The organism is Shinella sp. M27 (assembly GCF_049199905.1).
Lineage (GTDB): Bacteria > Pseudomonadota > Alphaproteobacteria > Rhizobiales > Rhizobiaceae > Shinella.
The window spans coordinates 6,032-50,989 of record NZ_JBLZPK010000070.1; the positions used below are offsets into that span (position 1 = coordinate 6,032).

Genomic DNA, 44,958 nt, shown 5'->3' on the forward strand with positions numbered 1-44,958 from the left:
CCACTGCCGGACCTTCCCTGTCCTCAGGGCAGGAGGTCCGGTCCTTGTCTCCTGCACACAAGGTCGTCCCATGGCTTCCGGCAAAACAGGCGGATTGAAGCGCTATCACGATCTGAACGGCTGGCTGTTCATCGCCCCGTCCGTCCTGTTGATCGGCGTCTTCCTCGTCTATCCGATCTTCCGCTCACTCTATCTGTCCTTCTTCTCCGGCAAGGGCATGATGATGAAGTTCGCGGGCTTCGGAAACGTCGTCCGTCTGTGGAACGACCCGGTCTTCATCCAGGCACTGACCAACACCGTCACCTTCTTCGTGGTGCAGGTGCCGATCATGATCCTGCTGGCCTTGATGCTGGCGGCCGTACTCAACAACGATAGGCTGAAGTTCATCGGCTTCTTCCGGACCGCGATCTTCCTGCCCTGCGTCGCCTCGCTCGTCGCCTATTCCGTGCTGTTCAAGAGCATGTTCTCCGTCGACGGCGTGGTGAACCAGGCGCTGATGGCGATCGGCCTGATCGGCTCGCCGATCGGCTGGCTGACGGAGCCCTTTTGGGCCAAGGTTCTGGTCATCCTCGCCATCACCTGGCGCTGGACCGGCTATAACATGATCTTCTATCTCGCGGCCCTCCAGAATATCGACAAGTCGATCTATGAGGCGGCGCGGATCGACGGCGTGCCGGCCTGGGCGCGGTTCTTCTACATCACCGTTCCCATGCTCAAACCCGTGATCCTGTTCACGACGATCATCTCGACCATCGGCACGATCCAGCTGTTCGACGAGGTCTACAACCTGACCGAAGGCAAGGGCGGCCCGGCCAATTCGACCATCACGCTCTCGCTCTACATCTACAACCTGACCTTCCGCTTCATGCCGAGCTTCGGCTATGCGGCGACGATCTCCTATGTGATCGTCATCATGGTGGCGCTGTTCTCCTTCCTCCAGTTCTATGCCGCGAGGGACCGGTCATGAATACCTCGCGTATCCTGGGCACGGCGCTGCAATATGCCTTTCTCGGGCTTGCCGCCTTCCTCTCGATCTTCCCGTTCTTCTGGATGCTGATCAGCGCCTCGAATAAATCGATCGACATCATCGGCGGCAAGACCAGCTTCGGTGATGCGTTTACCACCAACGTGGCGAACTTCTTCACGCAGGTCGATGTGCCACTGGTGTTCTGGAACTCGACCAAGGTCGCGGTGCTCGCCACCGTTCTCACCATTGTCGTCTCCTCGCTTGCCGGCTACGGCTTCGAGATGTTCAAGTCGAAGGCGCGCGAGCGCGTTTACTCGCTGGTGCTCTTGACGCTGATGATCCCCTTCGGCGCGCTGATGATCCCGCTGTTCATGATGATGGCGAAGACCGGGCTCATCAACACGCATATCGCGATCATGCTGCCCACCATCGCGTCGGCCTTCATCATCTTCTACTTCCGCCAGTCGACCAAAGCCTTCCCGACGGAGCTGCGCGACGCCGCCAAGGTGGACGGGCTGAAGGAATGGCAGATCTTCTTCTACATCTACATGCCGGTGATGCGGTCCACCTATGCGGCCGCCTTCGTCATCGTCTTCATGACGAACTGGAACAACTATCTCTGGCCGCTCATCGTACTCCAGTCGAACGAGACCAAGACGATCACGCTTGTCGTCTCATCGCTCGCCTCCGCCTACTATCCCGATTACGGCGTGGTCATGATCGGCACGATCCTCGCCACCCTCCCCACCCTCTTCGTCTTCTTCGTCATGCAGCGCCAGTTCGTGCAGGGCATGCTCGGCTCGGTCAAATAGGAATACCCCCATGCGCATTACCGAAAACTTCAATGGCAACTGGCTCTTCCGCCACGGTTTCGACGCCGCCCGCGTGGGCGTGGTGCAGGAGGGCGAGACCGTGCGCCTGCCGCACAGCGCCGTCGAGCTGCCCTATAACTATTTCGACGAGACGGAATACCAGAAGCCCTTCACCTACCAGAAGGTGCTGGACTGGCGCCCGGATTTCGAGGGCCGGGAAGTCTCGCTGGTCTTCGACGCCGCCATGGCCGACAGCGTGGTCTATCTGAACGGCCGCGAAATCATCGCTCACAAGGACGGATACACGCCCTTCACGGCACGGCTGACGCCGCATCTGAAGCAGGGTGAAAACCTCATCACCGTGAAGATCGATGGGTCCGAAAACCCGGAGATCCCACCCTTCGGCGGCCAGATCGACTATCTCTGCTATGCCGGCATCTATCGCGACGTGTGGCTCAAGGTGGCAAGCCCCGTCTCCATCGCCAATGTGAAGATCGAGACGCCGGATGCGCTGGCGGACGCCAAGACCGTCACCGCCCGCGTCTTCCTCGCCAATCCGCAGGGCCTTGCCATTTCCGGCACGCTGGACGCCAAAATCCGCCGCAAGGGCGGTGGCGATGTCGCCGCCACCTCGGTTGCCATCGACGGCAACGAGGCCACGCTGACCTTCTCGGGCCTCACCGGCATCGAGCTCTGGGATATCGACAACCCGGCCCTCTACGCCTTGTCACTAAAGCTCACCACCGCCCACGGCGAGGATGTGCTGACGCAGCGCTTCGGTTTCCGCACCGCACAGTTCACGCCGGACGGGTTCCTGCTCAACGGCCGGCGGCTGAAGCTGCGCGGCCTCAACCGACATCAGGCCTGGCCGCATACCGGCTATGCCATGGGCCGGCGCGCGCAGGAGAAGGATGCCGACATCCTGAAACACGACCTCGCCTGCAACATCGTGCGCACCTCGCACTATCCGCAGTCGAAATGGTTCATCGAGCGCTGCGACGAGATCGGCCTGCTCTGCTTCGAGGAAATCCCCGGCTGGCAGCATATCGGCGGCGAGGCTTGGCAGCAGGAATCCATTGCCAATGTCCGCCGCATGATCGAGCGCGATTGGAACCATCCCTCGATCATCATCTGGGGCGTGCGCATCAACGAAAGCCAGGACAACCACGCCTTCTACGCAGAGACGAACCGCCTCGCCCGCGAACTCGACCCGACGCGCCAGACCGGCGGCGTGCGCTTCATCACCAATTCCGAGATGCTAGAAGACGTCTATACGATGAACGACTTCATCCTGGGCCAGGAAGAAATGCCCGGCAACAACCGCGGCCGCGTCGTGCTGCGCGACCGGGTGGAGACGACTGGAATCACCAAGCCGATCCCCTATATGATCACCGAATATAACGGCCACATGTACCCGACCAAGCGCTTCGATCAGGAGCAGCGCCAGGCCGAGCACGTCACCCGCCATCTCCTGATCCTCAACGCTGTCGCCGGCGACAGCGACATTTCCGGCTCCACCGGCTGGTGCATGTTCGACTACAACACGCACAAGGATTTCGGCTCCGGCGACCGCGTCTGCTATCACGGCGTTCTCGACATGTACCGCATCCCGAAATTCGCCGCTTATGCCTATGCCTCGCAAGGCGATCCCAAGGACAAGGTCGTGATGCAGCCCGTGACCTTCTGGGCGCGTGGTGAACGTAATATCGGCGGCGTGTTGCCGCTGATCATTCTCACCAACTGCGACTATGTCGAGGTGAAGTTCGGCGAATGGCCGGCCAAGCGCGTCTATCCGGACAAGGAGAACTATCCGCATCTGGCACATCCGCCCGTCGTGCTCGATTTGCGCTCCGTCACGCCGGAGGAATTCGGCACCTGGGGCCGCGTCTGGCGCGAAGGCACCTTCACCGGCTATATCGACGGCAAGGCGGTGACCACCATGACGCTGCCGGCCGATCCGGTGCCGACAACGCTCGAAGTCGTGGCCGACGATACGGCGCTGCGCGCCGGTGAGAAGGATGCGGTGCGCGTCGTCGTGCGCGTGCTCGACCAGTGCGGCAATCTGCTGCCCTATTTCGAGGAACCAGTATCGCTCGTGCTCTCCGGCCCCGGCCGTATCATCGGCCCGAGCGAGCACACACTGAAGGGCGGCGCGACCGGCTTCTGGGTGGAGGCAGGCGACGAGAAGGCCAAGCTCTACCTGACCGTCTCGACACGCCGCCTGCTGCCCCAGTCCATCACCTTCACCGTCAGCTGAGGTTTAGCCCATGGCCGATGTTCGCCTTACCGACATTCGCAAGCGTTTCGGCTCCCTTGAGATCATCAAGGGCGTCGACCTCTCGATCGAAACAGGCGAGTTCGTCGTCTTCGTCGGTCCCTCGGGCTGCGGAAAATCGACGCTGCTGCGCATGATCGCCGGCCTGGAGGATATTTCGTCCGGGGAACTGACGATCGGCGGCACGGTCATGAATGATGTCGATCCGTCGAAGCGCGGCATCGCCATGGTCTTCCAGTCCTATGCGCTCTATCCGCATATGACGGTGCGCGAGAACATGGGCTTCGCGCTGAAATTCGCAGGCATGGCGAAAGAGGAGATCGAGCGGCGCGTCAACGACGCCGCCCGCATCCTCGAACTTGGGCCGCTGATGGAGCGCAAGCCCAAGGCGCTTTCCGGCGGCCAGCGCCAGCGCGTCGCCATCGGCCGCGCCATCGTGCGCAATCCCGATGTCTTCCTCTTCGACGAGCCGTTGTCGAACCTCGACGCGGAGCTGCGCGTCCACATGCGCGTCGAGATCGCCAAGCTGCACAAGACGCTGAAATCGACCATCATCTACGTGACCCACGACCAGGTCGAGGCGATGACGCTCGCCGACAAGATCGTCGTGCTGCGCGCCGGCATCGTCGAGCAGGTGGGTGCGCCGCTCGATCTCTACGACGATCCCGACAACACGTTCGTCGCCGGCTTCATCGGCTCGCCGCGCATGAACTTTTTGAAGGCCCGCGTGGTCGCGGCCGACGCCGGATATGTCACGGTATCTCTGGTAAACCAGCCCGAGGTCAAACTCAGCCTTCCCATCCAATCGGCCACCGCAAAACCCGGTGACGCGGTCAGCCTCGGCGTGCGGCCTGAGCATTTCCTGCCGGCCGGAAACGGCGATGCGGATCTGGTGCTCGATGTCGACGTGGCCGAGCATCTCGGCAATACCAGCTATGTCTATGCCAATGTCTCGCCGGAGGAGCGCATCATCGTCGAGCATGAAGGGTCCCGTGGGGCCGATAGCCGCGACCGGCTGACCGTCGGCCTCTCCGCTGCGAAGTCGTTCCTCTTCGACAGCACAGGCGCCCGCATCCGCTGACGCGTGCGACAGCTCGCCACGCCGCATCGCCGGCTTGTTTGACCAAAGTCAAAGAAGGCGGCCCCTCGCGGGCCTATCTCTTGCGCATGAACGATTGACGTTCGTCAGCAGGGAGAATTCCAGTGCGTATCATGGTAAAGAGCATCGTCGGCGCAGCAGCAGTCCTTTTCGCGCTCGCCCTTCCCGCCGGTGCGGCAGATTTTGAAGTGCACATGCTCAACAAGGGTGCCGAGGGCGCCATGGTGTTCGAACCCGCCTTCGTGAAGGTCGCCCCCGGCGATACCGTCACCTTCATCCCCACCGACAAGGGCCACAATGTCGAGACGATCAAGGACTTCATTCCGGAGGGCGCGGAAGCCTTCAAGAGCAAGATGAACGAGACCTATAAGGTCACCTTCGACAAGCCCGGTGCCTATGGCGTGAAGTGCACGCCGCATGTCGGCATGGGTATGGTCGGCGTGGTGATCGTCGGCGATGCGCCGGCCAACCTCGACGCGGTCAAGACCGGCAAGCTGCCGAAGAAGGCCCGCGAACGCCTCGACGCCGCCATCGCGGCCGCCGGCCTCTAGGAAGGCTCGACGAGATTGCCGGCTGCAGCGACGATTGCGGCCGGCAAAGGTAGGGACTGCCGCGCGGCAAGATCGAAATAGACCGAGACGGCGAGGAGTTCCGCGCAGAGCGCCCCATCCGCCTTGTTCGTCAGCGTGTGCCTTGTGGTGAGCGATGTGCGCCCCACCTTGACCACAGAAGACTGGATTTCGAACAGGCTGCCGACCGGCAACTCCTGCCGGAAATCGATCTCGTAGCGGCGATCCGCCCAGCCTTCCCTGCGATCCTTGATCCAATCCGCGGAATAGCCGACCGCCGCCATCAGGTGCCAGAGCGACTGATCGAAGGCGGCGATGTAGTATTGCACGTTCATATGCCCCATCGCGTCGCATTGCGCGGGATAGACCACACCCTGATAGGTCAGAAGCGGCACGGCAAACCTCCTTTGTCCGTCACGGGACTTTGATGCCGGATCGCACCATGCAATAGCTTTTCCCGAGAGCATAGTTTTGGGGAATGATACGCATGGCACGGCAAAGACGGCGTTTCGTCTGGGAAATCGACTGGAACCTGCTGCGGACCTTCATGGTGATCGTGCAGGAGCGCGGGCTGACGGCGGCGGGCGAAAAGCTTTCGTTGAAGCAGCCGACGGTCAGCAATGCGCTGAAGCGGCTCGAAACCCACATGGACAGCCGGCTGATCGAGCGCAACGCCTCGCATTTCGCCGTAACGCCGGCCGGCCAGCGGCTCTACAGCGAATGCGTCGCGCTGTTCGACATCGTCTCCGGCCTGCCGCAGCAAATGGAAGAACAACCCGGCGACCTGACGGGGCATATCGAGATCGCGCTTGCGAGCCATGTCGTCTGCCCGATCCTCGACGAGGCGCTGGCCGCCTACCACCGCGCCTTTCCGCAGGTCACGCTGTCGCTTTCCGTCGCCTCCAGCAATGATGTGGTGGCAGCGGTGCTGAACCGCGACGTCTGCTTCGGCATCTGCCTGATGCAGGAGCGCCATCCGCGGCTGGAATACGACGTGCTGTTCCGCGAAACCTTCGGCTACTTCTGCGGCAGACGGCATGCGCTGTTCGGCGTGAAGGACCTGCCGATCTCGGCCCTGCGGCAGGAGCCCTATGTCTCCTTCAAGACGGACCAGATGTCCGGCGCGCTCTGGCCGGTGGCGCTGCTGCGCCAGCAGGAGGGTTTCGAGGGCCAGACCGTCGGCACCTCCTCGAACCTCGAGGAGGTCAAGCGGCTGATCATCGCCGGTTTCGGCTTCGGGCCGCTGCCGATCCATGTCGTGGAAGAGGACGTGCGCGCCGGCCGCCTCTGGCGCCTGCCGCCCTATGAGAACACACCCGTCATCGACGTGCATGTCGTCTATGACGGCGCGGCCCGCCGCAGCCGGGCGGAAAACCTGCTTTTGGCGGAACTGCGCCAGGCGATTGCGACCATTCCCTTCGAGCAACGGACCTACCTTTAAGCCGTCGCACCGAAACCGGTGAGGAAGGCCGTCAGGTTGTCGCCGAGTTCGTCGCAGAGATAACCGCCCTCCTGCACGATGACAGCAGGAAGGCGGAGCTTGGCGATCGCCTCGGCGATACGGGCAAAACCGGACGTCGAAACAGCGAGACCGCCGAACGGATCCTTCTCGAAGGCATCGAGGCCGAGCGCCACGACGAGCGCATCCGGCGAAAACGCCTCCACGCGGCGGATGGCGGCGGCGAGCGCTTCGAGATAGACGGCGTCGCCGGATTTGCGGGCGAGCGGCAGGTTGAGATTGTAGCCGAGGCCAAGTCCCTCGCCGCGCTCATCCGCATGGCCCCAGAAGAACGGATAGAAGCGCACCGGGTCGGCATGGATCGACACGGTCAGCACGTCGGCGCGCTCGTAAAACATGCCCTGTGTGCCATTGCCGTGATGAAGGTCCACATCGAGGATCGCGACGCGTTTAGCCTGTTGCAGCAGATGTTGCGCGGCGATGCCGGAATTGTTGAAGAAGCAGAAACCGCCGGCAACATCGCGGAAGGCGTGGTGGCCCGGCGGGCGGCAGAGGGCGTAGGACCAGGCATCGCCGGCCATGACAGCTTCGGCCGCAGAGACGGCGGTGGAGGCGCTCCAGCAGGCGCTTTCCCAAGTGTGTTCGGAGATCGGGCAGGACGTATCGGCCATATGGTAGCCGGCCTGCCCGACGGCGGAGGCCGGATAGCTGCCGGTGCGGACGAGCGGGTGGATGTTCGGGATGACTTCTGAGGAGGCACCCTCGATGCGCTGCCAGCGCTCGTAGATGCGGCGCAGGAAATCGAGATATTCCGGTGTATGCACGGCGGAGACCGGGCCGAGACCATAGTCTTTCGGCCGCAGAATCTCCGTGCCCGCCGCCCTGGCACCGGAGAGCAAGCGCTCCACGCGCTCCGGCTGCTCCGGGTTCGGCTGCGGCGCGCCGCTCGACAGGAAGAAGCTCGGATTGTGGCGCTTCTGTTCCTCGGCAAAAAAGGTTTTCATGTCTTCTCCTCACCGGCGAAGGCGTCGAAATCCGCGCCCTTGATCATGTGGATCAGCTCGCCACGGGAATGGCGGATGCCGATCCGGTCGTAGAAGGCCTGCGCCCTGGGATTTTTCACATCGACGGAGAGCCGCAGATAGCGTGCCCCCTTCTCCCGGCCGCGCCTTGCGACGGCGTGCAGAAGGCGCTCGCCGATGCGCCGGCCACGAAAGGCGTCAGTGACGAAGAGGTCCTGCACATAGATACCGGGCGTGCCCATCCAGGTCGAAAAGCTCGGGAAGGTGAGGCAGAGGCCGGCGAAAACGCCGCCCGCTTCCGCGATCAGCACCTCGAAGGCCGGCGTGGCGCCAAAGCCGTGATGCCTGATATTTTCGACCGTCGAGACGAATTTCGGCCCCGCCTTCATGTCCTCGGCCATCACGCGCAAAGCCGCGTGAATGGTCTCGGCATCATCGACGGCAGCGGGCCTTATCCGGATTTCGTCCTGCATGGTGTCTCCTCAGAATGCGACGCGATCGCCGCCCTTGAGGCCAAGCATAGCGCGCGCCTCGTCGGGCGTCGCGACCTCAAGCGACAGACCTTCGAGGATCGCGCGGATACGGCGCACCTGCGCGGCGTTGGAGGTCGCAAGCTCGCGGCCGTCGAACAGGCTGTCCTCCAGCCCGACGCGCACGCTGCCGCCCAGGGTCGCCGCCATGGTGATCATCGGCGTCTGCTTGCGGCCGGCGGCCAGCACCGAGAAACGATAGTCGTCGCCGAACAGCTTGTCGGCGATGCGTTTCATATGCATGAGGTTCTCGGGATCGGCGCCGATGCCGCCGAGGATGCCGAGCACGAACTGGATGAAAGGCGTGCCCGGTATCAGGCCACGATCGCGGAAATGCGCGAGCGTATAGAGATGCCCGACATCGTAGCATTCGAATTCGAAGCGCGTGCCGCAGCCCTCGCCGAGGCGCTTCAGGATCGTCTCGATGTCACCGAACGTGTTGCGGAAGATCGTGTTGCGCGTCGCCTCCAGAAGCTCCGGCTCCCAGGCGTGCTGCCATTCGCGCGGGCGGTCCAGCATCGGGTAGAGTCCGAAATTCATCGAGCCCATGTTGAGCGAGCACATTTCCGGCTCGGCCGCCAGCGCCGCCGCCGTCCTGTCCTCCAACGTCATCAAGGAGGAGCCGCCGGTGGTGATGTTGATCACCGCATCGCTCGCCTGCTTGATGACGGGCAGGAAGCGCATGAAGACCTTAGGGTCGGCCGTCGGTCGGCCGTTTTCCGGGTCGCGGGCATGCAGATGCAGGATGGACGCCCCGGCCTCGGCCGCCTCGATGGCCTGCGCGGCAATGTCTTCCGGCTTGTAGGGCAGATGCGGCGACATGCTGGGCGTGTGCACCGAGCCAGTGACGGCGCAGGTGATGATGACCTTTTTCGATTTCATGGCCCGCCTCTTACTTTCGCACCGACAGCGACAGCTCGCCGGCAAGCTGCGTCAGCGTCGCGTCGAGGATCGTCACGATCTCGCCGACCTGTTCTTCCGTCGTGATCATCGGCGGGCAGACGAGGAAATGGTCCCCCTCGACACCACCGCGCGTGCGGCGGGAATAGATGATCAGGCCGCGCTCATAGGCGATGTCGACGACGCGCTGGTGTGCGTCGAGCGCCTTCGGCAACGGCGCCATGGTCTCGCGGTCGGAGACGAATTCCGCGGCGAGCAACAGGCCCTTGCCGCGCACGTCGCCGATGAAGGGATAACGCTCCGCCAGCCCCTCAAGCTCGGCCTTCATCAGGTCGCCGATGCGGGTGGCGTTGCCGAGCAGATCCTGCCGCTCGATCTCGTCAAGCACGGCCAGACCGGCGGCGCAGGCGAGCGGGTTGCCGGCATAGGTATAGCCATGCGCGAAGCCACCGCGGTCGAGCACCGGCTTGACCAGTTTGGAATGGGCGATCATTGCGCCGAGCGGGCAATAGCCGGCGCCGAGGCCCTTGGAAAGGGCGATGATGTCAGGCCGGCAGTTCCAGTGATCGCCGCCGAGATAGCGGCCGGTGCGGCCCGCCCCGCTCATCACCTCGTCATGGATCAGCAGGATGCCGTATTTGTCGCAGATCTCACGGATGCGCGGATAGTAGCTGTCGGGCGCGACCAGCGCGCCGGTGGACGCGCCACCGATCGGCTCCATGATGAAGGCGAGCACGCTTTCGGCCCCCTCTTCCAGGATTTTCTCCTCCAGCATGTCGGCATAGCGCACGCCCCGCTCTTCCATCGAAAAATTGTCGCGGTCGAGATAGGCGGTCGGGGCCTTGATGTGCGGCATGTCGCGCAGCATCGGTAGGAACGGCTTTTTCAGCGCGTCGTAGCCGGTGACGGCGAGCGCGCCGAGCGTCGAGCCGTGATAGGAGGGGAAGCGCGAGATGACCTTCCAGCGCTCCGGCTGATCGGTGGCGCGCGCCCATTGCCGGGCGAGCTTCAGGCAGGATTCCACCGCCTCCGAACCGCCGGAAACGAAGAACACACGGTCAAGCCCCTCCGGCATATGGCCGGCGAGCCGGCGGGCGAGGTCTTCCGCCGGCTGGTTTTCGAAATGCAGGCGATAGGCGAAGGTCGCCTTGTCCATCTGCCGCTTCATGGCGTCGAGCACATTGCGGTTGGAATGGCCGATATTGACGACCATGGCGCCGCTGGAGCCATCGATGACCTTCCGGCCATGCTCGTCCCAGATATAGATGCCCTCGGCGCGGTCGGCGAGCGGCCGGCGCATGCGGGACTGGTAGAAGAGGTGCGATGCCGGGCGTTCACCGGGCGCAGTCGATTGCTGGCTCATGATCGATCCATTGAAAAAGATAAGAATGCAGCGGCCGGAGACAGTCTAGCCGTTGAGGAACTTCTTGAGGAAGCTGCGGGTGCGTTCCTGCACCGGATTTCGGAAGAGATCGTCGGGCTTGCCCTCCTCGACGACCGCGCCATCCGCCATGAAGATCACCCGGTCGGCGACTTCGGCGGCAAAGCGCATTTCGTGGGTGACGATCACCATGGTCATGTGCTCGGCCGCAAGCTGCTTCATGACGAGGTTCACCTCGTCCACCAGTTCCGGATCGAGCGCCGACGTCGCCTCGTCGAACAGCATGACCTTCGGTTGCATGGCGAGTGCCCGGGCAATGGCAACACGCTGCTTCTGCCCGCCGGAAAGGCGGGCCGGGAAGGCGTCGATCTTGTCGGCAAGACCGACCTTGTCGAGCATCTTCAGCGCAAGCGCTCGGGCATCCGCTTTTGCCATGCCCTTCAGCTTCATCGGCGCGATGGCGATGTTTTCCGCCACGCTCAGATGCGGAAAGAGGTTAAAATGCTGGAACACCATGCCCATCTGTTGACGCACGCTGTTGATGTGCTTTTCGAAGGCCCGGCGGGCGAGTGTCTGGTTGACCTGCACGCCATCCAGCCACACCTCGCCGCCATCCAGCGTCTCAAGATGGTTGATCGAGCGCAGCAGCGTGCTCTTGCCCGAACCGCTCGGGCCGATCACGGCGACGATCTGGCCGCGCGCCACGCTGAAATCGATGCCCTTCAGCACCTCCAGCGGCCCGAAGAATTTGCGCGCGCCGCGCACCTCGATCATCGGACGGACATCGGTCATCGCGAAAGCTCCACTTTCCGTTCGATCCCCCGGAGGACCGCTTCGAGAATGAGATTGAGGACGTAATAGAGGGCAGCAGCCGTCAGGTAGAATTCGAAGGGCCGGTAAGTCTCGCTGATGACGAGCTGGGCGCTGTGAACGAGCTCTGCGATGCCGATCATCGAGACGATCGAGCTTTCCTTGAGCAGCGCGATCATCATGTTGCCGACGGCCGGCACCGTGTTGCGTAGCGCCTGCGGCACGACGATATAGAGCCGCGTCTGCCAGGCGCCGAAGCCGAGCGAGCGCGCCGCCTCCGTCTGCCCCTTATCCAGCGAGGCAATGCCGGCGCGAAAGATGTCGGCATTGTAGACGGCGAAGTGCAGGCTGAGGCCGATGATGCCGGACCAGAGGGCGGGAATATCGATGCCGATCTGCACGAGGCCGAAATAGATCAGGAACAGCTGCAGGAGCAGCGGCGTGCCCATGAAGAGCCACATGAAGAGGCGCACGGGATAGCGCACCACGGGCGACGCATAGAGCACGATGAGGGCAAAGCCCATGCCGGCGACGATGCTGAAAAGGGCGGAGACGACCGAAATGACGACCGTCCACCACAGGCCCTTGCCGATCAGCGGCAGGTATTCCGGTACGATGCTGAAATCGAGACCCTGCATGGCTTACGCCTCCTCGGCATAGGCGCGGTCGAGCCAGTCGATGACGAGCGTCAAGCCATAGACCATGATCATGTAGAGCACTGCCGTCACCGCGAAGATCTCGAAGGGTTTGTAGGTGGAGCCGATGAAGCGCTGCGCCGTATAGGTGAGCTCCACCACCGAGATGGTGGCGACGAGCGCCGTGCCCTTGACCAGCGCCACGGCATTGACGCCGAGCGGACGGATCATCAGCTTGGCGGCCTGCGGCAGCACGATCCAGCGCATCGACTGGCCCTCGCCGAAGCCGAGCGAGCGCGCCGCCTCCATCTGCCCACGATCGACCGACAGCACGCCGCCCCGGATCGATTCCGCCATGTAAGCCGCGATGTTGAGGCCGAGCGCGATGGCGCCCGCCGCGAAGGGCTCAAGCTGGATGCCGAGCTGTGGCCCACCAAAATAGAGCAGGAATATCTGGAGAAGTGCTGGCGTGCCGCGGAAGACGCTGACATAAGCAGCCCCGATGAAGCGCAACATCGAGAGATGCGAAAGCCGCAGGCCCGCGATCAGCGCCGCCACGGCAAGGCCGAGGGCCAGCGAGAGCAGCGAAATCTGAACGGTCGTCCAGGCCGCCTGGACGAAGACAGGGATGATGCGGCCGATGAGAGCGATGTCCATTCCCGGATCCTCGGCAGTCGGTCAGGCCGTCGGCGGGTTTTCCCGCCGGCCAGCCGTCTCAGGATGCGAAAACGATCAGCGGATGTCCGAGCCGATCCACTTCATGGCGATGGCCTCATAGGTGCCGTCGGCCATCATGTCGTCGAGCGCCTTCTGCATGGCGGCCTTCAGTTCGGGATTGCCCTTGCGGATGGCGATGCCGATCTTGTCCTCGGTGCCGGCGAATTCCGGCACGTCGAGCTTGGTGAACTTCTCGCCGGTTTCCTTGATGGCGATCGACACCGGAACGGCATCGACGATCATCGCGTGGATACGCCCGGCCTTCAGTTCCAGGAAGAGTTCCGGCAGGCCCTTGTAGGTGCGGATTTCCCAGCCGCCGCGCTCGCGGGCCCACTTCTCGTGGGTTTCGCCGAGCGTCACACCGATGGTCTTGTCCTTGAGGTCGTCGATCGACTTGACCTCAGAGCCATCCAGCACGAAGACGCCGCGGCCGGACTTGTAATAGGGGCCGACGAAATCGACGGCCTTTTCACGCTCGGGCGTGATGGTCATGCTGCCGATGACCGAATCGTATTTGCCGGCGAGCAGGCCCGCGATGATGCCATCCCAGGCGGTGCTGAGGCCGGTGCCCTTCACGCCGAGACGCTTGGCGATCTCGTTGCCGATATCGACGTCGAAGCCGACGGTCTGGTTGCTGTCATCGACGAAGCTGAAGGGCGGGTAAGCGCCGCTGTTGGCGAACTTGAATTCACCGGCGGCCTTGATGGTTTCCAGGTCGTCGGCGCTCGCCGCATAAGGCGTCGCGAGAACGGAGAGAGCAAGGCCGGCGGCCATGGCGAAGGATAGAAGGCTTTTGAGCATGTCGTTCCCCTTGGTTGGCTGAGGGGAAGATCGGCCATGGTCATGCATTACACAAATAGATAGTCACAATACCAAGCATTCCATAAAGGAATGATTAGTCCGCCCATTCCGGATCGGTCGTGAAGGCGATGGTCAGCCAGCGATCCGGGCCTTCGTCGCCGATTGCGAGGCCGATTTCATCGCGGATCCGGTCCCAATCCTGCAGTTTCTGCGCGGGAAAATTTTCCGGCACGATGAAGTAGAGTTCGATCTGCCGGCCACGGCCGACACGGGCGACGTAAGCGCGGTACGACAGGAAACCATATTTTTCGACGATGGCCTTCGCGACCGCATCGACATGGCCCTTCAGGTCCGAGGGCGTGACGAGCAGGATATCGGCCAGCGCCTGGCGGATCGTGCCGGCTGGAATGGGAATGATGACGAGGCAGACGAGCGCAAGCGCCACCGGGTCGATATAGGGCGACAGCCATTCGTGCTCGGTGCCCTGGATGAAATAGCCGATGACGAAGGCGACGAGCAGCGCGCTGGTCAGCCCCGCCGACATGATCCAGGCCTTGGCGTCGAGCGCCACGAAATCCGACTGGATGGTGCGGTTCGCCCGCGTGCCGATGATTGCCATGACGACGGTGACGATGATGGTGAGCACGGCATAGATGATGGCCTGGTCGAAATCGAGCGGCCGGCCGCCATCCATGATGGAGCCGATGGCGTTGATCAGGGCGTAGATGGCAGCGCCCGTCAGCATGATGCCGTTCAAGCCGAGCACCATCGGCTCCAGATGCCAGAAGCCCATGGTGAAATGCTTGACGAAACGCCCGCTGCCGGAAGCCGAGGCGGCGATGAGATTGGAGACCAGCAGGGCGACCACGGTCATGACCGCATCCGTCAGCGCATAGACGCCGTCGAAAACGATGGCGAAGGAGCCCGAGAGAATGCCGAACAGGATGCCGACGCCGGCCAGCACGATGGTGACCGCAATCGAAATGCGCAACAGCCCCTGTTCCGTCTGCATGGATCAGCCCTTTCCGTGTCCCCGGTGTTTCCTGCTTATAGAGCACTTGCCGGAAAACTGGCTACCGGCCTTCTGGAGTAGATATCGAGCGAGCGCGGCGATCATCGGCAAATTCCATCTTCTGCATGATAGGGATTTACACATTTAATTTTCAAATGGCGCGAGCGCCTGTTAATTTTGCCGGCACAACCCCATGGGATGGCGCATGCTGAAATTCTCCCTGCTGTCGGCCTGGCTCTTCCTCGCAGCCCTCTCCTCTTCCCTTCTTGCCGCCGGTGATGCCATGGACCTTCAATTGCACAAGGCGGCTGGCGCCAATGATGTGGCCGCAATCGAGGCTCTGCTCGGCAAAGGTGCCGATATCGACGCGCGCGACGGCAGCGGCGCCACCGCCCTTCTCGTCGCTACCCACGCCAACAATGTGGATGCCGCCCGCGCGCTGATCGAGGCCGGGGCTGACGTCAACGCCAAGGACCGCATCGAGGACAGCCCCTATCTCTATGCCGGCGCGCGCGGCCATCTGGAGATCCTGAAACTGACACTTTCCCACGGTGCCGATCTCAGGAGCATCAACCGTTACGGCGGCACCGCGCTCATTCCCGCCGCCGAGCGCGGCCATGTCGAGACGGTCGATAGCCTCATCAAGGCCGGCGTGAATGTGGACCATGTCAACCGGCTCGGCTGGACGGCGCTTCTTGAGGCCGTCATCCTCGGCGACGGCGGCCGGCGGCATGTCGAGATCGTCGACCTGCTGATCAAGGCCGGCGCGAATGTGAACCTTGCGGACAATGACGGCGTGACGCCGCTCAAGCATGCGCGCGGGCGCGGCTATAGCGAGATCGTCGCGCTTCTCGAAAAGGCTGGGGCTAAGTAACGCTCCCCAAAAACGGCGCGGCGAACAAAGCCGCGTTCATAAAAATCGGAAACACTCACAGCAAAAAGGGCCTGAGACGATGCAACGAAGCTACTATTCCTCCCTAGGTGGCCATCCGCCGCAGAGCGACCTCCTGACCGGCCGCGCCGTCTTCACCGAGGCCTATGCGGTACTGCCCAAGGGCGTGATGCAGGACATCGTCACCAGCTTCCTGCCCTTCTGGGACAACACGCGGCTCTGGGTCATCGCCCGCCCGCTCTCCGGCTTCGCCGAGACCTTCTCGCAATATGTCATGGAAGTGGCGCCGGGTGGCGGCAGCGACAATCCGGAACAGGATCCGGATGCCGAGGGCGTGCTGTTCGTCGTCGACGGCACGGTGGAACTGACGATCCCGACCGGCACGCACACGCTGGAACCGGGTGGCTACGCCTTCCTGCCGCCGGGCCTGAAATGGTCGCTGCGCAACCGCTCGGGGGCGCACGCGCGCTTCCACTGGATCCGCAAGTCCTATGAGGCCGTCGAGGGCCTGCCGCATCCCGAGCCGCTGATCCTCAACGAAAAGGACATCAAGCCGTCGGAAATGCCCGGCACGAATGGCGGCTGGGCAACGACCCGCTTCATCGATCCGAACGACCTGCGCCACGACATGCATGTGACCATCGTCACGCTGATGCCGGGTGCCGTCATTCCCTTCGCCGAAACCCACGTGATGGAACACGGCCTCTATGTGCTGCAGGGCAAGGCGGTCTATCGCCTCAATCAGGACTGGGTGGAAGTGGAAGCCGGCGACTTCATGTGGCTGCGCGCTTTCTGCCCGCAGGCCTGCTATGCCGGCGGCCCCGGTCCGTTCCGCTACCTGCTCTACAAGGACGTCAACCGCCATGCGGCGCTGAAGCCGTTCGGCGGCCGTCGCTAAACGTTAGCAGTTCCCTTGGAGCCCGCGTCGTCACCGGCGCGGGCTTTTGCGTTCAGCCGGTGGAGGGCATCGCCACCGGATAGCGGCGCGGGTCGAAGCGCAGATAGAGCAGCGCCGTCACCAGCACGCAGCCGAAATGCAGCATCCAGCCTGCGGCGAAGCCGCCCGTCCCGTCATGCAGCAGGGCGACCGCATAGGGGCCGAGCGCCGCGATGAGGAACCCGCCGCCCTGCATGAGCGCCGCGAGCGCACCCGCCTGTTCGGGGCGCGGCAGATGATCGAGCGCGGTGACGATCGCGAGCGAGAAGCTGCCGCCGAGACCGGCGCCGCAAAGCCCCGCCCAGACCGCGGGTGCAGCGCCCGGCAGGTTGGCCAGTCCGAAGAAACCAATAAGCTGGAAGGCGATGGTCAGCCACAACCAGCGGCGGCGGTCGATATTGCCGCGCGCCAGCGTCGGCAGACTGAGGGCCGCGACCGCTTGGCAGGCGGCCATCACCGCGACGAGACCGCTGCTGTCGGCGCTCGTCCAGCCCTGCGCCTGATAGTAGGGCGCCAGCCAGGCGATCATCGAGGAATAACCGGCATTGACGAGGCCGAAGGCAGCCATCAGCACCCAGGTGCGCGGCCGCGCCAAAAGCCTGCGCGTCAGCGTGCCGTCCGGGCGGCTCGCCTTGGTGTCGGAGAGGATGCTCCAGGCCGCGGCAAGCGCGATGGCGACCGGAACGGCCAGCCAGGCAAGCGCCATGCGCCAGGAATAGCCAGCATGGGTGAGAACCGGCATCAGCCGCGCGCCGAACGCGCCGCCCGCCATGATCATCGCGGAATAGAGCCCGGTCACGACGGGTACGCTTGTCGGAAAGCGCGCCTTGATGATGCCGGGAAAGGCAGCCTGGATGAAGGCAACGCCGATGCCGCAGAGCCCGGCCGTCGCAATCAGCGCAACACCGCTGCCGGCATAGAAACGGAGCGCCGAGCCGGCAAGAAGAATGGCGAGTGCTGCGAGCAGGCCCCGTCGCGTGCCGATGCGCAGCTGCAACCCCGGTGCGATGAAGGCACCGACACCCATCAGGAACATCGGCAGCAGCGTCAGGAGCGACAGCCCGCCAAGTCCGAGGCCGGTATCCGCCACGATCTCGTTGAGAATGGGGGCAGGCGCGGCAATGAAGGGCCGGAGGTTGAGAGCGACCAGGACGACCAGCCCGAGCATTGCCCAATCGCGTGCCGAACGCGGTTGCGTGGTATCTGCCATGGTTCGACTTTCTGCTGATGCCGGGCGGCTCGCGGAATCGCGCCACCCTCCCGCTATCGCTACCATTCGCTTGAATCATGCGCAAATTACATGTTTAGATACCCATCATTCCGATTCTCAATGGAGGAATCGTGCTCGATCCGCGCCTGCTCCGGGCCTTTGTGGCGGTCGCCGATGCCGGCAGCTTCACGGCCGCCGCCGACCGCCTGCACATGACCCAGTCGACGATGAGCCAGCAGATCGCTCGCCTCGAAGAGGCGATCGGCCGCGACCTCGTCGATCGCGCCGCCCGCCCCGTGCGCCTGACGGTGACGGGCGAGCGCCTGCTCGGCCATGCAAGGCGCATCCTCACGCTCCAGAGCGAAGCGCTGACGCTGGTGGCCGAGACATCCGGCACGACCTCGGTGCGCATCGGCATGCCCGACGATATCGCGACCCCCGAAATGGCCCGCGTCTTCGCCGGCTTCACCAAGCGCCACAAGGAGGCTCGGCTCGACGTCACCACCGGCCTGCGCTCGGACCTGACGCGACGCTACCGCGCCGGCGAACTCGACATCGTGGTGCTGAAGGAGGACACGCCGAACGCCGACGCCTGGGCGAGCTTCGCCGAACCCATCGCCTGGTACACGGCCATGGACGCGGCTAGCGATCTTCCCGATCCCGTTCCGCTCGTCACCTTTCCGCCCGGCGGCCTCTATCGCGACGCGATGTTCGAGCGGCTGGAACGGGAGCGGCGGCGCTGGTACGTCGCCTTCACCTCCGCCAGCCTGCGCAACGTGCTGATGGCCATCGAAGCCGGGCTCGGCCTCTCCCTGCTGCCGGTCGATGCCGCCAAGGGATGGCGGATCAAGCCGCTTGCCGATTTCGCACCGGAGCCGCCCGTCGTCGCCTCGCTCTACTCGTGGGAGCGAAGCGGCATCGTCGGCGAGCTTGCAACCGAGGTGCTCGACATCCTGCGGCGGCATTTCGCCTACGATCAGGCCTTGTAGAGATCCTCGTAGGTCTGGCGCAGCACGTTCTTCTGTACCTTGCCCATCGTGTTGCGCGGCAGGTCATCGACGAAGAGCACGCGTTTGGGCTGCTTGTAGCGCGCCAGCCGGTCCTTCAGGCCATCCAGCACCGCCTTTTCATCGAGCGCGGCATCCTTCGAAAGCACCACCACCGCCGTCACGCCCTCGCCGAAATCCGGGTGCGGCACGCCGATGACCGCGCTCTCGATGACACCGGGCATGGCATCGATCTCGCTCTCCACTTCCTTCGGATAGATGTTGTAGCCGCCCGAGATGACGAGGTCCTTGCCGCGGCCGACGATGTGCACATAACCGCGCGCGTCGATCTTGCCGAGATCGCCGGTGATGAAGAAACCGTCGGCGCGAAACTCCGCCGCCGTCTTTTCCGGCATGCGCCAGTAGCCCTTGAAAACGTTCGGCCCCTTGACCTCGATCATACCCGTCTCGCCATCCGGCACCGGCGCGCCGCTCTCCGGATCGCTGACCCGCAGCGAAACGCCGGGCAGCGGGAAGCCCACCGTGCCGGCGATGCGGTCGCCGTCATAGGGGTTTGATGTATTCATATTCGTCTCGGTCATGCCGTAGCGTTCGAGCAGGGCATGGCCGGTCTTTTCCGAAAAGGCCCGATGGGTTTCCGCCAGAAGCGGCGCGGAACCGGAAACGAAGAGGCGCATCTTCGCGGTCGCCTCGCGGGTCAGGCCGGCATGCTGCACGAGCCGGACATAGAAGGTCGGCACGCCCATCATGACCGTCGCCGTGTCCATCAGCTTCAAGGCTTCGTCGGCATCGAACTTCGGCAGTAGATACATCGACGCGCCTGATAGCAGCGTGACGTTCGACGCGACGAAGAGACCGTGCGTGTGAAAGATCGGCAGGGCATGGATCAGCCGGTCTTCGCTGCTGAAACGCCAATAGTCGCGCAACGTCAGCGCATTCGAAAGCAGGTTGTCATGCGTCAGCATCGCGCCCTTGGAGCGGCCGGTCGTGCCCGATGTGTAGAGGATCGCCGCCAGATCATCCGGCCCGCGCTCGACATCGGCGAATTCAGGGCTCTCGTCCGCTGCCCGCTCGGTGAGACTCCCGTGGCCGGCGGCATCGAGCGTCTCGACGCGGCTGCCATGGGCCTTGGCGATCGCCTCGACACCCTCGCGCGTTTTCGGCCCTACGACCACGAGCGCCGGTTCGGCGTCGCCGATGAAATAATCGAGTTCCGCCAGCGTGTAGGCGGTGTTCAGCGGCAGATAGACCGCGCCCGCCCTGACGCAGGCGAGATAGAGCATCAGCGCCTCCGGGCTCTTTTCCACCTGCACCGCGACACGATCGCCCGGCCGCACGCCGAGCGTGCGAAGCGTGCCCGCCAGCCGGCCGGAAAGCGCGATCATGTCGCCATAGGTCCATCGCCGGCCATCGGCCGTCTCGATGAAAACGGCTTGCGGCTTTGCGATCGCCCGGATCGCGTCGAAAAGATGATTGCCCATGGATGCGTCCTCTCCCTGCTGCCTATACCTTGTCACATCGGGCGCGGCGCGCGCCAGTGGGAACGGTGATCGCAAAAGCGCGGTCCCCAGGGCTGAAAGAATTTTTGGAACAAAGCGGGTGGATCTGCGTTGTAGGGCGGGCTTTACTCGCATCTTCTGGGCTTTATGACATCTCCCCGCTCTACCTACCGCCTGCAGTTCCGCAATGGCATGGACTTCGCACGGGCGCGTCAGCTGGTTCCCTATCTCAAGCGATTGGGGATAAGCCATCTCTATGCCTCCCCCCTGATGACCGCCGTCAGCGGCTCGACGCACGGTTATGACGTCACGGATCCAAACGAGATCGATCCCGTGCTCGGCGGCCTCGAGGGCCTACGCGAACTGGCGGATGCACTCCACCGCCAGGATATGGGCCTCATTCTCGACATCGTGCCGAACCATATGGCGGCGAGCCTCGAAAACCCCTGGTGGCGCAGCATCGTTGCCTGGGGCGCCGAAAGCGTTTTCGCCCGTCATTTCGATATCGACTGGTCACAAAGGCTGACGCTGCCCTTTCTGGCCAAGGGGTTTGCCGAGGAGCTCGCCGACGATACGATCCGGCTTGCCATCGAGCCGCAGCACGATGCGATCGCGCTTGCCTATCACGACACTTTTTATCCGCTGCATCCCCAGGCCTGTCAGACACTTTTGCAGGAAGCGGGCATCACCGTTCCGCTTTCGCATCCATCAACAGATCCGCAGGGCAATAAGGCTCTCTCTGCCGTGCTCTTCGATCCCGCCGCCCGCAGCGCGCTGGAAAACCATCTCGGCGCCCTCTCGGCGCTACCCGACCGGATCACGGCTATCCACGCAGCGCAACCCTGGAAACTGACGGACTGGAAGACGGCGAGCCGGCATCTCAGCTATCGCCGCTTCTTTGAGATCGCCGGCCTCGCGGGCCTGCGCGTCGAGGACCCCGCCGTCTTCGACGACAGCCACCGGCTGACGCTCGATCTCGTCCGCGACGGCATCGTCGATGGCCTGCGCATCGACCATGTCGACGGGCTTGCCGACCCTGCGGGTTATCTGGAGCGCCTGCGTGCAGCCGTCGGGCCTGACGTCTATATCGTCGTGGAAAAGATCCTCGAGAAACACGAGCCGTTCGCTCCGGACTGGCCGGTGGCGGGGGCGACGGGCTACGAATTCATCGCCGCGCTTGCCGATGTCCTTGTCGACGAACAGGAAGGCGGACGGCTCGCGGCGGCTTTCCTGCCCCTGAAAAACGAGGAGCATCGCAACGGCTACGCCGAAGAGGCGAAAGCCAGCAAGCAGCAGATGCTGACCGAGAATTTCGAGGGCGAAATGCATCGCCTGGCCGCGCTGGCGAAGGGCATTGCCGACCGTTCCCAAGCCGACTTTTCGCGCAGTGCGCTGACCGAGGCGATCCGTGCGATCATCATCGCGCTACCCGTCTATCGCACCTATATCACGCCGGCCGGGGTGACGGAGCATGATCGCCAGCTTCTTGCAGCCGCGCGTCAGGCCGCCCAGGAACGCGCCCGGCCGGAGGCTCGAGAAACGATCGATTTCATCTGGGAGATCCTTGTCGACGACTGCGTCGCCGGTGCCTACGCGTCCTGCGCCGAGTTCCGCAGCCGCTTCCAGCAGTTGAGCGGCCCGATCATGGCCAAGGCGCTGGAGGACACGCTTTTCTATCGCGAAAACGCGTTCATCGCGGCCAACGAGGTCGGCGGCAATCCCGGCGAACCGGCGGGCGGTCCAGCCGCGTTCCACGCCGCCATGCAGGCACGGCTGGAAACCATGCCGCACGGTCTCTCGGCAACATCGACACATGACACGAAACGCGGCGAGGACGCGCGGGCGCGCCTCTACACGCTCAGCGAAGCCCCCGAGCGATGGATCGCTGCCGTGGCGCACTGGACCGGCCTTAACGGCCGTTTCCGCCGCACGCACCAGGGAAGGACGGTGCCGGAGCCGGATGTCGAGTGGCTGATCTATCAGGCACTTGCCGGAATCTGGCCGCTATCAGGCCGCGCGGACCTCGGCAAGCGCATGACCGCTTACATGGAGAAGGCACTGCGCGAGGCCAAGATCGGCACGAACTGGAACCGGCCGGATTCCGACTATGAACAGAAGGCCGCAAGTTTCGTCGACGATATCCTGCTTCACGAGGCCTTTCTGGACGACTTTGCGGAAACGCTGTCGCCGTTCATCGATGCGGGGCTTTTGAATTCGCTGTCGCAGACGCTGATCAAGCTGACGGCGCCGGGTATTCCCGATCTCTATCAGGGCAGCGAACGCGGCGACTTTTCCCTGGTCGATCCGGACAACCGGCCGCTGCTGGATGTAGCCTCGCTGGCGGTTCACGAAAGGGTGCGCCCAAGTCGCGAAACCTTCGCCGACTACAAACAATGGCTCACCGCAACGGTGCTTGCCGCGCGCAACGAGACGCCCCGACCGTTCGACGGACCTTATCTTCCTCTGGACTTTTCCGATGGCGGCCGTCAGGCCCTCGCCTTTCTGCGCGGCACGCCGGAAGCCTTTGCGATCACGGTCGTGCCGCGGCTCGCCTTCGGCAAGACGGCGCATGACAGCCTGCGGCTGCACGACGAGGCGATGCAGGATATTTCGCTGCTCATCCCCATCGGTTTCGAAGGGCGAACGGTACGGTCAGTGCTCGATGGCCGTACGATTACGCTCGGCGGCGCGATGCCGCTTGCGGACGTGCTCTCCGGCGAGCCCGTCGCGCTGCTCGTCAGCGTTTAGCGGATATCCCGCGCTAGATCCTGCAATCGCCGGAAGGCGTCGTAGCGCCTGGCGTGCAGAGCCTTGGTTTCCGCGCCGGCCGGATGGTAGGTGCGGTCGACGGCCGAAAGGGCGGCCATGGCATCCCGCACATCCGGGAAGGCACCGCCGGCAACGCTGCCGAGAATGGCGGCGCCGAGAAGCACCGGTTCTTCCGCCCGCGTGGCGAGCAGCGGCTTGCCGGTGGCATCCGCCAGAAGCTGCCGCACGAGATCGAGCTGGCCGGCGCCGCCGCTGATGACGATCTTGTCGACCGGTGCGCCGGCCGCGGCCTGCGCGTCGATGATCTGGCGCAGGCCATAGCCGATGCCGCAGAGGCCGGCGATATAGAGCGCGACGAGATTGTCGAGATCGCGCTCCATGCCGAGGCCGACGATGGCGGCACGGGCATGGGGATCGGCGAAGGGTGCGCGGTTGCCGAGAAATTCCGGCACGACATGCAGGCCATCCGCCAGCTTGGCGACGTCGGAGAGCGTATCAACCTTCTCCGCAGCCAGCTCCGCCAGCAGCACCGGCAGGGAAAGCCCGCGCGATTTTGCCAATGCCTCGGCCTCACCCGCCGCCGGGTGGAACGAAAGCAATTGCGCGATGGCCGCTCCCGCCGCCGACTGGCCGCCCTCGTTGAGCCACATACCCGGCACCATGGCGGAGAAATACGGCCCCCAGACGCCCGGCACGAAGACCGGCTCGTGGGTCGAGGTCATGGTGCAGGAGGACGTGCCGAAGACATAACCGAGATTGTTTTCCGGTGGGCCATCCACACCGACCGTGCCGATGCCACCCGCATGGGCATCGATCATGCCGGCTCCGACCGGAATGCCCGCGACAAGGCCGAGCTCGGCAGCCGCCGTCCCGGTCAGGCCGCGACCGAGCGGCGTGCCGGGCTCCACGACGTGCTGGCCGATGCGGGCGAAATCCTCATCGGCGAGAACGCCAAGGCCGATACCGTGGAAATAGGTGGGGTCCCAGCGCTTTTCATGGGCGAGATAGGTCCATTTGCAGGTGACCGTGCAGGTCGAGCGGGCAAGGTTACCCGTCGCACGCCAGGTCAGGAAATCGGCGAGATCGAAGAACTGCCAGGCAGCATCGAAGACCTTGGGACGGTTTTCCTTCAGCCAGAGCAGTTTCGGCGTTTCCATCTCCGGCGAGATGATGCCGCCCACATAACGCAGCACGTCGTATCCACCGGCATTGATGCGCTCGACCTGATCGACCGCGCGGTGATCCATCCAGACGATGATGTCACGTTCCGGGTCTTCCGAAGGACCGACCGGGAGCGGCTTGCCCCCTTCCCCGAGCACGACCAGCGAGCAGGTCGCATCGAAGCCGATACCAGCGACCGCTTCCGGTGCGACACCCGCCTTCTCGACCGCCTCGCGCACCGAGGCGCAGACGGCTGCCCAGATTTCCGTGCTCGATTGCTCGACCATCGCACCCGGTTCGCGAAACAGCGAAATATCGCGTTTTCCCGAGGCCAGCATGCGGCCGGAAAGATCGAAGAGGCCGGCTCTGGTGCTGCCCGTGCCGACATCGACGCCGACAAGGTAGCGTTCGACGCCCGAAGGCTGCGCGGAGGAAGGAGTGGTCATGGGTCTACCGCCTGCAATCAGGAGTTCTTGGAGCAAGCGGCGTCATGCCGCTTGCCACGCGCTTAGAGATCGACGCTGTTGGGCAGGATGACGAGGTCGCGGATCGTGACGTTGCGCGGCCGCGTCAGCATGAAGAGCACGGCATCGGCCACTTCCTTCGGCTGCATCAGGCTGCCATTGGCCAGCGCCTCGTCCATCTTTTCCTTCGGCCAGTCGTCGAGCAGCGCCGTGACGACCGGACCCGGCAGGACTGCACCGACACGCACGCCATGCTGCGCCACCTGGCGGCGCGTCGAATGCACGAAGGCCTGCACGGCGAATTTCGAGGCCGTGTAGATCGGCTCCCAGACGACGGGAACGACGCCGGCAATCGACGAGGTGAACAGGATGTCGCCCGTCTTCTTCCCGATCATATAGGGCAGCACCGCATGAACCGAGCGGAAGGCCGCATTGATGTTGAGGTTCAGCATACGATCCCAGGCGTCCGGATCGCCCTCCGCCACCGGGCCGCCGATATAGGCGCCGGCATTGGCATGGAAGACATCCAGCCCGCCGGCGATATCGAGGATGCGCGGCAGCATACCGGAGACATCCGACGGCGTCAGCAGATCGACGACGAGCGGCAGGGCATTCGGCCCGAGCTCCTTGCAGAGCTGCTCCAGCTTGTCCTTGGCGCGATCGACCAGCACCACTTTCGCACCCTCGGCCAAAAGCGTCTTGGCGCATTCGAGGCCGATGCCGGAGGCGGCACCGGTGATGGCGGCGATCTTGCCCTTCATGAGGTCAGCCATGATCTAAAACTCCATTTCAATATGCGTTAGGCGCGGCCGTGGCTGACACGGGAGCGACGGGCGAGCGAGTCGACGATAACGGCGATGGCGAGAACGCCGCCCGTGATCATGTAGCGCAGCGAAGACGACAGGTTGAGCAGCGTCAGACCGTTCGAGATCGCTTGGATGACGATGATGCCGAGCAGGGCCGAATAGGCGCTACCGCGTCCGCCGAAGAGGCTGGTGCCGCCGATGACGGCTGCGGCGATCGCATTGAGATTGACGTCGCCCGTTCCCGCCTGCTGGCTGGAGGAGGCAAGGCGCGAGGCCGAGAGGATGCCGCCGAGGGCCGCCAGCGTCGAGCAGAGCATGAAGGCGCTCATATAGATGCGGCGCACATTGATGCCCGAGCGGCGCGCCGCCTCCTTGTTGCCGCCGACGGCGAACATCGACCGGCCCCACTGGGTGCGCGTCAGCGCATAGTTGAGGATGACGGCAAGCGCGATGAAGAGTGCGAACATCCAGGGCATGCCGCGGCCGAGATTGAGATAGAACACGGCGGCTTCCAGCACGACCGTCAGCACGACAGCCTTGAGGATCAGCGCGCGCATCGGCTGGGCCGAGAGATTGGCGGCGAGACGCTGGGTGCGGGTGCGCAGACCACGGCCGATCATCACGAGACCGGGCAGAAGTGCCAGCGTGTAGGACAGCCAGTCGGGCATGATCAGGATCTGGCCGAAGCGCACCAGAGAGGAGGCGTAAGGCAGGTTGATCGAACCGGTCGGGCCGAGAATGTAGAGCTGCATGCCAAGCAGCGCGAGCAGGCCGGCAAGCGTGGCGACGAAGCTCGGCATGCCGAGACGATTGTAGAGCGTCGCATAGAGCAAGCCGACGCCGGCACCGACGACGAGAGCGGCCAGGATGGCGCCGGCGATCGGCCAGCCTTGGTTGACCCAGAGCACACCGACCATGGCCGAGGCGAGGCCGCTCATCGAGCCGACCGACAGGTCGATTTCACCGAGCACCAGCACGCAGACTATGCCAAGCGAGATGACGCCAACCGTGGCGCAGTCGAACAGCAAGTTCACGAGGTTGTTCGGCGCAAGAAAGATCGGGTTCAGCGCGGAAAACACGATGGAGATGACGACCAGGCCGACGGCGACGGGCAGCATGCCGAGGTCGCCGGAGCGCACGCGGTCGAAAAAGCCCTTGGCCATGGCGGCGAGGCTGTCGTCGTGGCGAACGCGTTCGTCGCTGCGGTCCAGCATCGGCTGGGACGGATTCTGGCTCATGCTGCTCCCCCGTTATGTTCGTGTGCTTCGCCGGCCTTGCGGTCGGCGCGGCGCGAGACGGAGTTGTCCGTGGCGCCGGTAATGGCGGAAATGAGGTCCTGGTTGGAGGAATCAGGCGTGAAGACGCCGTTGTTCTTGCCCAGCCGCAGCACGACGATCCGGTCCGCCACGGCGCGCACGTCCTCCATGTTGTGGCTGATGATGATGACGCCGAGGCCACGATCGCGCACGCGCTCGATGAGGTTCAGCACCTCGGCCGTCTGCGCCACGCCGAGGGCAGCCGTCGGCTCGTCCAACATGATGAGCTTCGGATTGAGCAGCAGCGAGCGGGCGATCGCCACCGTCTGGCGCTGGCCGCCGGAGAGCGACGCGATGGGTTCGCGGACGGACGGGATGCGTGCGGCAAGCTCGCGCAGCAGCGTCCAGGCACGCACTTCCATCGCCACTTCATCGAGCGCCCAGGGCGACATTTCGTGGCCGAGGAAGAGGTTGGCGACGACGTCGAGGTTTTCGCAGAGCGCAAGGTCCTGGAAGACGGTGGCAATGCCGAGGTCCAGCGCCTTGGCGGGCGTGTCGAGCGACACCTGCTGACCACAGAATTCGATCGTGCCGGACGAGGGCTGATGCACGCCGGCGAGCACCTTGACCAGCGTCGATTTGCCGGCTCCGTTATCACCGACCAGCGCGACGACTTCGCCGGCCTTGACGTCGAGCTCGATATCCGTCAGCGCGGATACGGCCCCGAAATTCTTGGATACGCCGGTGAGACGCATCACCGATTGCCCCTTGGCGGGAAGACTCTGCATGGCTGTCATGGCCCCTGCACCTTCAAAAAGACCTTACGACTGATCGGAATGTCCGGCCGCGGGAGGCCACGGCCGGACACGCTGGGCGCAATTAGTTGATGATGCCGAGTTTGCGGCAACCTTCAACATATTCGCCGGTGCAGACTTCTTCCGGCTTGTTGATGCCCTTGTCGAAGATTTCGGCCTTGATGTTTTCTGCCGTCACGACCGCCGGAACGAAAAGCTGCGACGGCGTTTCGTAGAGCTTCTGGGTGGCTTCCGGCGTCTCGCCCTTCAGGAGCTTGACGGCAATACCGGCGGCAGCGGCGGCCACGATTTCCGACGGCTTGGAAATCGTGTTGTACTGGTCGCCCGAGATGATCAGCTGAAGGGCGGCGATCGTCGCATCGTTGCCGGTCACCGGCGGCATTTCCTTGACGCCGGCGGCCTTCAGAGCCGCGATGGCGCCACCACCCGTGCCGTCATTGGCGGCGACGATGCCCTTGATCTCATCGCCGAAGCGGGTGATCTGGCCGGCGGCCCATTCCTGCGCCTTCGGCGGCGCCCATTCCGGCGTGTCGAATTCGGCGAGCGTCTTGTAGGGCGAAGCCGAAAGCGCCTCGTGGATGCCGTCACGGATCAGGCCGGCGGCCGCGTCCGTCGGCGAGCCGTTGATCTCAAGCACGCCCGCGCCATCCGGAACGCCCTTGGCCTTCAGGTGTTCGACCAGCGACTGCGCGATGGCCTTGCCGATGCCCTGGTTGTCGAAGGAAACGTAGTAGTCAGCCGGCTTGTCGGGGATCGGCCGGTCATAGGCGATGACCTTGACGTCCTGCGAATGAGCGATTTCGACGAGGGCTGCGGCAGCGGCGGAATCGACCGGGTCAAGCACGATGACCTTGGCGCCCTGCGCGATCACCGAGTTGAACTGCTGCTGCTGGAGCGCCACGTCGGCATTGGCGTTCTGGTAGATCACCGTACAGGTGGCGCAAAGCTTTTCCATCTCGGCCTTGAAGCCGGGATAGTCGTGCTGCTCGTAGCGGGTCGAGGCCTGGTCGGGCATCAGGAAGGCGACGGTCGCGTTTTCCTGGGCAAGGGCGGCGCTGCCGAGCGACAGGGCAAGGCCGGTCGAGGCGAGCAGGATGTTAAGCGTCTTCATGGGGTTCCTCCACAGTTGATTTTCAGTTCGGTTCGCCGGCGACCTCAAGCCGCCAAGGGCGACAGGGCTCGACCCTTCCACACGCCATAAGCGCGCAGATCATCGTTCGCTGCAGCGATGCCGCAACGTCCGGTTCGTCGATGCTCCGTCTGACTCCTCCCTTGGGTCAGCCTTGCTGTTCAGGCAACTTCATCGATGAAGCAAGCGTGCTCAATCGATGAAGCAAGAATTGTCACCAAACGGGATTGGTGTCAAGGTGGCTTTCGAAATGGAGATGACATGTGAATCGCACGACATCAGCGAAAAGGACGACCATCTATGATCTGGCAGAGCTGGCAGGCACATCCGCCAGCGCTGTGAGCGCCGTTCTCAACGGCAACTGGAAGAAGCGGCGCATCAGCGCCAAGCTTGCGGAAAAGATCACGAAACTGGCCGAAGAACAGGGCTACGCGGTCAACATGCAGGCGAGCGTGCTGCGGCGCGAACGCTCGAAGATCATCGGCATGATCGTGCCGAAATACGACAACCGCTATTTCGGCTCGATCGTCGAGCAGTTCGAAAATCTTGCCCGCGAGCGCGGCCTTTTCCCGATCATCACCTGTACGCGGCGCGACCCGGCACTGGAGGTGGAGGCGGCGCGCGCCATGCTGTCCTACCAGGTGGACTGCCTGATCGCGACCGGTGCAACCGACCCCGACCGTATCGTCGACCTGTGTGCCAGCGCCGGCGTGCGCACCATCAATCTCGACCTGCCCGGCTCCCGCGCCCCCTCCGTCATCTCCGACAATTATGGCGGCGCGCTGGAACTGACGCGCCGGGTTCTGGCCAATTGCCAGCGGGAATTCGGCGAAAAAGCCCCTCTCCTCTTCGTCGGCGGCCGCGGCACGGATCACAACACGATGGAACGCGTGCGCGGATTCCGCGACGCCCATGCGGAAGCCGGCATTGCCGTCGACGAGGCGCTGGTGCAGACCTGCGGCTATGCGCCGGAAAAGGCCGAGACCGTCATGAAACAGCTCGCCGAGCGCGCGAGCACCCTGCCGCGGGGCATGTTCGTCAACTCGACGATTTCGCTGGAAGGCGTGATGCGCTGGATCCGCCGCTCCGGCCACTATGCCGAACGCATGCCGCATCTCGGCTGCTTCGACTGGGATCCCTTCGTCGCCATGCTCGGCGATCACATAGAAATGGTGCGGCAGGACGTGCCGAAAATGCTGGAGGCCGTCTTCGACATCATCGATTCCGGCGCGACGGATATCACGGTCGTGCAGATAGCGCCCATCGTCGAAAAGATAGGCTAGAGGTCAATGACCAGCCGGTAGCCGACACCGGGTTCGGTGCGCACGATGGCGGGCTGGGTCGGGTCACGCTCGATCTTCTGGCGAAGCTGACCGATGAAGACGCGTAGGTAATGCAGGTCCTCGCCATGCGCCGGCCCCCAGACCGAGGTGAGCAGCGTCTTGTGCGTGACGACGCGGCCCGCGTGGCGCGCCAGCAATGTCAGCAGATCGTAGTCCTTCGGCGTCAGCCGCACCGTCTCCCCGCCGCGCGTCACCAGACGCCTGACGGTATCGATCACCAGGCCGTCGGTGGTGATGACCGCAGGCGCGGCCGCCGCCCGCTCCCGATGGCGCAGCGCCGTGCGGATGCGGGCGGTGAGTTCGCCGATGCCGAAAGGCTTTTCGATATAATCGTCGGCGCCGAGATCGAGGGCAGCGATCTTCTCGCTCTCGCGCTCGCGGGCGGAGAGGATGATGACCGGGATCGTCGTCCAGCCACGCAGGCTCGTCAGAACATCCTTGCCGTCCATGTCGGGCAGGCCGAGATCGAGGATGATGAGGTCGGGTGCTGCCGTCGCGACCGCCTTCAGCGCCTCGCTGCCGGTCAGTGCTTCCACCACGTCGTAGCCCGCCGCCTTGAGGGCGGGCTTGAGGAACCGCTGGATCTGCGGCTCGTCATCCACGACGAGGATGCGTTCACTCATCCCTTCGCCTTTTCAGCCTTTGCCGCCTCGCCTGCCGGGAAGCGGATGACGATGCGCGTGCCGCGTTTCTTCACGGCCGGACTTTCCGCCTGGATCTTGCCACCCATCGCCTCGACGAAGCCGCGGGCGATGGAAAGACCGAGCCCCGTGCCCGGCGAACGCCCGTCCGGCTTGCCGCGCCGGTAGAATTTTTCAAAGACGCGGTCGATCTCGGCAGGCGGAATGCCCTTGCCGAGGTCGGTGACGGAGATCAGCACATCCTGCCCGTCGCGCCGCGCATAGACATTGACCGGCTCCTCGCCGCCGAACTTCACGGCATTGTCGAGCAGGTTGAACAGCACCTGGCCGAGCAGCACATTGTCGCCCTCGACCAGCGGCAGGTCGGGCGCGATACCCATCTCGATCACCGTGCCCGGGAAATATTTGCGCGCCCGCTCGACGGCGGCGTGGATGACGTCGGAGACGTCGATCCAGTCGCTTTTCGGCTTCAGCGTGCCGGCTTCGATGCGCGTCATGTCGAGCAGGTTGGAAACGAAGCGGCTCATGCGCGCGCCCTCCTCCTCGACCGACTGGAGCAGATCGTCGCGGCTCCCCGGCTCCATCTTGTCGCCAAGTTGGCGAAGGCTGGTGACGGCGCCCATGATGGTGGCGAGCGGCGTGCGCAGGTCGTGCGAAATCGAGGACAGCAGGGCCTCGCGGTAGCGCTCGCCCTCTAGACGCGCGGCCTGTTGCAGGCTTTCCTCCGACAGCCGCGCGCGGTCGAGCGCAATCGCGGTCTGGTCGAGAATGGCCGACAGCGCGCGCTCGGCATTCGGACCAAGCTGCTCTTCGCTCTGCTGGATGCCGCAAACGCCGACAAGGCCATGCGGTCCCATCAGGGGTCGGAACTCGAAGCGGCTATTCGGCAACGTGCCTGTGCCGGCACCCGCCACCTCCTGCTTGTCGCGCGTCCAGCGCGCGGCGGTGAAGTCGGTGACGTCGAGTTCGGTATCCGGCGGCCAGACGGCGGCGACCCTCAGGTCGCTCTTGTCGGGCAGGAGCAGCACGATGTTGCGCTTGAGGCTCGCCTGGAGATGGGAGACGGCGAGCCAGATCGCATCGTCCGACTTGCCCGCCGTCGAGAGCTTGCGCGAGAATTCATAGAGCGACTGCAAGGCGGTGGCGCGAACGCGGGCAACCTCGGCCTGCTCCTTGATGCGCGACGCAAAGCCGCCGGCAATGATCGCCACCGACAGGAAGACGATCAGCGCGAAGACCTCATGCGGCGCGGTGATCGTGAAGGTGTGCAGCGGATCGATGAAGAGGAAGTTGTAGGCGAGCGCAGACAGCACCGCCGCGATAAAGGCCGAGACATAGCCGCCAAGCACCGCGGCACCGAGAACGGCAAGCAGGAACAGCAGCGAGATGTTGGGCAGTTCCGCGAAGACATAGACGAGCTTGCCGACGGCCGCCGTGGCCGCGCTGAGCGCCACGGCAATCAGCACCGACTGTTTGTAGGACGCGATGCCCGGCAAAACGAAGCGGGCGGGCGCCGGCGGCTTTTCCGTCTTGTCGGGCGTCACGAAATACACGCCAAGGCCCGCGGCCTTGCGCGACAGGGCATCCGGCAGCGACGGCAGCAGGAATTTCCGCCAGCCACGATTACGCCGCGCGCCGATGACGATCTGCGTCGCATGCTCGCGGCGGGCGAGCTTCAGGATCTCCTCGACGAAATCGTTGCCGACGACCCGGCGCGTCTCGGCGCCGAGCTGTTCGGCGAGCCGAAAGAGTGCCTCCATGCGCTGCAGACGTTCGGTCGTCTCGACCTCCCGGTCCGCGCGCTCGATGGAGACGACGATCCAGGGCGCATTGAGGCCGGAGGCGAGACGGCTGGCCACGCGTAAGACCTTTTCCGAGAGGTCATCCGGCCCGACGCAAACCAGCAGCCGTTCGCCGCTGGCCCAAGGCCCCTCGATGGCGTTCTGCTTGAGGTAATCGACCACCTGCTCGTCGACGCGGTCGGCGGTGCGGCGCAGCGCCAGTTCGCGCAGCGCAGTCAGGTTGCCGAGGCGGAAGAAGCGGTCGACGGCGCGGCTGGCGCTTTCGGGCAGATAGACCTTGCCCTCCTTCAGCCGTTCGATCAGATCGGTCGGCGGCAGATCGACCAGCAGCACCTCGTCGGCCTTTTTCAGCACCACATCGGGCACGCGCTCGCGCACCGTCACGCCTGTTATCTGCGCCACGACGTCGGAAAGGCTTTCAAGATGCTGGATGTTGAGCGCGGTCCAGACATCGATGCCGGCGGCGATCAGCTCCTCGATATCCTGGTAGCGCTTCGGATGGCGGCTTCCCTCGGGGTTGGAATGGGCAAGTTCGTCGACCAGAATGATCTTGGGGCGTCGGGCAAGCGCACCGTCGAGGTCGAATTCCTGCAACACCTTGCCGCGATACTCGATACCGGCACGCGGTAGCACTTCAAGACCGTCGACGAGCGCAGCCGTCTCGCCGCGTCCATGGGTTTCCACGAGGCCCACGACAACGTCCACGCCTTCGGCCTTCAGCCGCCCGGCGCGCGTCAGCATGGCGTAGGTCTTGCCCACGCCAGGCGCTGCCCCCAGAAAAACGGTCAACTTGCCCCGGCGGTCTTTCTCCGCCAGGGCAAGCAATGCATCGGGATCGGGCCTCAGACTGTCGTCTCGCTCGTTTTCCGTCATTCTCACTCTCAAGGTCCACGCGCGTCGAGCGCGAGATTAAGCTGTAGCACGTTCACCCGCGGTTCGCCGATGACGCCGAAAAGACGGCTTTCTATACGATTTTCGACAAGGTTCGCTATCTCCGTTTCCGAAAGTCCCCGAGCCTTTGCGACACGCGCGATCTGCACGCGGGCAAAAGCCGGCGAAATATGCGGATCGAGGCCGGAACCGGAGGTCGTGGCGGCATCCGCCGGCACGAGCGTCACGATGCCGGTCGCCTTCAGCCTTTCGATATCAGCCACGACGCGCTCCTTGAGTTTTGTCGAGGTCGTGCCAAGGTTCGCGCCGGACGAGGCCAGAAATATTTGTCCGTCGTGAAAGCCTGGCCGATCAAGTCGGAGCCGACAACGGCGCCGTTCCGTTCGATGAGAGAGCCATGCCGGTAGCAGGCATCACGGCCTGCACGACGCCCGTTACGGCAAGCGGATAGCCGATCCCGAGGAGCACGGTCTGGGCGAAGACGAGGGTGATGGCGGGGCGAAGATGGTTCAGGATGGTTACACCAGATGTAGGGCGCTGCAGCAAGGTCGATAGCCTTGATGCCTGCGAAAGGCAGGATCAGGCCGCCAAAGCCGTAAACGAGGAGATTGCGGCGCAGCAGGGCGGCAGCACCCGCCGGACGGTAGGCGACACCGCGCAGTGCCAAGGGGATCAGCGCCACGATGATCAGCGCGTTGAAGATGACGGCCGAGAGAATGGCAGATTGCGGCGAGGCGAGATTCATCACGTTGAGTGCGGCAAGCGCCGGATAGGTCGCGACGAACAGCGCCGGGACGGTCGCAAAATATTTCGCGACGTCGTTGGCGATCGAGAAGGTGGTGAGCGAGCCACGCGTTATCAGAAGCTGCTTGCCGATCTCGATGAGTTTGGTCGGGCTGGAATCGAGGTCCACCATGTTGGCCGCCTCGCGCACCGCCTGCGTGCCGGCATGCATGGCGACGCCGACATAGGCCTAGGCAAGGGGCCGGCGCATCATTGGTGCCGCCGCCGCACATGGCGATCAGCGCCGCCTCGGCAAGCGAGCGGGCGATCGCCATGACCGGCACGACATATGCGAAACGGCCGAGCAGCATGGCGATGCCGAGCGTCGATATCTTGGATCGGGCCATCGCCCGCGTCAGCGCGATGGCGAGCGCCATGCCGGTCGCGGCGGACAGGAAATTCTGCACCGTCAGGCCGGCCATCTGGCTGGAATGGCTGAGCCTGGTTTCCCCGTCATAATTCTGCCAGTTGGTGTTGGCGACGAAGGAGACCGCCGTGTTGAAGGCGAGGTCCGGCGCAATGCCGGCAAAACGCTGCGGGTTGAGCGGCGGATAGGCTTAGCGCTACGAAGCCGGCGATGGAAAAGGGAGCATCGAGAGCGTATAGGCCAATCAGCCCTGCTCCTTGTCCGGCGAGATGCCGGAGATGCGGTAAAGTTCGGCCTCGAGACAACTCAGCACCGGCGATAGCGCGATGCGGTCGCCTGCGAAGACGCGGGCGATATAGAGGCCGAGCGGCCTGATGATGACGAGCACCGCGAGGAAGATAAAATCGGACATGTCCGTTCTCCTGTTTATGCGGAGGACAGACTAGGCGCGGCGCGGGTCAGGTTTCGATTGGGAAGGCGGGCTGGCGGCATAAGGAAAAGATAAAGACGCCTGCTCCGCATTTTTTCAAGCGGCAATGGAATAATCCCCTGAGCATCGGTGTCTTGACATTGGCGGCACGGAAAACGTCGCCGTAACGATGGGAGACGACCATGAAGTTGCTGATCCTTTTGCCATTCGCCGTTGCCGCTTTTGCCGGCAGCGCTTTTGCCGCCGAACCCTTCAAGACGGTCAAGACCGACAAGGGCGAGGTTCTCGCCGGCGACAAGGGCATGACGCTCTATACGTTCAAGAAGGACGAGAAGGGCGAATCCTACTGCTACGACAAATGCGCCGCCAACTGGCCGCCGGTCCTTGCCGCTTCCGATGCGAAGGCGGACGGTGCATATTCGCTCGTCACCCGCAAGGATGGCGCCAAACAATGGGCCAAGGATGGCATGCCGCTCTACTACTGGGTCAAGGACAAGAAGCAAGGCGATGCGACCGGCGACGGCATGAACGGCGTCTGGAATGTCGCCAAGCCCTGACCAGCCGCAGAAGCCCGAGAAAAGCAGGCGGGAGGGCATCGCCTCCCCGCCGCCGTCCTTCGACGCCCAGATCCTGGCGCTCCTGCCGCAGCTCCGGCGCTATTCGCGCAGCCTGACGCGCTCGGATGCCGAGAGCGAGGACCTGTTGCAGGATTGCGTCGAGAAGGCGCTCGTCAACCGCGCGCAATGGCGTGGCGCGAATATCCGCGCTTGGGCCTATCGCATCATGACTAATCTTCATCTCAACGCGCGCCGCGCCGTCGCCCGCCGTCCCTCCGTCGGCATCGAGGCTGCTGAGGGTGTCGCGTCGAACACGCTTCCGGCCGATCCGCTGGAGCGCAACCGGCTGGTGCGGGCGCTGGAAGACCTTCCCAACGATGCGCGGGCGGTGTTGATGCTGGTGGCGGTGGAAGGGCATTCCTATCAGGAGGTCGCCGATATCATGGACATCCCGCTCGGCACCGTCATGTCGCGCCTGTCGCGCGCCCGCCAGATGCTGCGGCAGAAGCTGCAGGAGCAAAACGTGATCCAGTTGCGGAGCCCGAGATGAGCGAGACGCATCCCGTTGCCGAAGCCGACCTGCACGCCTATGCCGACGGCCTGCTCGACGAGGCCGCGCGTAGTCGCGTGGAGGCCCATCTCGCCGAACATCCGGAAGCGGCGCGCATGGTCGCCGACTGGCGGGCGCAGAACGACGGGCTGCGCAATGCCTTCGCCGGTTATGCCACCACGCGGCCGTCCGATCTCCAGCTCGTCGCGGGTGCAAGAACCATAAGCCCGCCACACCGCCTTGCCATGGTGGCAGCCGCCGTGCTGGTCTTCGCGCTCGGCGGCCTCGCCGGCCATTTCGGGCCGCAGCTTTTCGGAAAATCCACGACGCAGACGGCGATGGAGGCGCTGCCGCAGGAAGCGCGCAATGCCTATCTGATCTATGCAAGCGAGGTGCGCCACCCGGTCGAAGTCTTCGCCGATCAGGAAGCGCATCTGGCGACGTGGCTCGGAAAACGCCTCGCCATCGACGACATGAAGGTGCCGAACCTCCAGACGCTCGGCTTCAAGCTCGTCGGCGGACGCCTGCTGCCCGTCGCGGACAAGCCGGGCGCGATGTTCATGTATGAAAACGAGACCGGCCAGCGCATCACCGTGCTAGTGGGGCGCAATGAAGACAACCGGGAAACCAGCTTCCGCTTCGCCTCGGCAGAGAATGTGGAAACCTTCTACTGGATCGACGGCGCACTCGGTTATGCCGTGACCGGCGACATTCCCCGCGACCTGCTCCAGCAGATCGCCGAGGAATGTTACCGGCAATTCCCGACCTGAGAGAGGCGCTCCCCCTTCGGGAGCGCCGATCGCTTACGGCCGGAACGTATAGGTCGCAATCGACTCCGGCTTCATCTCGATGGAGAAGCCCGGCAGCGACGGCGGCATGTAGGCGGCGTTCTCGATGCGGCAGGGATCGAGGAAGTGCTCGTGCAGGTGGTCGACATATTCGATCACGCGGCCGTCCTTGGTGCCCGACACGACAATGTAGTCGATCATTGAGAGATGCTGAACATATTCGCAGAGCCCGACGCCGCCGGCATGGGGCCAGACCGGCAGGCCGTATTTCGCGGCCATCAGCAACACGGCCAGCACCTCGTTCAGGCCACCCATGCGGCAGGAATCGATCTGCACGATGTCGATCGCACCGCCGGCGATCATCTGCTTGAAGACGATGCGGTTCTGGCACATTTCGCCGGTCGCCACCTTCACGGGATGGATCGCGTCGCGGATCGCCTTGTGGCCGGCAATATCGTCCGGGCTCGTCGGCTCCTCAATAAAGAACGGCTTGTAGGGCTGCAATTCCTTCACCCAGTCGATCGCCTGGCCAACCTCCCAGATCTGGTTGGCATCGATCATCATGGTGCGGTCATCACCAATCACCTCGCGCGCGATGCGCAGACGCCGCTTGTCGTCTTCGAGGTCACGGCCGACCTTCATCTTGATATGGGTAAAACCCTGATCGACGGCCTCCTGGCAGAGACGGCGCAGCTTCTCGTCGTCATAGCCGAGCCAGCCGGCCGAGGTCGTGTAGCAGGCGTAGCCTTCCTTCTCGAGCGTCGCGATGCGCTCCGCCTTGCCGGCTTCCGCCTTCTTCAGGATGGCCAGCGCTTCCTCCGGCGTCAGCGCGTCCGTGAGGTAACGGAAGTCGATGATATCGAGGATTTCCTCCGCGCTCATTTCGGCGACAAGACGCCAGACCGGCTTGCCGGCCTGCTTGGCGAGCAGGTCCCAGACGGCATTGACCACCGCACCCGTCGCCAGATGCATCGCGCCCTTGTCCGGGCCAATCCAGCGCAGTTGGCTGTCGCTGGTCACATGGCGCCAGAAGCGGCCGGGATTTTCGCGCACCCAGTCGAGATCGAGGCCGACGACGAGATGTTTCATCGCGTCGATCGCCGCGCAGCAGATCTCGTTGCCGCGACCGATGGTGAAGGTCAGGCCGTGGCCCTCCAGCCCCGCTTCATCCGTGCCGAGCACGACATAGGCGGCCGAATAATCCGGATCGGGGTTCATGGCATCCGAGCCGTCGAGGCTCTGCGAGGTGGGAAAGCGCAGGTCGATGGAGCGGAGGCTGGTGATCTTGGTCATGGAAGCGGCCCTTGGAAATGGTCGGATTGGCCATCGGCGCGATGCCGACGGCCGTTGATCGGTCAGATGGTCCAGCCGCCGTCGATGGCGTAGGCCTGGCCCGTCGTATAGGTGGCGCCGGCGAGATAGACGGCGAGATCGGCGATTTCCTCCGGCGTGCCGATGCGGCCGATCGGCTGGCGAGCGATGAAGGCGGCACGTGCGGCCTCGAAATCGCCCTGCGCGCGCAGGCGATCCCGCAGCGAGGGGCTTTCCACCGTGCCGGGGCAGATGCAGTTGCAGCGGATGCCCTGGGCGACATAGTCGGCGGCGACGGACTTTGTGAGACCGACGACGGCAGCCTTGGTGATCGTATAGGCAGCGCGGTTCGGCACGCCCTTCATGCTGGAGGCGACGGAGGCCATGTTGATGATCGCACCGTCCTTCTTCTCCAGCATTGCCGGGAGCACGGCGCGGATCATGCGCACCATGGCGCGGACATTGAGATCGAAGGCGAAATCGAGATCCTTGTCCGCCATGTCGAGGATCGAGCCGGCATGCACGAAGCCGGCGCAGTTGAAGAGCACGTCGAACGGGCCGGTGGCTGCGACGACGCGGCTGACGGCGTCCGCATCAAGCACGTCGAGCACGTAGGTCTCGATATTGGCCTCGGTTGCGAGGCTCTTCAGCGCTTCGGCATTGATATCGGTCGCGATGATCTTGGCACCGGCACGCGCGAAGGCCAGCGCGCTCGCCCGGCCGATCCCCTGGCCGGCGGCGGTGAGGAGGACACGCTTGTTTTCGAGGGAAAGGCTCATGGTTGCTCCTTGCGTGAGGCGTCAGGCACTCGGGCGGCGCTCGACGACATAGATATGGTCGGCGGCGAGGACGACCTCGCCTTTCTGGTTGATGACCTCGGTGCGTTCGATGACGCGGCCGGAGCCGGCGCGTTTCGGATCGTCTTCCTTGGCCGATATCGTCACGCGGGTGTGAATCGTATCGCCGATGAAGACGGGCCTGACAAAACGCATCCTGTCATAGCCGTAGGAAAAGGCGACCGGATTGATGACGCTCGCCGTCAGGCCGACGCCGATGGAGAACACCATGGTGCCGTGCGCGATACGCTGGCCGAAGGGCTGCGTCTTCATGAACTCGGCATCCATGTGATGCGGGAAGAAATCACCGGTATGGCCGGCATGCACGACGAAATCCGTCTCGGTGATCGTGCGCCCGCTCGTCCTGCGCCCCTCGCCGATCTCGTAGTCTTCGAAATATTTGACCTGTTCCATCTGCTGTTCCTGTTCAGGGTCGCACGGCAAGCGGTGTGGCGGGGGCAGCACTGGAGGCATAGGCGGCCTCGACGAGCGCCATGGTCATCCAGGCATCCTCGACCGAGGAGACAAGTTCGGCGTCTTCGCCGGCAACGAAGCGCTGGAGATTGGCCATGCGGCCGACGAAGGCGTCCGGGAACCACGTGCCCTGAAGCGGCACCGCCACCCAGCCTTCGCCGCCCTTCGGGTAGATTTCGAGAATATCCGGCTCGCCGCGCGGATAGTCGAGATTGACGCCGAGCTGGAGATAGGCGGCACCCTCGGTGCCCGAAACGCGAAACTCGCAAGCCTGATGCCGGCGGCCGAATTTGTGGTCATGGTTGATCGACAGCGCGCAGCGGACCCGGTCGCCGTAGTCGAGGATCGCGGTGGTGCGCGTCTGCGCCATCTTGTGGTTCGGGTGGCCGATCGACTTGGCATGCACGCCCTGCGGATCGCCCAGGATCTGGCGGATGGCGTCGAGATAGTGGATCGAGTGCATGGCGATCTCGATGCGCGGCAGGCCTTCGAGGAAGGACCAGAGTTCCCACGGCGTATCGAGCGCCAGATAGACGTCAAAATCGACGACTTCGCCGAGCAGGCCCTTGGCGATCGCATCCTTCAATGCCAGCAGCATCGGCGCGAAGCGGAGCTGGAAATTGCCGGCAGCCTTGAGCTTCTTGTCGCGGCAGATGCGCAAGATTTCCGTTGCCGCTGTGAGGTCGGAGCCCATCGGTTTCTGGATCAGTGCCGCCGCACCCTCCGGCAGAGCCGCGAGCACCTTGGCATGGGCCGCAGGCGGGGTGGCAAGGTCGAAGATTGCGCCATCGACAGACGCCGCTTCCTCTACCGTGCGATAGGCCGCAACGCCCCATTTTTCGGCCAGTGCCTTTGCCTTGTCGTGGTCGGGGTCATAGACCCCGGCAATCGGGAAACCACCCTTGCGATAGGCCGGATAATGCGCATCGCCGACGATCGACCCGGCACCGAAGGTGACGATCGGGCGAGGATTTGATGGGAGCGGCCAGGATTGAGCCAGCGACGACGGATCGAAATCAGGCATGGAAAAAGACCTCTTCCATGCCGGCCCACCACTCGCCTTCTTTGCGGGTGTCGAGTGGCGCCTGGCAGGGCATGCAGACGGCCCACCATTCCTGGGTCTTCAGGTCGGCGGCCATCTTCGCCATGTCGCCGGCATAATCGGTGCCGTGATATTCGAAGAAGGAGAAAAGCAGGTTTTCCGGCTCCTTCAGGAAGATCGAATAATTCCTGATGTTGCAGGCTGAAATCCGCGCCAGCACCTCCGGCCAGACGGCGGCGTGCAGGCGCTTGTACTCTTCGATCGTCTCCGGCTTGACGCCGATCACCATGCCGATGCGTTGCATGCCTCAGGCTCCCTTGCGGATTTCACGCTCGAATTCGCCAATCGAGCGGGCGCGGATGGCGTCCCAGTCCCAATCGATGCCGAGGCCTGGCACCATCGGCGCCAGCGCCATGCCGTTCTCGATCTTCAGGCGCGAGGTGGTGATGTCGTCGAGTTGCGGGATGTATTCGACATATTTGCCGTTCTGCACCGCGCAGGTCAGGCTGACATGCAGTTCCATCAGGAAATGCGGGCAGACCGGCATGTCGAAAGCCTCAGCCGCATGCGCCACCTTCAGCCAGGGCGTAATGCCGCCGATGCGGCCGGCGTCGACCTGCACGATGGAGCAGGCACCCTTCTGCATATATTCGCGGAAATGGCGGATCGAATAGAGGGATTCACCGATGGCGATCGGTGTCGACGTCGACTGGTTGAGGCGCACATGGCCGTCGATATCGTCGGCCGGCAACGGTTCCTCGATCCAGCCGAGATCGAGATCGCGCAGGCGTTCCGCCCGGCGGATCGCCTCATCGACCGAAAAGCCCTGGTTGGCGTCGGTCATGATCTCATAGCCATCGCCGACCGCCTTGCGGACAGCAGAGAGGCGCGCGACATCTTCCGACCCATGCGGCTTGCCGATCTTCACCTTCGAGCCGGTAAAGCCTCGTGCCTTGGCGTTCACCGCGTCCTCGACCAACGCCTCGACCGGAATATGCAGCCAGCCGCCCTCGGTCGTGTAGAGCGGGCAGCGGTCCTTCGCGCCGCCGGCAAGCTTCCAGAGCGGCAGGTTCTGCTTGCGGGCGCGCAGATCCCACAGCGCGGTGTCGATGGCGGCGAGCGCAATCGCGGTGATCGCACCGATCGTCGTGGCGTGGGTCGCAAATTCCAGCTCGTGCCAGATCGCCTCGATCCGGTCAGCATCGCGGCCGATGATACGAGGCACGAGATGATCGGCGAGCAGCCGCATGACGGAGGAGCCGCCGGTGCCGATCGTGTAGCTGTAGCCGGTGCCGACGGCGCCGTCGCTGTCGGTGATGGTAACGAGCGGCGTTTCCTGCGAAACGAAGCTCTGGATGGCATCGGTGCGCTCGACCTTCGGACGAAGGTCGACCATTTTCAGTTCGACGCGTTCGATCTTTGCCATGTCAGCCCCTGAGCGTGCGGCCGCTTTCGCGGTCGAAGAGATGGGCCTGGGACAGGTCGAAGCAGAAGGGCAGCGCCTCGCCCGGCGAAAGCCGCCGCGGGTTCAGCATGCGGCCGACCCATTCGGCGCCGGCAAAATCGGAGAAGACCAGCGTTTCGTTGCCGAGCGGTTCCGTCAGGATGACGCGCAGGTCCTGCTTGTGCACATCGGCGTCCTCGCCGGAATGAATGCCATGACCGGCGGGATAGAGATCGTCCGGACGTAGGCCAAAGGTCACCTTCTGGCCGGCTGTGACGCGGTCCCTGAAGCGGGCTGGCAGCGGCAGGCGGTCGCCATTGGCGAAAACCACATGGCCATCCGCGACCTCCGCATCCTTGAGGTTCATCGGCGGCGAACCGATGAAGCCGGCGACGAATTTCGACTTGGGCCGCTGGAAGACATCCTCCGGTGTGCCGACCTGCTCGATATAGCCGTCGCGCATGATGACGATGCGGTCGGCGAGCGTCATGGCCTCCACCTGGTCGTGCGTGACGTAGATGACCGTCGACTGGACCTTGGCATGCAGCTTCTTGATCTCGACGCGCATCTGGGTGCGCAGTTTTGCATCGAGGTTCGACAGCGGCTCGTCGAACAGGAAGACATCCGGATTGCGCACGATGGCGCGGCCCATGGCGACGCGCTGGCGCTGGCCACCGGAGAGCTGCGAGGGACGGCGGTCGAGCAGGTGCGTGAGATCGAGCGTTTTGGCCGCCTCTTCCACCTGTGGGGCGATATCCTCAGGCTTCTGGCCGGCAATCTTCAGAGAGAAGCCCATATTCTCGCGCACGGTCATATGCGGATAGAGCGCGTAGGACTGGAAGACCATGGCGAGGTTGCGGGCGCGCGGCGGCAGATCGTTGACCACGCGGCCGCCGATCTTGATGTTGCCGTCGGAGACCGGCTCGAGGCCGGCGATCATGCGCAGCGTCGTCGACTTGCCGCAGCCGGAAGGGCCGACCAGCGCGATGAATTCGCGGTCCGCGACTTCGAGATCGATGCCGTGCACCACTTCGAGCGAGCCGTAGCGCTTCACCAGCTTTTCAAGGGAAACGGTTGCCATGGATTATCCTTTGACTGCGCCGGAGGTGAGGCCGGAAACGAGATGCTTCTGCACGATGAAGGTCAGGACGAGGGCCGGAATGATCATGATCACCGCCAGCGCACACATGCCGCGCCAGTCGATGGTGAATTCCGAGGTGTAGTCGAGCAGGCCGACCGGCAGGGTCTTGGAGGTGACGGAACGGGTGAGCTGCGAGGCGAGCGCGAACTCGTTCCACGCGGTGAGGAAGGCGAAGATGCCGGCGGATGCGATGCCGGGGCCGGCCAGCGGAAACTCCACCTGCCAGAAGGCCTGCCAGCGCGTGCAGCCGTCGATCTGCGCGGCCTCTGCCAGATCCTTCGGCACCTGCCGGAAAAAGCCGTCGATCAGCCAGATCGTGAAGGGCACGTTGAGCGCCACATAGGCGGTGATCAGGCCGAAATGCGTATCGATGATGCCGAGCTTCGAATAGACGAAGAACAGCGGCAGCGAGAGTGCGATGCCGGGCACGGTGCGCGTCAGCATCAGGCCGAGGAAGATCGACGACTTCGCCTTGAAGCGGAAGCGTGCGAAGGCATAACCGCCGGCCATGCCGATGGCGAGCGCGATCGCCGTCGAGGTGACGGAGATGATCAGCGAATTGCGGAAATATTCGATGATCGGGATACCACCCTGTCCGACGCCGGAAAACATCGCGATATAGGCATCGAAGGACAGGTCCTGCGGGATCCAGACCGGCGGCTTCGCCATGATCTCGACCGTCGGGCGGAAGGAGGCAAGCACGATCCACAGGCCCGGCAGGCAGATGACGGCCATCGCCAGGAAGAGGCCGACCTTATGGGCGGCGGAGAGGAGGAAGCCGTTGAACCGGGCTTTTGCGTTCTCGTTCATCTGACCACTCCTACCATTCGGCTGCAATCTGGGTCCGCGCGGCCGAGAGCTTGCGGAAGAAATAGACGGTGAAGAGGATGGAGAGCAGGATCGCGACATAGGCCATGGCATTGGCCAGCCCCATGCGGGCATCGGCATAGGCGGTGCGCGAGATGAGCGTCCAGAGCAGCTCCGTGCGCTTGGCCGGCCCGCCATCCGTCATGATCTTCACGATGTCATAGGCGCGGGCGACGTCGAGCGAGCGGATCGTCATGGCGATATAGGCGAAGGGCATGATGAACGGCCAGGTGACGTAGCGGAACGTCTGCCAGGGCGTGCAGCCATCGACGCGCGCCGCCTCGATCGGCTCCTTCGGCATGGCGAGCAGTCCGGCAAGGATGAGGATGGCGAAGACCGAGGTGGACGACCAGATTTCGGCGACGAGGATCGCGAAGAAGGCGAGCGAACCATCGATCAGCCACGGGATCGCCTGATCGGTCAGGCCGAGCGATTGCAGCGCGTTGTTCACGAGGCCGATATTGTCGTTGAACATGAACTTGAACTGGAAGCCGACGAGGATCGGCGAGAACATCATCGGGAACATCATGATGGTGCGCAGCAGCCGCTGGCCGCGCGTCGCCTTCTCCACGAGCATGGCAAGGCCAAGCCCGAGCAGCATCTCGAGATTGAGCGCGACGGTGAGCAGCAGCACGGTGCGGCCGAAGGCCGTCCAGAACTCGATATCCGTCAGGATGCGCACATAGTTGCGAAAGCCGATCAGCGTGAAGAGCGACGCCGGCTGCGTCAGCCGGAAGGGCGTGAAGCTCGAATAGAG

Annotated in this window: 43 protein-coding genes and 3 pseudogenes; 15 read left to right on the top strand and 31 right to left on the bottom strand. The window is 63.8% G+C overall.

Annotated features, from left to right (window positions below; all coding sequences use genetic code 11):
- Positions 1-70: 70 nt before the first annotated feature.
- The 5 genes from ACOZK4_RS25560 to ACOZK4_RS25580 all read left to right on the top strand — a co-directional run bounded on the left by ACOZK4_RS25560 (position 71) and on the right by ACOZK4_RS25580 (position 5,704).
- Positions 71-967, top strand: a complete 897-nt coding sequence (locus ACOZK4_RS25560; RefSeq protein ID WP_421594476.1) for a carbohydrate ABC transporter permease — start codon at positions 71-73, stop codon at positions 965-967.
- A complete protein-coding gene (locus ACOZK4_RS25565; RefSeq protein ID WP_421594477.1) occupies positions 964-1,779 on the top strand; it encodes a carbohydrate ABC transporter permease in 816 nt (271 codons plus the stop codon). Before ACOZK4_RS25560 ends, ACOZK4_RS25565 begins: the two co-directional genes overlap by 4 nt.
- A 10-nt stretch (positions 1,780-1,789) precedes the next feature.
- Entirely contained in the window at positions 1,790-4,036 is a 2,247-nt protein-coding gene (locus ACOZK4_RS25570; protein ID WP_421594478.1) for a glycoside hydrolase family 2 protein, read from the top strand.
- A gap of 10 nt (positions 4,037-4,046) precedes the next feature.
- Positions 4,047-5,135 (top strand): ABC transporter ATP-binding protein, encoded by a 1,089-nt coding sequence (locus ACOZK4_RS25575; RefSeq protein WP_421594479.1) that lies wholly within the window; start codon positions 4,047-4,049, stop codon positions 5,133-5,135.
- A 131-nt stretch (positions 5,136-5,266) separates the two neighbouring features.
- Complete coding sequence (locus ACOZK4_RS25580) at positions 5,267-5,704, top strand: pseudoazurin (RefSeq protein ID WP_421594514.1); 438 nt, start codon at positions 5,267-5,269, stop codon at positions 5,702-5,704.
- Here ACOZK4_RS25580 and ACOZK4_RS25585 read toward each other — a convergent pair.
- Complete coding sequence (locus ACOZK4_RS25585; RefSeq protein WP_421594480.1) at positions 5,701-6,117, bottom strand: acyl-CoA thioesterase; 417 nt, start codon at positions 6,115-6,117, stop codon at positions 5,701-5,703. The two genes, ACOZK4_RS25580 and ACOZK4_RS25585, sit on opposite strands and share 4 nt — an antisense overlap.
- 92 nt (positions 6,118-6,209) lie before the next feature.
- Here ACOZK4_RS25585 and ACOZK4_RS25590 point away from each other — a divergent pair, with 92 nt between their 5' ends.
- Complete coding sequence (locus ACOZK4_RS25590) at positions 6,210-7,163, top strand: LysR family transcriptional regulator (protein ID WP_421594481.1); 954 nt, start codon at positions 6,210-6,212, stop codon at positions 7,161-7,163.
- Here ACOZK4_RS25590 and ACOZK4_RS25595 read toward each other — a convergent pair.
- The 9 genes from ACOZK4_RS25595 to ACOZK4_RS25635 form a co-directional block, all read right to left on the bottom strand.
- Positions 7,160-8,185, bottom strand: a complete 1,026-nt coding sequence (locus ACOZK4_RS25595; protein WP_421594482.1) for a histone deacetylase family protein — start codon at positions 8,183-8,185, stop codon at positions 7,160-7,162. The two genes, ACOZK4_RS25590 and ACOZK4_RS25595, sit on opposite strands and share 4 nt — an antisense overlap.
- Complete coding sequence (locus tag ACOZK4_RS25600; RefSeq protein WP_421594483.1) at positions 8,182-8,676, bottom strand: GNAT family N-acetyltransferase; 495 nt, start codon at positions 8,674-8,676, stop codon at positions 8,182-8,184. The genes ACOZK4_RS25595 and ACOZK4_RS25600 overlap by 4 nt, the downstream gene beginning before the upstream one ends.
- A gap of 9 nt (positions 8,677-8,685) precedes the next feature.
- On the bottom strand, positions 8,686-9,615 hold the full coding sequence (locus tag ACOZK4_RS25605; protein WP_421594484.1) for a 3-keto-5-aminohexanoate cleavage protein: 930 nt from the start codon (positions 9,613-9,615) through the stop codon (positions 8,686-8,688).
- A 10-nt stretch (positions 9,616-9,625) separates the two neighbouring features.
- On the bottom strand, positions 9,626-10,996 hold the full coding sequence (locus tag ACOZK4_RS25610) for an aspartate aminotransferase family protein (protein WP_421594485.1): 1,371 nt from the start codon (positions 10,994-10,996) through the stop codon (positions 9,626-9,628).
- A 45-nt stretch (positions 10,997-11,041) separates the two neighbouring features.
- Positions 11,042-11,806, bottom strand: a complete 765-nt coding sequence (locus tag ACOZK4_RS25615) for an amino acid ABC transporter ATP-binding protein (protein WP_117370222.1) — start codon at positions 11,804-11,806, stop codon at positions 11,042-11,044.
- Entirely contained in the window at positions 11,803-12,462 is a 660-nt protein-coding gene (locus tag ACOZK4_RS25620; protein WP_421594486.1) for an amino acid ABC transporter permease, read from the bottom strand. The genes ACOZK4_RS25615 and ACOZK4_RS25620 overlap by 4 nt, the downstream gene beginning before the upstream one ends.
- A 3-nt stretch (positions 12,463-12,465) precedes the next feature.
- Complete coding sequence (locus ACOZK4_RS25625) at positions 12,466-13,116, bottom strand: amino acid ABC transporter permease (RefSeq protein ID WP_421594487.1); 651 nt, start codon at positions 13,114-13,116, stop codon at positions 12,466-12,468.
- Between the two features lie 75 nt (positions 13,117-13,191).
- Positions 13,192-13,977 (bottom strand): ABC transporter substrate-binding protein, encoded by a 786-nt coding sequence (locus ACOZK4_RS25630; protein ID WP_421594488.1) that lies wholly within the window; start codon positions 13,975-13,977, stop codon positions 13,192-13,194.
- Between the two features lie 94 nt (positions 13,978-14,071).
- The gene (locus tag ACOZK4_RS25635; RefSeq protein ID WP_421594489.1) at positions 14,072-14,989 is read right to left on the bottom strand and encodes a cation diffusion facilitator family transporter; all 918 of its coding nucleotides are present in this window, start codon (positions 14,987-14,989) and stop codon (positions 14,072-14,074) included.
- A gap of 283 nt (positions 14,990-15,272) precedes the next feature.
- Between ACOZK4_RS25635 and ACOZK4_RS25640 the strand changes: the two genes are divergently transcribed.
- Together ACOZK4_RS25640 and ACOZK4_RS25645 are read left to right on the top strand one after the other, a co-directional pair.
- Positions 15,273-15,863 carry an ankyrin repeat domain-containing protein gene (locus ACOZK4_RS25640; protein ID WP_421594515.1) on the top strand — a complete coding sequence of 197 codons (591 nt, stop codon included), beginning with the start codon at positions 15,273-15,275 and terminating at the stop codon, positions 15,861-15,863.
- Between the two features lie 79 nt (positions 15,864-15,942).
- Positions 15,943-16,779, top strand: coding sequence for a bifunctional allantoicase/(S)-ureidoglycine aminohydrolase (locus ACOZK4_RS25645; RefSeq protein ID WP_421594490.1), 837 nt, complete (start codon positions 15,943-15,945; stop codon positions 16,777-16,779).
- A 52-nt stretch (positions 16,780-16,831) separates the two neighbouring features.
- On the opposite strand, the gene ACOZK4_RS25650 is transcribed toward ACOZK4_RS25645, so the two are convergent.
- Entirely contained in the window at positions 16,832-18,028 is a 1,197-nt protein-coding gene (locus ACOZK4_RS25650; protein ID WP_421594491.1) for a cyanate transporter, read from the bottom strand.
- Positions 18,029-18,159: 131 nt separating this feature from the next.
- Here ACOZK4_RS25650 and ACOZK4_RS25655 point away from each other — a divergent pair, with 131 nt between their 5' ends.
- Complete coding sequence (locus ACOZK4_RS25655) at positions 18,160-19,017, top strand: LysR family transcriptional regulator (RefSeq protein ID WP_421594492.1); 858 nt, start codon at positions 18,160-18,162, stop codon at positions 19,015-19,017.
- On the opposite strand, the gene ACOZK4_RS25660 is transcribed toward ACOZK4_RS25655, so the two are convergent.
- Positions 19,005-20,516, bottom strand: a complete 1,512-nt coding sequence (locus tag ACOZK4_RS25660; protein WP_421594493.1) for a malonate--CoA ligase — start codon at positions 20,514-20,516, stop codon at positions 19,005-19,007. The genes ACOZK4_RS25655 and ACOZK4_RS25660 overlap by 13 nt on opposite strands.
- 165 nt (positions 20,517-20,681) lie before the next feature.
- Here ACOZK4_RS25660 and treY point away from each other — a divergent pair, with 165 nt between their 5' ends.
- Positions 20,682-23,282, top strand: a complete 2,601-nt coding sequence (gene treY, locus ACOZK4_RS25665; RefSeq protein WP_421594494.1) for a malto-oligosyltrehalose synthase — start codon at positions 20,682-20,684, stop codon at positions 23,280-23,282.
- Here the strand turns inward: treY and ACOZK4_RS25670 are convergent.
- From ACOZK4_RS25670 to ACOZK4_RS25690, 5 genes are all read right to left on the bottom strand, one after another.
- Positions 23,279-24,910, bottom strand: coding sequence for an FGGY-family carbohydrate kinase (locus tag ACOZK4_RS25670; RefSeq protein ID WP_421594495.1), 1,632 nt, complete (start codon positions 24,908-24,910; stop codon positions 23,279-23,281). The genes treY and ACOZK4_RS25670 overlap by 4 nt on opposite strands.
- A 62-nt stretch (positions 24,911-24,972) precedes the next feature.
- On the bottom strand, positions 24,973-25,701 hold the full coding sequence (locus ACOZK4_RS25675; RefSeq protein ID WP_421594496.1) for an SDR family oxidoreductase: 729 nt from the start codon (positions 25,699-25,701) through the stop codon (positions 24,973-24,975).
- Positions 25,702-25,727: 26 nt separating this feature from the next.
- Positions 25,728-26,972 carry a sugar ABC transporter permease gene (locus tag ACOZK4_RS25680; protein WP_313523743.1) on the bottom strand — a complete coding sequence of 415 codons (1,245 nt, stop codon included), beginning with the start codon at positions 26,970-26,972 and terminating at the stop codon, positions 25,728-25,730.
- Positions 26,969-27,778, bottom strand: a complete 810-nt coding sequence (locus tag ACOZK4_RS25685; RefSeq protein WP_421594497.1) for an ATP-binding cassette domain-containing protein — start codon at positions 27,776-27,778, stop codon at positions 26,969-26,971. Before ACOZK4_RS25685 ends, ACOZK4_RS25680 begins: the two co-directional genes overlap by 4 nt.
- Before the next feature lie 91 nt (positions 27,779-27,869).
- Positions 27,870-28,916 carry a sugar ABC transporter substrate-binding protein gene (locus tag ACOZK4_RS25690; RefSeq protein ID WP_421594498.1) on the bottom strand — a complete coding sequence of 349 codons (1,047 nt, stop codon included), beginning with the start codon at positions 28,914-28,916 and terminating at the stop codon, positions 27,870-27,872.
- A gap of 281 nt (positions 28,917-29,197) precedes the next feature.
- On the opposite strand from ACOZK4_RS25690, the gene ACOZK4_RS25695 reads away from it, so the two are divergent.
- Positions 29,198-30,217 carry a LacI family DNA-binding transcriptional regulator gene (locus ACOZK4_RS25695; protein ID WP_421594499.1) on the top strand — a complete coding sequence of 340 codons (1,020 nt, stop codon included), beginning with the start codon at positions 29,198-29,200 and terminating at the stop codon, positions 30,215-30,217.
- Here the strand turns inward: ACOZK4_RS25695 and ACOZK4_RS25700 are convergent.
- The 4 genes and pseudogenes from ACOZK4_RS25700 to ACOZK4_RS25715 all read right to left on the bottom strand — a co-directional run.
- Positions 30,214-30,900, bottom strand: a complete 687-nt coding sequence (locus ACOZK4_RS25700; RefSeq protein ID WP_421594500.1) for a response regulator — start codon at positions 30,898-30,900, stop codon at positions 30,214-30,216. The genes ACOZK4_RS25695 and ACOZK4_RS25700 overlap by 4 nt on opposite strands.
- Positions 30,897-33,593, bottom strand: coding sequence for an ATP-binding protein (locus ACOZK4_RS25705; protein WP_421594501.1), 2,697 nt, complete (start codon positions 33,591-33,593; stop codon positions 30,897-30,899). The genes ACOZK4_RS25700 and ACOZK4_RS25705 overlap by 4 nt, the downstream gene beginning before the upstream one ends.
- A gap of 8 nt (positions 33,594-33,601) precedes the next feature.
- Positions 33,602-34,127: pseudogene (locus ACOZK4_RS25710) on the bottom strand (potassium-transporting ATPase subunit C).
- 19 nt (positions 34,128-34,146) lie between these two features.
- Positions 34,147-34,636 (bottom strand): annotated as a pseudogene (locus ACOZK4_RS25715) (potassium-transporting ATPase subunit B); the annotation flags it as partial.
- On the opposite strand from ACOZK4_RS25715, the gene ACOZK4_RS25720 reads away from it, so the two are divergent.
- Positions 34,626-34,853: a hypothetical protein gene (locus ACOZK4_RS25720; protein WP_421594516.1), complete on the top strand. Its 228-nt coding sequence runs from the start codon at positions 34,626-34,628 to the stop codon at positions 34,851-34,853. The pseudogene ACOZK4_RS25715 and the gene ACOZK4_RS25720 overlap by 11 nt on opposite strands.
- Here the strand turns inward: ACOZK4_RS25720 and ACOZK4_RS25725 are convergent.
- Positions 34,772-35,173 (bottom strand): annotated as a pseudogene (locus tag ACOZK4_RS25725) (potassium-transporting ATPase subunit KdpA); the annotation flags it as partial. The gene ACOZK4_RS25720 and the pseudogene ACOZK4_RS25725 sit on opposite strands and share 82 nt — an antisense overlap.
- 200 nt (positions 35,174-35,373) lie before the next feature.
- Between ACOZK4_RS25725 and ACOZK4_RS25730 the strand changes: the two are divergent.
- From ACOZK4_RS25730 to ACOZK4_RS25740, 3 genes are read left to right on the top strand one after another with little or no spacing between them, the layout of a single operon-like run.
- On the top strand, positions 35,374-35,748 hold the full coding sequence (locus ACOZK4_RS25730; protein WP_421594502.1) for a hypothetical protein: 375 nt from the start codon (positions 35,374-35,376) through the stop codon (positions 35,746-35,748).
- The gene (locus ACOZK4_RS25735; RefSeq protein ID WP_421594503.1) at positions 35,732-36,298 is read left to right on the top strand and encodes an RNA polymerase sigma factor; all 567 of its coding nucleotides are present in this window, start codon (positions 35,732-35,734) and stop codon (positions 36,296-36,298) included. The genes ACOZK4_RS25730 and ACOZK4_RS25735 overlap by 17 nt, the downstream gene beginning before the upstream one ends.
- The gene (locus ACOZK4_RS25740; RefSeq protein ID WP_421594504.1) at positions 36,295-37,068 is read left to right on the top strand and encodes an anti-sigma factor family protein; all 774 of its coding nucleotides are present in this window, start codon (positions 36,295-36,297) and stop codon (positions 37,066-37,068) included. Before ACOZK4_RS25735 ends, ACOZK4_RS25740 begins: the two co-directional genes overlap by 4 nt.
- Positions 37,069-37,101: 33 nt before the next feature.
- On the opposite strand, the gene ACOZK4_RS25745 is transcribed toward ACOZK4_RS25740, so the two are convergent.
- The 9 genes from ACOZK4_RS25745 to ACOZK4_RS25785 form a co-directional block, all read right to left on the bottom strand.
- Positions 37,102-38,379, bottom strand: a complete 1,278-nt coding sequence (locus tag ACOZK4_RS25745; protein ID WP_421594505.1) for an L-fuconate dehydratase — start codon at positions 38,377-38,379, stop codon at positions 37,102-37,104.
- 62 nt (positions 38,380-38,441) lie between these two features.
- Entirely contained in the window at positions 38,442-39,176 is a 735-nt protein-coding gene (locus tag ACOZK4_RS25750) for an SDR family oxidoreductase (protein WP_421594506.1), read from the bottom strand.
- A gap of 21 nt (positions 39,177-39,197) precedes the next feature.
- Complete coding sequence (locus ACOZK4_RS25755) at positions 39,198-39,647, bottom strand: MaoC/PaaZ C-terminal domain-containing protein (RefSeq protein ID WP_117370249.1); 450 nt, start codon at positions 39,645-39,647, stop codon at positions 39,198-39,200.
- Between the two features lie 13 nt (positions 39,648-39,660).
- The gene (locus ACOZK4_RS25760; RefSeq protein ID WP_421594507.1) at positions 39,661-40,731 is read right to left on the bottom strand and encodes a Gfo/Idh/MocA family protein; all 1,071 of its coding nucleotides are present in this window, start codon (positions 40,729-40,731) and stop codon (positions 39,661-39,663) included.
- A complete protein-coding gene (locus tag ACOZK4_RS25765) occupies positions 40,724-41,053 on the bottom strand; it encodes an L-rhamnose mutarotase (protein ID WP_421594508.1) in 330 nt (109 codons plus the stop codon). The genes ACOZK4_RS25760 and ACOZK4_RS25765 overlap by 8 nt, the downstream gene beginning before the upstream one ends.
- A gap of 3 nt (positions 41,054-41,056) precedes the next feature.
- Positions 41,057-42,175, bottom strand: coding sequence for a mandelate racemase/muconate lactonizing enzyme family protein (locus ACOZK4_RS25770; RefSeq protein WP_421594509.1), 1,119 nt, complete (start codon positions 42,173-42,175; stop codon positions 41,057-41,059).
- 1 nt (position 42,176) lies between these two features.
- On the bottom strand, positions 42,177-43,274 hold the full coding sequence (locus ACOZK4_RS25775; protein WP_421594510.1) for an ABC transporter ATP-binding protein: 1,098 nt from the start codon (positions 43,272-43,274) through the stop codon (positions 42,177-42,179).
- A 3-nt stretch (positions 43,275-43,277) separates the two neighbouring features.
- A complete protein-coding gene (locus ACOZK4_RS25780; protein WP_421594511.1) occupies positions 43,278-44,144 on the bottom strand; it encodes a carbohydrate ABC transporter permease in 867 nt (288 codons plus the stop codon).
- Between the two features lie 10 nt (positions 44,145-44,154).
- Positions 44,155-44,958 (bottom strand): carbohydrate ABC transporter permease (locus tag ACOZK4_RS25785; RefSeq protein WP_421594512.1); only part of this gene is annotated, 804 nt, incomplete at its 5' end.

Excerpts from the sequence above, each read along its gene's own strand:
- ACOZK4_RS25560 (WP_421594476.1), top strand. The coding sequence starts at position 71 with ATGGCTTCCGGCAAAACAGGCGGATTGAAGCGCTATCACGATCTGAAC.
- ACOZK4_RS25565 (WP_421594477.1), top strand. The coding sequence starts at position 964 with ATGAATACCTCGCGTATCCTGGGCACGGCGCTGCAATATGCCTTTCTC.
- ACOZK4_RS25570 (WP_421594478.1), top strand. The coding sequence starts at position 1,790 with ATGCGCATTACCGAAAACTTCAATGGCAACTGGCTCTTCCGCCACGGT.
- ACOZK4_RS25575 (WP_421594479.1), top strand. The coding sequence starts at position 4,047 with ATGGCCGATGTTCGCCTTACCGACATTCGCAAGCGTTTCGGCTCCCTT.
- ACOZK4_RS25580 (WP_421594514.1), top strand. The coding sequence starts at position 5,267 with ATGGTAAAGAGCATCGTCGGCGCAGCAGCAGTCCTTTTCGCGCTCGCC.
- ACOZK4_RS25590 (WP_421594481.1), top strand. The coding sequence starts at position 6,210 with ATGGCACGGCAAAGACGGCGTTTCGTCTGGGAAATCGACTGGAACCTG.
- ACOZK4_RS25595 (WP_421594482.1), bottom strand. The coding sequence starts at position 8,185 with ATGAAAACCTTTTTTGCCGAGGAACAGAAGCGCCACAATCCGAGCTTC.
- ACOZK4_RS25600 (WP_421594483.1), bottom strand. The coding sequence starts at position 8,676 with ATGCAGGACGAAATCCGGATAAGGCCCGCTGCCGTCGATGATGCCGAG.
- ACOZK4_RS25605 (WP_421594484.1), bottom strand. The coding sequence starts at position 9,615 with ATGAAATCGAAAAAGGTCATCATCACCTGCGCCGTCACTGGCTCGGTG.
- ACOZK4_RS25610 (WP_421594485.1), bottom strand. The coding sequence starts at position 10,996 with ATGAGCCAGCAATCGACTGCGCCCGGTGAACGCCCGGCATCGCACCTC.
- ACOZK4_RS25615 (WP_117370222.1), bottom strand. The coding sequence starts at position 11,806 with ATGACCGATGTCCGTCCGATGATCGAGGTGCGCGGCGCGCGCAAATTC.
- ACOZK4_RS25620 (WP_421594486.1), bottom strand. The coding sequence starts at position 12,462 with ATGCAGGGTCTCGATTTCAGCATCGTACCGGAATACCTGCCGCTGATC.
- ACOZK4_RS25625 (WP_421594487.1), bottom strand. The coding sequence starts at position 13,116 with ATGGACATCGCTCTCATCGGCCGCATCATCCCTGTCTTCGTCCAGGCG.
- ACOZK4_RS25630 (WP_421594488.1), bottom strand. The coding sequence starts at position 13,977 with ATGCTCAAAAGCCTTCTATCCTTCGCCATGGCCGCCGGCCTTGCTCTC.
- ACOZK4_RS25635 (WP_421594489.1), bottom strand. The coding sequence starts at position 14,989 with ATGCAGACGGAACAGGGGCTGTTGCGCATTTCGATTGCGGTCACCATC.
- ACOZK4_RS25640 (WP_421594515.1), top strand. The coding sequence starts at position 15,273 with ATGGACCTTCAATTGCACAAGGCGGCTGGCGCCAATGATGTGGCCGCA.
- ACOZK4_RS25645 (WP_421594490.1), top strand. The coding sequence starts at position 15,943 with ATGCAACGAAGCTACTATTCCTCCCTAGGTGGCCATCCGCCGCAGAGC.
- ACOZK4_RS25650 (WP_421594491.1), bottom strand. The coding sequence starts at position 18,028 with ATGGCAGATACCACGCAACCGCGTTCGGCACGCGATTGGGCAATGCTC.
- ACOZK4_RS25660 (WP_421594493.1), bottom strand. The coding sequence starts at position 20,516 with ATGGGCAATCATCTTTTCGACGCGATCCGGGCGATCGCAAAGCCGCAA.
- treY (WP_421594494.1), top strand. The coding sequence starts at position 20,682 with ATGACATCTCCCCGCTCTACCTACCGCCTGCAGTTCCGCAATGGCATG.
- ACOZK4_RS25670 (WP_421594495.1), bottom strand. The coding sequence starts at position 24,910 with ATGACCACTCCTTCCTCCGCGCAGCCTTCGGGCGTCGAACGCTACCTT.
- ACOZK4_RS25675 (WP_421594496.1), bottom strand. The coding sequence starts at position 25,701 with ATGGCTGACCTCATGAAGGGCAAGATCGCCGCCATCACCGGTGCCGCC.
- ACOZK4_RS25680 (WP_313523743.1), bottom strand. The coding sequence starts at position 26,972 with ATGAGCCAGAATCCGTCCCAGCCGATGCTGGACCGCAGCGACGAACGC.
- ACOZK4_RS25685 (WP_421594497.1), bottom strand. The coding sequence starts at position 27,778 with ATGCAGAGTCTTCCCGCCAAGGGGCAATCGGTGATGCGTCTCACCGGC.
- ACOZK4_RS25690 (WP_421594498.1), bottom strand. The coding sequence starts at position 28,916 with ATGAAGACGCTTAACATCCTGCTCGCCTCGACCGGCCTTGCCCTGTCG.
- ACOZK4_RS25700 (WP_421594500.1), bottom strand. The coding sequence starts at position 30,900 with ATGAGTGAACGCATCCTCGTCGTGGATGACGAGCCGCAGATCCAGCGG.
- ACOZK4_RS25705 (WP_421594501.1), bottom strand. The coding sequence starts at position 33,593 with ATGACGGAAAACGAGCGAGACGACAGTCTGAGGCCCGATCCCGATGCA.
- ACOZK4_RS25720 (WP_421594516.1), top strand. The coding sequence starts at position 34,626 with ATGGCGATCAGCGCCGCCTCGGCAAGCGAGCGGGCGATCGCCATGACC.
- ACOZK4_RS25730 (WP_421594502.1), top strand. The coding sequence starts at position 35,374 with ATGAAGTTGCTGATCCTTTTGCCATTCGCCGTTGCCGCTTTTGCCGGC.
- ACOZK4_RS25735 (WP_421594503.1), top strand. The coding sequence starts at position 35,732 with ATGTCGCCAAGCCCTGACCAGCCGCAGAAGCCCGAGAAAAGCAGGCGG.
- ACOZK4_RS25740 (WP_421594504.1), top strand. The coding sequence starts at position 36,295 with ATGAGCGAGACGCATCCCGTTGCCGAAGCCGACCTGCACGCCTATGCC.
- ACOZK4_RS25745 (WP_421594505.1), bottom strand. The coding sequence starts at position 38,379 with ATGACCAAGATCACCAGCCTCCGCTCCATCGACCTGCGCTTTCCCACC.
- ACOZK4_RS25750 (WP_421594506.1), bottom strand. The coding sequence starts at position 39,176 with ATGAGCCTTTCCCTCGAAAACAAGCGTGTCCTCCTCACCGCCGCCGGC.
- ACOZK4_RS25755 (WP_117370249.1), bottom strand. The coding sequence starts at position 39,647 with ATGGAACAGGTCAAATATTTCGAAGACTACGAGATCGGCGAGGGGCGC.
- ACOZK4_RS25760 (WP_421594507.1), bottom strand. The coding sequence starts at position 40,731 with ATGCCTGATTTCGATCCGTCGTCGCTGGCTCAATCCTGGCCGCTCCCA.
- ACOZK4_RS25765 (WP_421594508.1), bottom strand. The coding sequence starts at position 41,053 with ATGCAACGCATCGGCATGGTGATCGGCGTCAAGCCGGAGACGATCGAA.
- ACOZK4_RS25770 (WP_421594509.1), bottom strand. The coding sequence starts at position 42,175 with ATGGCAAAGATCGAACGCGTCGAACTGAAAATGGTCGACCTTCGTCCG.
- ACOZK4_RS25775 (WP_421594510.1), bottom strand. The coding sequence starts at position 43,274 with ATGGCAACCGTTTCCCTTGAAAAGCTGGTGAAGCGCTACGGCTCGCTC.
- ACOZK4_RS25780 (WP_421594511.1), bottom strand. The coding sequence starts at position 44,144 with ATGAACGAGAACGCAAAAGCCCGGTTCAACGGCTTCCTCCTCTCCGCC.